A 54242-nucleotide genomic window follows, 5' to 3' on the forward strand; every position below is an offset into this window, starting at 1 on the left:
TGTTGCCCGGCGTGGTGCAAGTGCCGCCTGGCGGCCAGCCCATCGTATTGCTGGCCGACGCGCAGACCACTGGCGGCTATCCACGCATCGCCTGCGTGATCGAAGCGGATCTGTGGAAGTTGGCGCAGGCGCGTCCAGGCGTCAGGCTACACTTTGTGATGGTGGATGCGCAGCAGGCGACGGCGGCGCGTTTGCGTCAGCGCCAATTATTGCAGGCACAGGATTGGAGCCAGGCATGCAGATCGATCTGAACGCCGATATCGGCGAAGGCTGCGGCGACGACGCCGCGATCATGGACTATGTCAGTTCGGTGAACATCGCCTGTGGCTGGCATGCCGGTGATGCCGAGACAATGTGGTTGGCGCTGCAGGCGGCGGCGCGGCGCGGAGTGGCGGCGGGCGCGCACCCCGGCTTTCCCGACCGGGAAAACTTCGGCCGCCGGCCACTGGCGCGCGCGCCGGAGCGGGTGTACCAGGACATGCTGTATCAATTGGGCGCGCTGGCCGGCCTGGCGCGCGCGGCCGGCGTGGCCCTGCGCCATGTCAAGCCGCACGGCGCCTTGTACAACCAGGCGGCGCGGGATCCGGCGCTGGCCGAGGCCATCGCCCGCGCGGTGAAGGATTTCGATCCCGGCTTGCGGCTGTTCGGCCTGGCCGGCGGCGCCTCCATCGTCGCGGCGCGGCGTCATGGGCTGCGCGTGGTGGAGGAAGTGTTCGCCGATCGCGGCTACCTGTCCGACGGCAGCCTGGCGCCGCGCGGCGAGGCTGGCGCGGTGATAAGGGACGCGGCGGCGGCGCTGGAGCAGACGCTGGACATGGTGCTGCGCGGCCAGGTGCGCGCGGTGAGCGGGGAGTATCTGCCGATACGCGCGGACAGCGTTTGTCTGCATGGCGATGGCGCACAGGCGCTGGCCTTCGCCAGAGGGCTGAGGGAGGGACTGGAGCGGGAGGGTGTGACGGTCGCGGCTCTGTGAATCTGTTTACGATCTCGAGAGCTAAGGCGAGACAAGACGAAAACCAGCGAAAAGCAGAATGTACATTCGCTACATGAGCATTTCGAAGCTGTACTCACCGTGTCACATCTCACGAAGCGCAGCAGACTTTAGAGCAGGTTCTTTAAGAGGCCTACTCATGTTCCGTCGCTTGTCGCGGCATTGGTTTAAGTATGTTCTGGCTCCGCCGGCAGCATTTGCCGCGGCGCCCTGCAAGGGGTATCGGCAACGCTGTCTATCGGGAAAAGAGCCGTTTCAAGGCGGCCTCCCATTCTGTACAGGAGAAAACGCATGGAGCTGGCATCATGTTTACCCTTGGTGGGCATCCCCGTGGTGGTGGCGGGGTTCGCGCTGCGCTTCAATCCGCTGCTGGTGGTCACCGCCGCCGGTCTGGTCACGGGCCTGGCGGTGGGCATGGACATCAGCGTCTTGCTGGAAACCTTCGGCGAGAAATTCCTCAATAGCCGGCAGTTGGCTACGTTCATTCTGATTTTGCCGGTGATCGGCCTGCTGGAGCGCTATGGCTTGAAAGAACGCGCGCAGCAGTGGATCGCCGGCATACGCAGCGCCACCACCGCCCGCGTCCTGATGCTGTATTTCGTGGTGAGGGAGGCGACGGCGGCGCTTGGCCTGATCAATCTGGGTGGTCATGCGCAGACGGTGCGCCCCTTGCTGGCGCCGATGGCGGAAGGGGCGGCGGCCAATCGGCTGGGCGAGTTGCCCGAGGCGCTGCGCGACCGCATCCGCGCCCATGCCGCCGCCTGCGACAATGTCGCGGTCTTCTTTGGCGAGGACATCTTCATCGCCTTCGGCGCGGTGCTCTTGATGGACGCCTTTCTCAAGGAAAACGGCATCACCGATGTGGAGCCGCTGCATATCGGGCTATGGGCGATTCCCACCGCGCTGTGCGCCTTGCTCATCCACATGACGCGGCTGGCGCGGCTTGACGCCAGCTTGCAGCGCGAAGTCGCCGCCTGGCGCGCTCAGCGGGAGGCGTCGGCATGAAAGCCTGGTTCGATATCCACGATGTTTATCATCTGATCGGCATCGTGGTGATGCTGCTGGTGGGCATGACGCTGCGCGATCGCGGCAACCCCAAGCGCTATACCACCGCCTTGTTCTGGTTCTTATTCGGCGCCACCTTCTTGTTTGGCGATTTGCTGCTGTCCTGGCTGGGCAAGCCTCAGGCCTATCGTCTGGTCGGCGTGGCGGTGATCGTCATCGCGCTGCTGGCCGGAACCGGCCGGCTGGCGCTGGGCAGCTACCGCCCCAGCAGCGAGCAGCAAAGGCTGGAGTCGGCGCGGCGGCTGGGCAATCGCATCTTCCTGCCGGCCTTGCTGATTCCCTTGCTCACCGTGGCCTGCACGCTCTTGCTGAAAGGCGTGCGTCTGGGCGACAGCTATCTGTTGGACCAGAAGCACCTGACCCTGGCCTCGCTGGCGACGGCCTGCCTGGCGGCATGCCTGCTGGGCTGGGGGCTGACCGGCGGCACGCCGCTGCAGGCGGTGCGCGAATCCCGGCGCTTGGTGGACACCATAGGCTGGGCCGCCATCCTGCCGCAGATGCTGGCGATGCTGGGCGGCGTCTTCGTCGCCGCCAAGACCGGCTTGGCGGTGCAGCAGGTGGTGAGCCTGTTCGTCGATCCGGGCAATCGCTTGCTGCTGGTGGTGATCTACTGCGTCGGCATGGCGCTGTTCACCATGGTGATGGGCAACGCCTTTGCCGCTTTTCCGGTGATGACCGCCGGCATCGCGCTGCCTTTCCTGATCGTCGGCCAGCATGCCGCCGCCGCGCCGCTGGTGGCGATCGGCATGTATTCCGGCTACTGCGGCACGCTGATGACGCCGATGGCGGCCAATTTCAATATCGTGCCGGCGGCCTTGCTGGAATTGAAAGACAAATACCTGGTGATCAAGACTCAGTTGCCGACCGCGCTGCTGCTGCTGGCGGCGAATATTCTGCTGATGTACTTCATCGTGTTCCGTTGAGGAGGCGGCCATGGTCTTGAGTCTCGAGCAGGCGTCGGCGCTGGCGGAGTTGCCGCTGGCCGGGCTGCGCCGCGAGTATCCGAATCTGCTGGCCCATTTGTTGAATGGCCCGCAGGACCTGGCCGCGCCTCGCGAGCTGCATCCGGTGTTTTACGGCTGCTATGACTGGCATTCCGCCGTGCATGGCTTCTGGCTGCTGGCACGCCTGGCGCGGCGCTTTCCGGCGCTGCCGCAGCAGCCGGCCATCGTTCGGTTGTTTGCCGAGCATTTCACGCCGCGGGCTTTCCTGCGCGAGGCCGAGTACTTTTCCGCGCCCGGCCGCGGCAGCTATGAGCGGCCCTATGGCTGGGCCTGGCTGCTGGCGCTGGCCGCGGAGCTTGGACGCTGGCCGTTGCCGCAGGCTAGCGGCTGGCAAGAGGCGATGCGGCCGCTGACCGGTTTGATCCGCGAGCGCTGGCTGGCGTTTTTGGCGTTGCAGGATTATCCGGTGCGCGCGGGCGGCCATGGCAATACCGCCTTCGCGTTATTGCTGAGCCTGGATCATGCGCGCGCGGTGGGAGACAGGGACTTGGCGCATGGATTGAGCGCGGCGGCGGAGCGTTATTTTCTGGCCGATGCCGACTATCCATCGCAATGGGAGCCGGGCGGCGACGATTTCCTGTCGCCGGCCCTGTGTCAGGCGCTGCTGCTGAGCCGGCTATTGCCGGCCATGGCATTCCGGGACTGGTTGCGCGCTTTTCTGCCGGATTTGCCGCGGCGTGTCCACTTGTTGGCGCCGGCGCGGGTGAGCGACCGCGCCGACCCCAAGCTGGGCCATCTGGATGGTTTGAATCTCAGCCGCGGCTGGTGTTTGCGGCAGTTGGCGGCGGCTTTGCCGCCGGACGACGCTTGGCGGCCGGCGCTGGGCGCCGCGGCGGAAGCGCAGATCGCCGCCAGCCTGCCGCATGTGGCCAGCGGCCATTACACCGGCGAACACTGGCTGGCGACTTTCGCCATGCTGGCGCTGGATCAGGGAGCAGGAGAATGAACAAAATCGTGTTGTTGACAGGGTTCGAACCGTTTGGCGGCGAGAGCCTGAATCCATCCTGGGAGGCCGCGCGGCGGCTGGACGGCGTGGAACTGGCCGGCGCGCGGGTGCATGCACGGCAACTGCCCTGCGAGTTCGGCGCGGCGTTGGCGGCGCTGCGGCGGGAGCTGGACGCCTTGCGGCCGACGCTGGCGGTGGCGGTGGGCCAGGCCGGCGGCAGGGCCGAACTGTCGCTGGAGCGGGTAGCGATCAATATCGACGACGCGCGGATACCGGACAATGCCGGCCGCCAGCCGATAGACCGGCCCATCGTCGCCGGCGGGCCGGCCGCCTATTTCTCCACGCTGCCGATCAAGGCGCAGACGGCGGCCTTGCGCCGCGCCGGCATTCCGGCCGCGGTGTCGCAGAGCGCCGGCACCTTTGTCTGCAACCATGTGTTCTACGGGCTGATGCACGCGCTGGCGGGCGGCCCGGCGCGCGGCGGCTTCATTCACATCCCGTATCTGCCGGAACAGGCGGCCGCGCATCCGGGCGCGCCCAGCATGAGCCTGGACACCATCAGCGCCGGCTTGACGCTGGCGTTGGAGACGGCGCTGACGGCGACGACGGACATTGCCGAGACCGGCGGAACGACGCATTAGAAGTCATTCCGCCTTGGCCGCTTGACGTCGGTGTCGAGGCCGCGCTCAGCTCTTGAGCGCGCGCAGCCACTGCCAGCTGGCGATGCCGGCCAGCGTGGCCAGCAAGGAGCCGCAGACATGGACGGCGATGGCGGTCAGCGCCGGCAGCAGCCGCTGTTGCTGCAACAAGGTGACGACTTCGGCGGAGAAGGTGGAGAAGGTGGTCAGGCCGCCGCAAAAGCCGGTGATCACCAGCAGCCGCCATAGCGGCGACACGCCGGGGGCGCTGGCGAAGAAGGCCACCGCCAGGCCGATGATGTAGCCGCCGATCAGATTGGCCGCCAGCGTGCCGGGCGGCAGGCTGGGCCACAGGCTGTTCAGTTTGACGCCCAAGGCCCAGCGCAGCAGCGCGCCCAGCGCGGCGCCCATCGAGATGGCGAGTATGGTTTTCCACATGGAGCTTGTCTGGCACGAAAGCAAAACCGTATTGTGCCGGCCAGGCGCCGCCAAGTATAGATTGGCTGGCTAGAGGATTTCGGCAATGCTGCGCGCCGCGCGCTTGGCGTCCAGAAAAATCAGCCCCAGCTTGGCCTCGCGCCGCGCGATCACGGTCAGCACCGCATCAGGGCTGGCATGGCTCATCAGGATGTAGCCGTGTTCGCCCTTGACCATCACTTGTTCCAGGCCGCCGCGCGCCAGTTCGCGCGCGGTGCGCTCGCCCAGCGACAGCATCGCCGCCGCCATCGCGCCGACGCGGTCTTCGTCGACCTCCTGCGGCAGCAGCGCTGCCATGGTCAGGCCGTCGGCGGAAATGATGGCGGAGGCCTCGATGTCGGCGGACGCGCCGTTGAGATCGCTCAGGATGGACTTGAGCATTTGTTCACGCATGGTTGTTCTCCGGTTTTGTTCAATGCGCCGGCCGCCGCGCGGCCGGGATTCAGGCGTAGCGGCGCACCAGCAACTCCACCAGGCCGACGAAGGCCTCGCTTTGCAACTGCGGCGCGCCGCCTATGATCAGCGCGAAAGCCTGCTGCGCCACGTGCAGCGGGTAGAAGGCCAGCTGGCTGCGGCCGGCGGGGTCCACCGCCGCCCAGGCGGCGCTGCCCAGGTTCAGATGGTTTTTCAACAGCAGGTGATGGCGGCGGCTCAGCGACATCAGGTCGCCGGCCAGCGCGGCGATCTCCTCCGCGGTTTCGTGGCGGAAGCCGGCGGTGGCGTAATAGAGGCCGTTGTCGTCGGCCAGCAGGGCCTGGCCGCTGCCGGACAGCGCCGCCAGCAGTTCCGGCAGCTGGCTTTCCAGATTGCCGGCCGCCGCCGGCCGCGGCGCGGCGGTGCCGTGCACGAATTCCAGCCGCTGCAGGCGGTAAAGGGTGGCCAGCGCCTGTTCCAGCTCGTCGTCGCACCATTCGCTGAGCAGCGCCTCGCTCAGCGGCACGGTGTGGCCCAGGCGCAGGATGTTGAGCAGCAGGCGGCGGGTCAGGTCGGCTTCGGCGCCGGCGACGGCGTAGAAGGCGCCGGCGGGCGTCGCCATCGGGTAGAGCGGGCCGCTCAGGCGCAGCTCATCGTTCATTGCGCTTCTCCCAGGCCGGGGTCGATAGAGAACAGCAGGGCCAGCAACAGCTGCTTGATGTCTTCGCGGCGGCGGCAGTCCACTTCGAATACCGGCGCGTTCAGGCCGTGGGCGGCCAGCGCCTCGGCGTAGACCGCGGTGGACGGCAGCGGCTTGAGATCGGTCTTGCTGACGCCCAGCGCCAGCGGCGCGCGCCGCAGCAGCGGTTCGAAGGCGCGCAGGAAAAAGGCGAGATCTTGCATCGGGTTGGCGCGGCTGTGATCCAGCAGCAGGATCAGGCCGATGCCGCCGCGGCTGACGATTTCCCACATGAAGTCGAAGCGTTCCTGGCCGGGCGTGCCATACAGATGCACCTTGGTGTCGGCGTCCAGCCGCAGCATGCCGTAGTCCAGCGCCACCGTGGTATGCGCTTTGCGATGCAAGGTCATATCGCTGGCCTTGGCGTCGGTGCGGATGGGCGCGATATCGCTGATGGCGGCGATGGCGGTGGTCTTGCCGGCGCCGACCGGGCCGGCGAACAGGATTTTATTGTCTTGGCTGCGCATGATGGGAATCAGGTAAGGCTCACAAGCTGGTCACTTTTTGCAGGAGCCGGGACAGTAGGCCGGCGCGTTCGGGCGCGGCGGCCTCGGTTTGCGGCGCGCCGGGGCGCACCGGCGCGCTGGAGATCACTTTCAGGGCCGGCGCGTCGCTGCGCCAATCCAGCAGTCCGATGGCGTGGGTGGCGGCGAGGAAGTCGCAAGCGTGTTCGGGTTCGACGCGCAGCAGCCGCACCATGATGCGCAGCGTGGCCGGGGTCTTGGTCAGCAGCGCGCTCAAGCGCGTCGCGTCCGGCAAGGCCTGCAGCCGGGTCAGATTGGGCCATTGCCGCAGCCGCAGCGGCGTGTCGGCGCCGATGCCGGCCGGCAAGCGGCCCTGGCTGCTCCAGATCGCCAACTGCCACAGCAGCGCCGGCAGCGGCTGGGTGAGGACGCCGGGTGTGGCGCCGGCGGCCTGCGCGCGCAGCGTCGGCGCGTCCTGGCGGCACAGTTCGCGCAGCTGCTCCGCCGGTTGCAGCCATTGCGCTTGCGCGCAGTCCGGCCGCAGCCACAGCAAGGGTTGGCCGTCGGCCAGCAGCAGCGCCGGCCGCGGCTGACGCGCCAGCCGCGCGGCGGCGCCGAGCAGGCCGCGGCGCGGGTCGAAGCGCCGCACGGTGACCGAGCGCGGCGCGGCGGGGGCGGCGCTGGGCGCGATATCCGGAACCGCGCGGGGTTCGGCGAGCGCGGCCGGCGCTGCGATCGGAGGCGCGCTATTTGCCGCGGGCGGTGCAACTGAGGTGGTTTGGGGCGCGCAGCCGTCCTCGGACCGTGTTGTCCGCGGCGGCTTGGCCAGCAGCGCCTGCAGTTGCGGAAATAGGGTTTCCACTCGCAGAGGCTTGCCCAGCACCGGTGCCGGCGCTTGAGCCGGCGCGCTGGAGGCGACTATCAGCGCCGGCAAGTCCGGATGACGCTGGCGGAAGTCCTCCCAGGCCCGCCAGCCGATGGCGCTGTCGATGTCGACGATGGCCAGGTCCGGCGGCGAGTCGGGCGCGCCCGTTTCCAGCAGGCGGTAGCGCAGGCTGCGATGCAGGCGGAAAGCCATGCGCAGCAGCGCCAGCTTGCGCTCGTCCATGCCGACGGCGAGCACGGCTATATCGATGGCGGTGAGATCTTGGCTCGGCATGGCGGATCAGGCGGCCAACATGCGCCGGTGGCTGGGGCCGGCCTCGGTGTCGAAACCGGCCAGATGGGCGCTGACCTCCAGCGGCAGCCGCGGCGCATGGCCGCGCAGTTGGCGCAGCAGCCACTGGAAGCGGGCCGGGTCGTCCTGGCGGCGGTAGAGTTGCAGCAGCGGCGGATAGTTGGCGGCGTCGTCCGGCTGCGCCAAGACCGCTTGTTCCAGGATATGAATCGCCATGTCCACCTGGCCTTCGCTCAGATAGGCGTCGGCTTCGGCGCGGGGATCTGTCGCCGCCAGCTCGGCCGTGGCGGCATGGCGAGTCACCAGCGGCAGACGCTGCGGCGCGGAGCCGACCGCGGCGATATTGAGGCCCAGGCTGCGGCCGATGCGCTCTAGTTCCGGCCGGTCTGGGCGCAGCGCCAGCAGATCCAGCGCCGGATGGACGCCGAGCAGCCAGCCGGCGTGGATCAGCTGTTCCTTGAGGTCGGCGCCGTGGCCGTCCAGCAAGAGATGGAATTGCCACAATACCCGCACATAGCGCTGCAACTGCCGCTGCCGGTAATGCACATGCAGCAGGTCCAGCAGGTGGGAGAGCGAATCCGGGCGCAGCGCCAGCGCCTGCTCCAAGGCGGCCGCGGCCGCGGTGTATTCCTGCCAGCGCAACCAGACTCGGGCCTGGCGTTCTGCCGGCAGCAGGGCGGCGACGGCGTCCTTTTCCGCCTCGTTCAGCGGAAACAAGGGCGCGTAGCCTTGCAGCAGTGTTTGCGGGCGCAATGGACAGGGTTCCAGATCGCCGACGTCCGCGGCTTGTGCCGGCGCAGTCGGCGCGGCCGATGCTTCAAGCGCCGGCGCATCGTCGCCCAGGCGCAGGCGAATCGCCTCGGGGTCCCAGCCCAATCTTTGCTCGGCCAGCACGCGCAGCGCCAGATGGTTGCGCTCGATGCGCAGCCCGGCTTCCAGCGCCTGTTCCAGTTGCTCGCGCCCGATCAGCGCCAGATCATGCTGGCGTTCCAGCATCGCGCCGTAGTCGTCCAGCGCGCCGGTTTGCAGGTACAGCCCGGTCAGGCGTTGCAAGTGCTTGGCCGAATGCGGCGCCAGGCGGTCCACATAATGGCGCAAGGCCTGCGCCGCCTGTCCCAGGTAGCCGAACTCGATGAAGATGTCGACTTCGGTCAGCAAGTCGACTTCGTCCACCTGATAGGGCTGGCCGGCGGCATCTGTCGGGCCGTCCAACTCTATTTCCCTAGTGTCAGCGATATCCTCGCGACCGGCGCCGGCGCGGCCGGAGCGCCAGCGCAAGGCGGCCAGCAACGTCAGCAGGCCCATGGCCAGCGCCAGGCCGGGAATCAGCTCCATGCCCTGCGGCAGCCAGTCAGCCATGGGGGATGGCCTCCCGCGGCGGCGGCGCGAAATCGGCGGGGCCGATCAGGTCGGTGCCGCACTCCAGGGTTTCGAACCAGTCCAGGAAGCGCTTCACCATCGCCTTGCCCTGGAAGGAGCCGCCGTGCTGCGGCACTATCCATTCCACGTCCAATTGGCGGACCATGTCCACCCATAGCCGGCAGGCCTTGTTATTGGTCATATAGCGGCGGTGGAAGGCGAGCATGTGGCTATCGTGCAGATGGGAGTCGAAATCGCTGACCGGCAGGCCGGCGGCGTGGCCGTCCATCAGCGAGGCGCCGATGTCGCCGGAGAACAGGATCTTGCTGATCGGATCGTAGATCTGGAAGAAGCCCACGGTGTGCAGATAGTGGGCGGGGACGATTTGCAGATCGGCGCCGCCCAGGCGCAGCCACATGCCGCGCGGCGGAATCGCCACCAGGCGCCCGGCGGTGGCGCCGCGCATGCAGAAATGGGGCAGGAAGCGGGTCCATTCCTCGGCGATGATCACCTGGGCGTCGGTGATCAGCAGCCAGCCGCCGACCGAGGCGATGATGTCCGGATCCTGGTGCGAGGCGAAGATGTAGCGGGTGTGCGAGGGCAGGAAGTAATCGGCCAGCTCGGCGATCAAATGCTTGTAGGTCAGATTGCCGCCGGGATCGAGCAGGATGCCTTCGCCCTGATCGATGATGGCGAATTGATTGGACTGAATGCCTTCGCCTTGCACCAGTTCGGTGAAGGCCACGCATTTGTGATTGCCGTCGTCGTAAAGCACCAATGCCATGAGCTGCCTTGTCTGCTCGAACGCGCCCGCGAGCGTGGCGGGCGCGGTGTCGCCGCGTATGCCGTAAGAATGGCGCAATATTATGCAGCTGGTATGGTTGGGGTCTTGACCTGGGTCAAGCCGACCCGGAACGAATATTTCGATACCGACATGACAGCGCGGCATTAAAGATGTATTATTTTTACATCTTTAAAAGCGCAGCGGCCCGGAAGGGCATTTTTTGGCGCGAATAATATGTATTTCACACACATCTTCAAGGAGCCATCATGTTGAGTCCCACCACCCGCCAGTTGGTCAAGGCCACCGTTCCCGTGTTGCAACAGCATGGGGTGGCGCTGACCAGTCATTTCTATCGCCGCATGTTCAGCCACAACCCGGAGTTGAAGAACCTTTTCAACCAGGGGCATCAGCATTCCGGCCAGCAACAGCAGGCGCTGGCCATGGCGGTGCTGGCCTATGCCCAGCATATCGATGACCCCTCGCCGCTGGCGCCGGTGCTGACCCGGGTGGCGCACAAGCATGTGAGCCTGGGCATTCGCGCCGAGCACTATCCCATCGTCGGCAAGCATCTGCTGGCATCGATCCAGGAGGTGATGGGGGAGGCGGCCACGCCGGAGCTGGTCGAGGCCTGGGCCGCCGCTTACGGACAGTTGGCGGATATCTTGATCGCCGAGGAGCGCGAGTTGTACCGCGCCACCGCCAATGCCGAGGGCGGCTGGGCCGGCTGGAGGCCGTTCCGTATCGAACGCAAGGTGGCGGAGAGCGAGGAAATCACTTCCTTCTATCTGGTGCCGGCCGATGGCGGCGCGGTGCCTGGTTTCCGGCCTGGCCAATATGTGTCGGTCAAATGCTTCATTGAGGAATGGGGCCTGGCCCAGCCGCGCCAGTACAGCTTGTCTGACGCGCCCAACGGCGAGTATCTGCGGATCTCGGTCAAGCGCGAGGCCGGCGGCGAGGACAAACCGGCGGGACGGGTATCCAACCTGCTGCACGCGGAGAAGCGAGAGGGCGATGTCCTGGAACTGAGCGCGCCGCAGGGTGATTTCTTCTTGCATGAGGAGCGCAGCGGCCCGGTGGTGTTGATCAGCGCTGGCGTCGGCCAGACGCCGATGCTGTCCATGCTGCGCCATTTGTTGAAAACCGGCAGCCGCCGTGAAATCCGCTACTTGCACGCGGCGCGTCATGGCGGCGCGCACGCGATGCGCGAGGGCGTGCGGCAAATGACGGAGAACCACCCGCAGTTGCGCGCCCATGTGTGTTATGAAGCGCCGCGCGCGCAAGACCAGTTGGGCCGCGACTTTCAGCAGCAGGGCCGGCTGCAACTGAGCCAACTGCGCGAACTGGCGCTGCTGAACGACGCCGACTACTACCTGTGCGGCCCGGTGGGCTTCATGCTGGCGCAGCGCGCCAGCCTGTTGGACCTGGGCGTGGCGGCGGAACGGGTGCATTTCGAAGTGTTCGGCTCCAACGCCGTCGCCGGTTGAGCGGCGCGCCGCCCGCGTCCCCATTGAGTCGGCGGCGCAGGCGGCGTATGCTGCCGCGGTTTCCCTCTAGGTCCCGGACCATGCAACTGACCCGTTTCACCGATCTTGGCCTGCGCGTGCTGATGTATCTGACCTGGCAGGAGGATGGCCAGCTGGCCACCATCCCGGAAATCGCCGAGCGCTTCGAAGTGTCTCGCAATCACTTGGTCAAGGTCGTCCACTTCATGGCGCAGCAGGGCTGGCTGCAAACCAGCCGCGGCAAGGGCGGCGGATTGGCGCTGGCGCGAGCGCCGGAGCAGTACCGCGTCGGCGAGGTGGTGCGCGCGCTGGAAGGCTTGTCGCAGTTGATAGACTGCGCCGAGCCGCCGTGCGCGCTGCGGCCGGGCTGCCGGCTCAAAGGCGCGTTGGATCTGGCGCTGGCGGCGTTTTTCCAGACGCTGGACCAATACACGCTGCGTGACATCATCGCCGCGCCCACCGGTGAGGCCATCATCCGGCTGCATCGGCTGGCGCCTGGCGTCAAGTAATGACGTTGTTGTTTTTATTTGATTAAATACATTTTCTCATTTGTAATATTTTTTACATCACCTTGTCGTGAATTGGATGGGTACTTACACTGCCCGCCATGCCTTATTCGATCCTAATCCCTATCATTCTGTTGCTGGCCGGTTGTGACGCGGCCGAGCTGTCCAAAATCAGTCAATCCGCGGAAGTGAAGGCGCTGGCCAAGGCCGGTGAAGCCGCGCTGCGCCAGCTGGAGCAGGCGACGCGGCCGGCCGACGCCGCCGCGCCGGGCCGGGTACAGGCCGCAACCTTGGTCAGCGGCAGCAAGCAAGTGGGGCACCGCGATTTTTCCAATGCCAAGAAAGTGCTGCCACGCGTGTTCGCCGGCATGGAGCAGGATTTCTACTGCGGCTGCGATTACCGCGACAAGGCGGTGAACTGGAAGTCTTGCGGCTATGCGCCGCGCAAATCGGAAACCCGCGCCAGCCGCATCGAGTGGGAGCACGTGGTGCCGGCCTGGAACCTGGGCCACCAGCGGCAATGCTGGCAGCAGGGCGGCCGCAAGAACTGCGCGTCCAGCGACCCGGTGTTCCGCATGGCCGAAGGCGATCTGAACAATCTGGTGCCGGCGGTGGGCGAGGTCAACGGCGACCGCGCCAACTTCGCTTACGGCGCGTGGAGCCGCAAGCCGACGCCTATGTACGGCCAATGCCAATCGGTGACGGATTTCGGCAACAAGCGCTTCCAGCCGCGCGAGGAAGTGCGCGGCGCGGCGGCGCGCATCACTTTGTACATGCATGCCCGCTACCAACTGCGCATGAGCCGGCAGGACCAGCAACTGATGTGCGCCTGGGCGCGCCAGTATCCGGTGGATGCCTGGGAGCGCCGCCGCGACGCGCGCATCGTGCAGTTGCAGGGCGAGGGCAATTTCCTGGTGGCGCAGCCGCAGCGGCTGGCCGAGCTGTGCGGCGCTATTTGACCGCGCCGTCCATGCCGCGCATGAAATAGCGCTGGCAGAACAGGAAGACCAGCAGCACCGGCGCGATGGTCAGCACCGCGCCGGCGGCCACCATGCGGGTGGAAGTGGCGAACGCGCCTTTCAGGTATTGCACTCCGACGGACAGCGGATACAGCTCCGGGCTTTTCAGCACCACGCTGGGCCAGACATAGCTGTTCCAAGACCACACCAGGGTGAAGATGGCCAGCGTGGCCAGATAGGGCCGGCTCAGCGGCAGGCAGATGCGCCAGAACAGCTGCCAGTCGTCGGCGCCGTCCATGCGCGCGGCGGCGACGATTTCCTCGGGAATCTCCTCGAAGGCGTGTTTCATCAGGAAGATGCCGAAGGCGCCGGCCAGCGCCGGCAGCGCCACGCCGACGCGGCTGTCGTCCAGGCCCAGCCAGGACAGGGTCACGTAGTTGCTGAGCACATTGGTCTCGCTGGGCAGCAGCAAGGTGGCGATGATGGCGTAGAACACCCATTGCCGGCCGCGGAAGTGCAGCTGCGCCAGCGCGAAGCCGGCGCAGCTGGAAACCAGCAGCGTGCCGGCGGTGGTCAGCCCGGAAATCAGCGCCGAGTTCCACAAAAACCGCCCCATCGGGATCTGCTGCCAGACTTCGGCGAAGTGGGCGAGGGACCAAGCGTCCGGCAGCCGCGGCGGGAAATCGAATACCTGCTCGCCGTCGCCCAGCGCAATCGCCAGCGTCCACACAAAGGGATAGCAGGCGGCGCCGGCCAGCGTCAGCAACAGCAGATAGTCCGGCAGCCGCCGCAGCGATCGCGCGACGGCGCTGGAACGAAGGGGGGGCATGACGGCGGAAGTCTTGGCTGACATGGGCGGGCCTAACGGTGGTCTGGGCGCAGCAGGCGGAAATTGAGGCCGGCCAGCAGCAGGCAGACCACGGTCAAGAGTAGGCCGGCGGCGGCGCCGCGGCCAAAGTCCAGTTGATCGAAGCCCTGGTGGAACATGTAGTAGAGCACGGTGTAGGTCGAGTTCAGCGGCCCGCCGCGCGTCATCACCAGCACCTCCTCGAAGGCCTTGAGCGCGTCCAGCGTCGAGATCAGGCTGCAAAACAGAATGGTGGGCTTCAGCATCGGCAGGGTAATGCGCCAGAAACGCTGCCAGGCATTGGCGCCGTCCAGCCGCGCCGCTTCCTGCATCTCCGCTGGGATCGCCTGCAGGCCGGCGAGGTAGAGCACCATGTAATAGCCGATGCCGCGCCAGAAAGTGACGAACATCACTGAAAACAGCGCGATGTCCTCGTCGCTGAGAAAGCCGATCTCCTGCTGCGCCGCCAGCAGGCCCAGCCAGCGCAGCGCGCTGTTGAGCACGCCGTAATCGGCATACATCCAGTTCCACATGATGCCGACCACGGCCACGGTGGTGATCACCGGCAGATAGATGGCGGCACGGAACAGCTTGATGCCGCGCAGCGACCGGTTGGCCAACAGCGCCAGCGCGATGGCGGCCAGCTGGATGGCCGGCACCACCAGCAGATAGAGCAGGGAATTGCGCAGCGCGCGCCAGAACACCTCGTCCTGCAACAGATAATCGAAGTTCTCCAGCCCGGCCCATTGCGGCGGCGACAGCAGATCATAGCGAGTGAAGGCCAGATAGCTGCCGAACAGCAGCGGCCAGAACGTGAACACCGCCATCAGCAGCAGGGCCGGAGTCAGGAACAGCCAGGCGTTGCGGGCGCTGGATCGCATCGTGGAAACGCGCTTAGCGCAACTGCCGGTTCCAGAACGCTGCGGCCTCGTCCAGCGCCAGCTGGGCGTCCTTGCGGCCGGTGACCGCGGCTTCCGCGCTGTCCACCAGCTTTTTCTTCAAGTCCGCCAGCCGCGGCACGCCGCTCAGGCTGAAAGTGCGGATGTCCGGCGCCACCTTGGCGCCCTGGACGCGGGCGGCGTCGACCAGGCTGCCGCCGGCCTGGGTGAAGTAGGGATCGCGCAGCGCGGCGCGGGTGGAGGGAAAGGTGGCGCCGGTCACCTTGGAAAACGCCAGCTGTTGCGCGTCGCTGGTGAGGAAGCGCGCGAACTTGATCGCCTCGGCCTGGGTGGCCGCGGGCAGGCCCTTGGACACCGCCCAGCCAAACTGGTAGCCGCCCTGGACCATGCCGGTGGGACCCAGCGGCGCCGGCTGCACCCGGCTGACCGCGAAAATGGCGCGGGCGTCGCTCTGGGTGCGGCGCACCGCGGTGGGCGCGGTTTCCATCATCGCCAGCCGGCCGCTGTTATAGAGCTTGACGCTGGCCTGGTAGTTGTCGTCGGCGAACAGGTTTTCCTTGGCCAGCGCGCCAGCTTTGTAGGCGTCGGCGTATTGGCGCAGCAGCGCCGCGTGCGCCGGGCTGTTGAAGACCGCCTTGCCGTTCTGCAGCAAGGGCAGGCCGCGGCCCAGCATGATGCCGTCGATCTGGCCCAGCTGCGGTAGCAGGCCGGGCACGCCGGTCTTGGCGCGGATGGCCTTGGCCGCGGCCAACTGCTGTTCCAGGCTGTCCAGCTTGCGCGCCGGGTCCAGGCCGGCCTTGCGGAACAGCTCGCCGTTGAGCACCAGCACATTGACGTTGTTGTACCAGGGATAGGCGTAGAGTTTGCCGCCCACGCTCAGATCGCTCAGCGCATTGGGCAGATAGCCGGCCTTGTCGGCCGGCAAGGTCGCGTCCAGCGGCAACAGCGCGCCTTTCTGCGCGTATTTGTACAGCCGCGGCACGTCGTGGTTGATCAGCGCCGGAGGCCGGCCGGCGGCGATGGCGGCATTGAGCTTGGTTTCGAAGCCCTCGTTGAACACATCCACCCAGCGTAGCTCGACATTGGGGTTTTGCGCCTCATACTGCTTTTTCGCGGCGGCGAAGTAGGCGTCGAACTGCGGTTTGAGCGAGTCGGTCCAGTATTCGACCACGATTTTGTCGGCGCGAGCGGGGCCGGCCAGGGCCAGCAAGCCGGCGAGCAGCAGCGGGGAGAGGCGCATGGAAAATCCTTTGCGGTGAGGAGGGTGATCAGTCGGCCAACAAGAGCAGCGCGCCGGCGCAGGCGTCGCCTTGCGGCCGGCTGAGGCGGGCGGCGAATTCCGGCGGCAGCCAGTCGCGCAGCGCCCGGCCCAGGCCGCCGCACAGCGCCACCGGCAACTGCTGTTCCGGATCCAGCGCCTTGGCGATGGCCCAGGCGTCGCGGCCGGCCTGGCGCAGCAGTTCCGCGGCCAGCGAATCGCGGTGGCCATTGGCCACCACCAGCGGCGCCAGTTGCGCGAACAGGGTCGGCGTGGCGCGGCCGTTCCAGTCCATCATCGCCTGCCAGTCGCCGCCGACATGTTCCAGCACCGCCCGCGTCAGCGGCGTCGCGTCGAGACGGCCGTCCAGCGCCATCTGCGCGTATTGCGCGGCGCGCTGGCCCAGCCAGGCGCCGCTGGCCTCGTCGCCGCTGGGATAGCCCCAGCCGCCGACCTCGCGGTGGCAGCCGTCCGGATACAGGGCCTCGCCTATGCTGCCGGTGCCCAGCGCCACGATCACGCCGGGCCGGCCGCCGTGGGCGCCCAGCAAGGTGGTGTAGCCGTCGGTGGCCAGGCGCAGGCGGGCGTAGCCTGGGTCGGCGGCGCGGAAGGACTCGGCCCAGACGCTGTTGTGTACGCCGGACAGGCCCAGGCCTATCGCGCATCGCGCCGGCGGCGCCGGCGGCAGCCCGGCTTGTTCGAAGGCGCGGGCGATGACTTCGCCCACCGCGGCCCAGGCCTGCGGCACGCCGCGCGACAAGGCGGAAGGCCCGCCCTCGGCATGGGCCAGCGGGCGGGAGCGCGCGTCGCTCAGGCAGACGCGGGTGCCGCTGCCGCCGCCATCGACACCCAAGCGGTACTCAAAAGCTTCAGTCACGGTGCTGTCCTTGGTCAAATGCGATGCTCGGAACAAATCGTGCAACATCATCGACTTGCGCGAGAATTTGGCGATGCCATTAGAATTTTTTGGCATTCAATCATTACATTGGTATTTCGTCAAGTTGATTTATTTAATTGTGGTGACAATGCCGCCGCGCAGTCGTCGCCGGCGCAACAGGCCCGGTCGGCGCTCTTGTCCGGCCGGGTCCGGCTCGCCATACTGCCGGCATGAAATCCACTTCGGCAGGCCAGGATCCGCGCACGGTGGCGGGAACCAATCTGGAGCATGCCCGCGCCCACAACCGCCGCGCGGTGATCGAAACCATACGCCTGAACGGGCAGCTGACTCGCGCCGAGATCGCGCGCCTGACCGCGCTGACGCCGCAAACGGTGTCCAATATCGCGGCGGAGTTGCTGGACGGCGCCATGTTGCTGGCCGGCGAGCCGATGCGGGAAGGCGCGCGCGGCCAGCCGGCGATTCCCCTGAGCATCAACCCGGACGGCGCCTACTCGCTGGGCATACAGCTGGACACCCAGTCGCTGATCGCGGTGGCGGTGGACCTGGCCGGTCAAAGCCGCGCGCGGGTGGAGGCGCCGGTGCGGCGGCCGGGTCCGCAGCAGGCGCTGCCGCTGATCGAAGAGGTGGTGGCGCGGCTGCGCGCCGACTCCGGCATAGACTGGACGCGGGTGCTTGGCCTGGGCCTGGTGATGCCGGGTCCGTTCGGAGTGGAGGGCATGAGCTCGGTGGGTCCGACCACCTTGCCCGGCTGGGAAGCGGTGGACGCGGCGGCGGAACTGGAGCGCCGGCTGGGCTTGCCGGTGCGGCTGGAGAAGGACGCCACCGCCGCCGCCATCGGCGAGCGTCTGTATGGCCGCGCCGCCGCGCTGCGCAATTTCGTCTACCTGTTCATCGGCGCCGGGCTGGGCGCCGGCCTGTTTCTGGACGGGCGGCTGTATGCCGGGGTCAAGCATAATGCCGGCGAAATCGGCCATATGATCGTGATGCCGGACGGCAGGCCCTGCGACTGCGGCAATCACGGCTGTCTGGAACGCTATGTGTCGCTGCGCGCGCTGTATGAAACGCTGGGCCTGGCCGACGACGCCGAGTTGGCGGCCCGCAGCCTGCGGCAGCCGACGCCGGAAATCTGCTACGGCATCGAGCGCTGGCTGGCCACCGCGGCGGCGCCGCTGCGGCAGGCGATCAACATTCTGGAAAGCCTGCTGGATATCGAGGCGGTGGTGATAGGCGGTTTCTTGCCGGCGGATCTGCTGGAGCAGCTGGAACAGCGCTTGCATCCGCTGCCGGTATCGATACGCCATAGCAGCGGCCCGCGGGTGCTGCTGGGCGGTGCCGGTCGCGATACCGTGGCGCTGGGCGCGGCGGCGTTGCCCATCTTCGACGAATTCAACCCGCAGTACGAAGTGCTGCTCAAGGCTTGATGTGGCGTCTTTTTATGTCAATGGCTTGACCTGGCCGCCGCGGCGCGTAAATATTGCCCGACATTAAAGCAAAACGCTTTATTTATTTACCGGGAGCCGCGCCATGAAGATCCTGTTGAATCACGTCGGTTTCGAGCCGCAAGCACCCAAGCTGGCCTTGCTGCAAGCGTCGGCGGCCGACCGGCCGCAGGCGCTGATCCTGCTGGACCGCGAGTCCCGTCCGGTGCAGGAGATCGCCTTGCAAGCGCTGGGCATGGCCGAAGGCTGGCCGGAGTGGCATTACTGGCAAGCCGATTTCAGCGCCTGGACGCAGCCGGGCCAGTACCGGCTATGGCTGCCGGACAGCGCGCCGCCGGTGCTCAGTCATGAATTCACGGTGGCGTCGGACTGTCTGGGCGCTCAGATGCTGTCCGATCTGCTGAATCACTTCAAGTCGCAGCGTTGTACCGGCCTGTACGACCGCGCCGACCGCGCGGCGCCGGAGTGGGGCGGCGGCGCGCGCCGCGATGTCAGCGGCGGCTGGTTCGACGCCTCCGGCGATTGCTCCAAATACCTGTCCCATCTGTCCTACGCCAATTTCATGAATCCCCAGCAGACGCCGCTGCTGGCTTGGGCCTTGATGGCCGGCCGCGCCGCCCTGCCGGCGCAGCCGCGCTGGTTCGACGAGCGCATGGTGGACGAGGCCTTGCATGGTGCGGATTTTCTGCTGCGCATGCAGCACTCGTCCGGCTTTTTCTACATGACGCTGTTCGACGGCTGGAGCAAGGCGCCGGAGCAGCGTGAGCTGTGCGCCTTCGACACGCAGCGCGGCGTCAGGTCGGGGGCCTTCCAGGCCGGCTTCCGCCAGGGTGGCGGCCTGGCGATCGCCGCGCTGGCGCGCGCGGCGGAACTGCCGCGCGACGGCGAGTTCAGCCGCGGCGATTATCTGGCGGCGGCGCGGCGCGGCTTCGCTCATCTGCAGCAGCACAATACGCGCTATCTGGACGATGGCTGTGAGAATTTCATCGATGATTATTGCGCCTTGCTGGCCGCCTGCGAATTGTACTCGGCCAGTGGCGAGCCGGTGTTCGCCGATGCCGCCGACCGCCGCGCGCGGCGCATGTTGGCGCAGCAGGACGAGGCTGGCCGTTTCTGGATGGACCGGCAGCGGCGGCAGAGTTATTTTCACGCGGTCGAGGCCGGCTTGCCTTATCTGGCCTTGTTGCGCTTCGCCGCGGTATTGCCGGCATCGCCGCTGGCGAGCGCCGCGCGCCAGTCGGTGCGGCGCGGCTTGCAGGCCGAGATGGCGTTGACGGCGGCGCCGGGCAATCCCTTCGCCTATCCGCGGCAGTGGGTGGCGGTGGACGGCGCGGCGGGCGCGGCGCGTTTTTTCATGCCGCAGCGCAATGGCAGCGGCTATTGGTGGCAGGGCGAGAATGCGCGGCTGGCTTCGTTGGCGGCCGCGGCCGGCGGGCTGGCGGCGCTTGAGGGGCCGGAAGGCGGGGAGCTGTCGGCTTACGCCCAGGGCGCGCTGGACTGGATTCTGGGGCGCAATCCCTTCGATGTCTGCATGCTGCAGGGCTGGGGCCGTAATAACCCGCGCTATGAGCCGGGCTATTACAATGCCTGCGGCGGGGTGTGCAATGGCATCACCGCCGCGCCGGGCGCGGACGAGGGCATCGCCTTCCTGAGTCCGGAGCAGACCGATATCAGTCAATCCTGGCGTTGGACCGAGCAATGGCTGCCGCATGGCGCCTGGCTGTTCCTGGCGCTGTCGCTGCGCCGCGGGACGGCGTGAAATGCGAAACGCCATCGGCGAGCCGATGGCGTTTGAGCTGAACGGCCCCTTGGGGCCGCAAGCGCTTATTGCTGCTGGGTGCTGCGCGGACCGCGGTTGCCTTGGTAGCCGCCCTCGCGACGCTGGCCCTGGTAACCGCCTTCGCGACGATTGCCGTAGCTGCCGCGGCCGCCGCTGCCCGGACGACGATCGCCGTAGCCGCCTTTGCCGTTGCTATTGCGACGCGGGCCTTTCGGCGGGCGACGGGTGGGTTCCATGCCTTCGATCACGCCTTCGGTGATCTGGCGCTTCAGGTATTGCTCGATGCGGCGCACCTTGTGGAATTCCTTGGACTCCGCCAGGGTGATGGCGGTGCCGTCGCGACCGGCGCGGCCGGTACGGCCGATACGGTGCACGTAGTCTTCAGCCTGTTTCGGCAGGTCGAAGTTCACCACGTGGGTGATGGTGGGCACGTCGATGCCGCGCGCCGCCACGTCGGTGGCCACCAGGATCTTGATGCGGCCGCGACGCAGATCGTTCAGCGTGCGGTTGCGCCAGCTTTGCGGCATGTCGCCGTGCAGGCAGGCGGCGGAGTAGCCCTGGTCGGACAGCTTGTCGGCTAGTTCTTCGGAGTAGGCCTTGGTGGCGGAGAAAATCACGCACTGGTCAAAGCCGGACTCTTTCAGGATGTGATCCAGCAAGCGATGCTTGTGGTTCAGGTCGTCCGCGTACAGCAGATGTTCTTCGATGGTGCCGCCCGAGGTCTCGGTGCGGGCGATCTCGATGCGCTGCGGATCGCGGGTCATCTTCTCGGCCATGCGGCCGACGGTGCCGTCCAGCGTGGCGGAGAACAGCACGGTCTGGCGGGTTTCCGGAGTCGCCTTGACGATGGTCTCGATATCTTCGATGAAGCCCATGTCCAGCATGCGGTCGGCTTCGTCCAGCACCAGCATTTCCAGGCGGGAGAAGTCGATGCGGCCGGAGCGCATGTGGTCCATCAGACGGCCGGGGGTGGCGACGATCAGGTCTACCGGGCGCGACAGCGCGCGGGTCTGGTAGCCGAAGGAAGAGCCGCCCACCAGGCAGACGGTTTTCATCCAGCGCAGGTCCTTGCCGTATTCCAGCGCGTTCTTTTCCACTTGCTGAGCCAGTTCGCGGGTGGGGCACAGCACCAGCACGCGCGGGCCCTGGCCCTTGCCGGTGGAGCGCTCGGACAGCTTGGTCAGCGCCGGCAGCAGGAAGGCTGCGGTCTTGCCGCTACCGGTTTGGGCCGAGACCAGCAGGTCGCGGCCGGCGATGGCGGCGGGAACTGCCTGGGCTTGTACTTCGGTAGGGGAAGAGTAGCCGGCGGCTTCCAGCGCGCGCAGGATGGTCGGGGCGATGCCCAGATCGGAAAAATGCATGATGTCCTTTCAAGCCGGATACTGCCGGCGTCACTTGTAGCCAGGTTGGTGGCGGTCGGTTATACGGCGCCTTTAAGCCGTAAATCATCGGCACTAACCTGACAAGCGGCGAACAGCGGTCCAGTCTGATGCGACATTATAAGCGTGGACGAAGCCTGGAAATGGTCAGGGACGATGAAACAATCTCACACGGGCCGAGGCGTGGTTTGGAATGCCCGGTGGAAACACAAGAGGCCGGACTATACGGTAAATCAGACGGGTTTACAACTGTTTTTTAAAAACATGCCGGCTAAGTATTTGATTGTTTGCCGCTTGCGGCGGCGGATTTGTAAAAAAACGCCATGCAACGGCGGTGCTGGCGGTGGTCGCTGAGTAGTTTCGCGGCGGCGGCTTGTGGAGATTTGCGCGGTTCTAACTACACTTCAATACAGACTTGAGCTTGGACCTGGGCTTGGGCGGAATGCCGCCGTTGAGGGCTGATGAATGGGTGGAAAGAACCGATTTGCAAGTGCCGGGCGCGGCCGCGCCTGGCTGTTGTCCAGTTCCGCCGGCGCGGCGTATGCCGTCTGCGCCGGCTTGCTGCTGTCGCTGACGCTGGGCTTGGCCCTGCTTGCGACGGGCTTGCGGGCACAGTGGCTGGCGGGGGAGAGGGCGGAATTCGTCGCCGGACAGTTGAACTGGCAGCTATCGCCGGCCTTCGCCGCGCTGGCGCGGCTGGATGCCTTGCCGCCAGGGACGGATTGCGGCGCACAGGCGCAGGAGTTGGCGGAACTGGTGCAGCGCACCTCGCTGGTGCGCTTCGCGGCGGCGCGAGGCGCGGGCGGCGTGGTGTGCGCATCGCGGCGGGGCGTGGTGGCCGAGCCGTTCGAGAGCGGCGCGCGGCTGCTGCCGACCGGCAATGGCCGGATGGTGCCGGGCCTGCGGCTGGCGAATGCGGCAGGAATGCTGGAGCTGGACGCGGGCCCCTTGGTGGCGCAGCTGGCGCTGGCTGAGCGCGAAAGCTTGAAGATGAGTTTGCAGGTGGGCGGCGAGGTATTGGTCGCCAGCGGCGAGGTGAGGCCCTTGGGCGCGGAGCCGGTTGGCGAGGCGAGCTGGCTGCCGTCGGCGCCCGAGCGCATCGGCGTGCTGGCCGCGCCACAGTGGTCGGCGCTGGTCTGGCAGGCCTTGCGGACGCAGTGGCTGGCCTTGCTGCTGGCGGCGGCGCTAGGCTGCGGCATCGCTTGGGGCGTGCGCCGAGGCGGCGGCGGCCGCAAGGCGACCGGCTGGGAGATTGCCGAGGGGATTCGGCAGAAGGAATTCTTCGCGCATTACCAGCCCATCGTCACCGCGAGCAATGGCGAGTGCGTCGGCGTGGAAGTGCTGGCGCGCTGGCGACATCCGGTGCAGGGCAATGTGCGTTCCGAGGTGTTCATCCAGACCGCGATCGACGCCGGCCTGATCGTGGCGCTGACGCGTTATCTGCTGCGGCGCGTGGCCGAGGAGCTGCAGCAGATCGTGTTGCCGCCGGGCTTTATGGTGGGCATCAATATTTCCACCGAGCACCTGGCCTTGCCTGAATTGCTGGACGATTGCCGCGCGCTGGTCAATCTGCTGCGCGACAAGCAGGCGCAGCTGGTGCTGGAGATTTCCGAGCGCGCGCCGCTGCAGGAGGCCTCTGGCGCGCAGAAGGTGATCAATGGGCTGCGGCAGATGGGAGTGAGGCTGGCGCTGGACGATTTTGGCGCCGGCTATGCCGACAAGGCGTATTTGAGCCGCTGGGGCTTTGATTATCTGAAAGTGGAAAAAGGCTATGTGTCGGCGCTGGGGCAGGACAGCCTGAAGGGCAATATCCTGGACGGCCTGCTGCTGTCATCCAATGAGATGGGGGTGCAGGTCATCGTCAAGGGGGTGGAGACCCAGGGGCAGCAGAGCTATCTCAACGTCAAGGGGTTTGAATATCTGCAAGGCTTTTATTTCGGCAAGCCGATGACCTTGAATCATTTCCGGCAATGGCTGTATTCCGGCATCGCCGAAAGCCGCGGCCGGCCTCCCGGCAAAACTGGCGGCGAGGGCTGATCGCCGCCGTTCGCTTGGGCGTCGGGGCCCGCTTTGCTACAATGCGCCCTTTTTTGTTTCAGGAAAGGGGTAGGAATGGTGTATGCCGTGCAGCGTTATGCGGCCTCCCGTCCTTGGGCCAAGCGGATCGGTCAACTGTATGCGCAGGCCGCGCAGCCGTCCGCGGCTCGCAAGGAAATGAAGGAAGTGATCAAGCGTGAGCTGGAGCGCGCCGCCCAAGTGTTTGAAGTGCGGCAGCAGACCATAGTCGCCGAGCTGGCGCTGGCGGAATCCTGGGGCTGCTTTGCGCGCCATGGCCGCGTGATCTCCCACCTGGACGACGCCTTGGCTCAGGCTCTGGCCCATACCCGCCTGCCTTCCCATTTGCCGGATACCTTGATCCTGCCCGCGGATGCCTTCTTCCTGCATGTGCCGGCCGGTGGCGGCGCCTTTGTCGTGCATCAGCCGGAGCGCAAGGTCTTGTTGCTGACCCTGGTGGGCGCGGACTTTTCCCTGGAGGCCGCGCAGTGGCTGCAAGGCTCGGATGGCGTCGAGGCGTTGGCGGTCAGCTACCCGGGCGAGTTGGCGCCGCAGATCGCGGCGGTGGCGGAGCGCTGGCAGCCCTTGCTGGCCTCGGTGTTGAACGGGCTGGCGATGATGACCCAGCCCAAGCTGGAACTGGAGCTGGCCTGGCAGGCCGGCGCGCCGCAGCAATGGGTGGAACAGGCCGCAGCACCGAGCTGCGTCAAGACCCGGCAGCGCGGCCGCAGCCAGCTGTTGAAGGCCGGTTTCAGCGAGGTGAGCTATTGCCGCATCACCGAGCTTGGCGCGGCTGAGGCTTACGCGACCCAGGGTTATTGGCGCCGCCAAGCCTTTGGCGAGGCCAAGGCCAATTCGCGCCTGGTGTGGGTGGCGCCCAAATAGGAGCGAGCCTGCGCTCAGTATTCCTGTAGCAGCTCGCGGATGGTGTCCCTGAGCTTATTGGTGGAGAAGGGCTTGTCACAGCAGGCGGACACGCCCGCCGCTTCCACCTCGGCCAGGCGGTCGCGGTCGGTCTCGCTGGTGATCATCAGGATGGGGGTGCGTCCCTGTGCGCCGTCCTGGCGGATGTGGCGCGCCAGCTCGCAGCCGTCCATGCCCGGCATGTGGTAGTCGATGATGATCAGCTGGAAGCTGTCGTTGGCCAGCATGGGCAGCGCCTCGGCGCCGCTGGACGCCTCGGTGAAGTGCTCGAAGCCAAGGCGTTCCAGCACGGCGCGCACATGGCGGCGCGAGGTCAGGCTGTCGTCGACGATCAAAATGCTGACATTGGCCAGATCGGTGTCCACCTCCATCGCCAGGCTTTCGGTGTTGATGAAGTCCAGCGCATTGGCCAGCGCCTCATCCAACTGGGCGCTGGTGAACGGCTTGGGCAGGATGCCCAGGCTGCCGGCCTGGCGGATAGGTTCCAGCCGCTCCGGATTGGTTTCGCTGGAAACCAGAATGAAGGGCATGCCGCTCAGGTCAGTGCTCTCGCGCATTTGCTGCAACAGCTGCTGTCCGGTCATGTCCGGCAGATAGTAGGCGCTGATCACCAGGTCGGGGCGCGACTGGCGCGCATGCGACAGCAGTGATTCGCCGTCGGCATGGGTTTCCACCCGGGTAATGCCCATTTCGCCCAGCGCCCTGCTGATGATCTGAGCCTGTACATGCGATGGCTCGGCCAGCGCGATGATCAAATGTTGTACTTCCAGCATGCTTGTTCCCCCGCCTGTCCATTCTCTTTTATAAAGCCGGCCGCCTGTGCCGGCTTCTTGCACGAGTGTCGGTGATTCTCGGCGCGTCTTCAATGGTTCTTATGATGGTTTGGCACGAATTACGTAGTGCGGCAAGTGAAATCTGTCCTGTGTCCGCCGCGGCGGCAAATCTTGCCGGCCAGGTTTGCCGCTGGGCGCTTCTATGCGGCGGGTTTTGATTCGCGTAGATACAAATCAATGGTTTGGCTGTGGTTTTCGTCCTGGCACGGTTTCTGCTTTAGTGCTGTCCCAAGGAGGCTAGCATGCTAGACAAGATTGCCAAACATTTCGACTTTCAGCAGCGGGCGCTGAATTTGCGGGCTTATCGCACCGAGGTGCTGGCCAGCAATATCGCCAACGACGAAACCCCCAACTACAAGGCGGTGGATTTCGATTTCGGCAAGGCGCTGCAGGCGCAGACCGACGCTCAGGGTCGTTTGGCAATGAACCTCACCGATGCCCATCACCTGGCTGGCGCCAGCGGCGGCAACGGCAATGGTGCGGCCTTGCAATACCGCGCGGCGGTGCAGCCCAGCGTCGACGGCAACACCGTGGACATGGACGTGGAGCGCGCGGCCTTCGCCGACAACGCGGTCCGTTTCCAATCCACGCTGACTTTTTTGAGCAAGCGGATCAGCGGATTGAGTTCGGCGATCCAGGGCCAGGGAGGCAATAGCTGATGTCCTTGTCCAATGTGTTTTCCATAGCCGGTTCGGCGATGTCGGCGCAGTCCATGCGCCTGAGCCTGGTGGCCAGCAATATCGCCAACGCCGAAAGTTCGACCAGTTCCACCGGCGAGCCCTACAAGGGCCGCCACGCGGTGTTCACTGCGACTCCGGTGACGGCGGCGCAACCGCAAGTGGCCGGCGTGCGCGTGACCGCGGTGGTCGAGGACCAGACCCCGCCGCGGCTCAAGTACGATCCGGGCAATCCGCTGGCCGACCAGCGCGGCTACGTCACGCTGCCTAACGTGAATCCGGTGGAGGAGATGGCGGACTTGATCGCCGCCTCCCGCGCCTATCAGAACAATGTCGAAATCATGAATACGGCCAAGACCCTGCAGCAGAAAGTGCTGCAGCTGGGCCAGTGAGTGGAGAGGACTAAGCGATGGCTAGCTCAAACCCGTATGACGTACTGAACACCCAGACCCAGGCGAACCCGAACAGCAGCGTCAATGGCGGCAGCAACTCGGGCGTGGTCGGCAGCAGCGCGACGGATATCCAGAATACTTTCCTGAAACTATTCGTCGCCCAGCTGCGCTCGCAGGACCCGATGAACCCGATGGATAACAGCCAGATGACCAGCCAGATGGCGCAAATCAGCCAGGTGGGTGGCATCCAGCAACTGAACCAGTCGATGCAGGCCCTGGTCGGCGCGCAAGCGGCATCGCAGTCGTTGATGGCGTCCAGCATGATAGGCAAGAAAGTCCTGGTGGCCGGCAACGATCTGCCAGTGAACGAGGCGGGCGGCGGCAGCACGGCTGGTGTATTGCTGAACGGGCCGGCGCAAACGGTGAAGATCAGCATCAAGGACGCCAATGGCAATCTGGTGCGCGTGATGAATGTGGCCAAGCCGGTGGCCGGTGTCAACACCTTCACCTGGGATGGCAAGAACGACGCTGGCGAGGCGGTTCCGGTCGGCAAATACACCTTCAGCGCCGATGTGACCCAGGCCAGCGCCAATGGTGGCACCAAGGCAGTGGCTTACAACACCAAGAAGGTGACCGCCGTGGCCTGGGACCAGGGTGTGCCGGAACTGGTGCTGCCGGATGGCACGCGCGCTCAGCTGGGCGATGTGGCGCAAATGACCGCCTGAACCCCGCCGACCTCATTCGACTTCAAGGACTGACATCATGGGCTTTCAACAAGGCTTGAGCGGCTTGAACGCCGCCTCCACCCAGCTGGACACCATAGGCAACAACGTGGCCAACGCCAACACCGTCGGCTTCAAGGGTTCGCGTACCGAATTCGCCGATATGTATGGCAGCTCCCTGTACGGCATCTCCACCACCACGCCGGGTATCGGCGTCAAGGTGGCGGCGGTGACGCAGAACATGAGCAATGGCAATATCACCCCCACCGGCCGCAGCCTGGACCTGGCGATCAATAACGGCGGCTTCTTCACCGTGGCCCAGCCGGACGGCACCCTGGCCTATACCCGCAACGGCCAGTTCCAGGTCAACAACCAGGGCTATGTGGTGAACAACGGCAACTTCCTGCAGGGCTGGCAGGCGGATGCCTCCGGCAACGTCACCCAGGGACCGGTGGGCAAGCTGCAGCTCAATACCAATCTGGTGTCGCCCAAGCCCACCACCCAGGCCACGCTCGGTCTCAACCTGGATTCGCGCAAGGCCTCGCCCACAGTTACGCCGCTGGACCCGACCAATTCGGCGACTTACAACTGGTCGAATACCAATACCGTATACGACTCGCTGGGCAATCCGCACCAGGTGACCATGTACTATATCGCCGGCGCGGCCACCCCCGCCGGGCGGACCTGGACCGCGACCGCCTATGTGGACGGCAATCCGGCCAATAACACGCCGCCCAACAGCAATACCTTCTCCATGGTGTTCGACACCTCTGGCGTGCTGACCACGCCCGGACCGTTCAACGTTAACTTCACCCCGGTGCCGGTAAACGGTTCGGCGGTGCCGCAGACGGTGGCTTTCAAGTTCAACGGCTCCACCCAGACCGGCCAGGACTTCGGCGTGACCACGCCGCCCATCATCGACGGCTTCGCGCCGGGCAGCCTGAAGAGCGTGAATATCTCGGCGTCGGGCATTGTCCAGGCCACTTTCACCAATGGCCAGACCAAGACCATAGGCCAGATCGCCTTGGCCAACTTCATCAATCCGCAGGGTCTGCAGTCCAAGGGTAATAATCTGTGGTCGCAGACTTTCGACTCCGGCTCGGCGTCCTATAACGTGCCGGGCACCGGCAATACCGGCACCATACAGTCCGGCGCGGTGGAGGATTCCAACGTCGACCTGACCTCGGAACTGGTCAATATGATCACCGCGCAGCGCTACTACCAGGCCAATGCGCAGACCATCAAGACCCAGGACACCCTGGTGCAGACCTTGCTGAACATCTGATGAGCTGAGCGCGCGCGATGGATAGAATGCTTTACCTGGCGATGAACGGCGCCAAACACGTGATGTGGCAGCAAGCCACCACCGCCAACAACCTCGCCAATGTGCACACCAACGGTTTCAAGGCCGATGTGGTGGCCTTCCGCGCCTTGCCGGTGGTGGGCGAGGGCGCGCCGACGCGGACCTATGTGGTGGACAACACCGTGGGTCACGACCTCAGCCAGGGCAGCTTGATGCACACCGGCAACACCAGCGATTTCGCCATCGGCTCCAAGGGCTTTTTCGCGGTGCAAGCGCCGGATGGCGGCGAAGCTTACACCCGCGACGGCGGTTATGTGCTGGATGCCACCGGCATGATGCGCACCCGCTCCGGCCTGCCCATCATGGGCGATGGCGGTCCCATCGTGGTGCCCACTGGTTCCCGCATCCAGTTGGGCGCCGATGGCTCGGTGGTGGCGACTCCACAGTCCGGCACGGTGCGCACGCCGCAATTGGTCGGCCAGATCAAGATGGTCAATCCGGGTCCCAAGGAAGTGTACAAGGGCGAGGATGGGTTGTTTCGCATCAACGGCGGCGGCAATGCTGCCGCGGACGCCAATGTCAAGCTAGTGCCGGAAACGCTGGAAGCGAGCAATGTCAACTCGGTGGAGAGCCTGGTGCAGATGATTTCCCATGCGCGCCAGTACGATCTCAATGTCCGGCTGATGCAGACCGCGCAGCAGGGTGACCAACAGGCAGCGCAATTACTGTCCACCAACGGCTGAAAATAATATGCGAGCCGCCACCTGGATTAAGGCAAGGCGGCTCTGGAGACGGGGTAAACAAGCTATGATGCGCGCACTTTATATTGCCAAGACCGGCATGGATTCCAGCCAGTTTCAACTGGATGTGGTATCCAACAACCTGGCCAACGTCAACACCGTGGGCTTCAAGCGCAGCCGCGGCATTTTCGAGGATCTGTACTACCAGACCCTGCGCCAGCCTGGCGCGCAACTGGCCAATGGCAACACCACGCCCACTGGCCTGCAGGTAGGCACCGGTTCGGCTGCGGTGGCCACCGCCCGCATCCACTCCCAGGGCAATCCAAACCAGACCGGCCAGCCGCTGGACATGCAGATTTCCGGTGAGGGTTTCTTCCGCATCCAGTTGCCGGACGGCACCACCGCCTATACCCGCAACGGCGAGTTCAAGCGCAACGCCAATGGCGACGTGGTGAACCCGGACGGTTATCCGCTGAACCCCAATATCAACATCCCCGGTACCGCCAACCAGATCACGGTGTCCACCGGCGGCGTGGTGCAGTACTACCTGCCCAACAATCCGGCGCCGCAAACCGCGGGGACCATCCAGCTGACCACCTTCATCAACCCGCAGGGTCTGGAGAGCGTGGGCAACAACCTGTATCTGCAATCGGCCGCGTCGGGCGACCCGCAGGACGGCGATCCGCAGACCGATATCCGCGGCTCGATCCAATCCGGTTTTCTGGAGGCGTCCAACGTCAATGTCACCGAGGAACTGGTGAATATGATCACCGCGCAGCGCGCGTTCGAGATGAACTCGCGCGCGGTGACCACCGCGGATCAGATGCTGCAGAAGCTGAGCCAGTTGTAATGCAAGAACGGCCGCCGTCTGGCGGCCGATAGCGATGAAAAGACGAGGTGTATCATGAAAGCGATGGCGATGGCGGCCTTGCTGGCCGCATTCTTGAGCGCTTGCGTGACCCAGGAGCCGCCGCTGGTGCAGCAGCCCACCAGCGCGCGGCCGCAGCCGCAGCCGGTCAGCATGCCCAGCAACGGCTCCATTTTCCAGACCGCCAGCTACCGGCCCTTGTTCCAGGACCGCATGCCGGGCTATGTCGGCGACACCCTGACGGTGAACATCCAGGAAAACTCGTCGACCTCGGCGTCGGAGCAGACCACCAATACCCGCACCTCGGGCCTGAACAGCAGCATTAACGCCGGCATGAAAGTGCCTTTCCTGCCCAGCGGCGCGGCCGCGGGTCTCGACGGCGCCAGCTTCGGCGCCACGGGCTCGGCCAATAACACGGGCAAGGGCGACAACAAGGTGGCGACCTCCTTTGTCAGTTCCATCACCGTCACCGTGCTGGAAGTGCTGGCCAATGGCAATCTGGTGGTCAGCGGCGAGAAAGTGGTGCGGGTGAACAGCGACACCGAATCCATCCGCCTGTCCGGCGTGATCAATCCGCGCGACATCGCCGCCGACCGCAGCGTGTCCTCGCTCAAGGTGGCGGATGCCCGCGTCGAGCAACAGACCAAGGGCACTCACCGGCTGTATAACGAACCGGGCTGGCTTGCCAAGTTCTTCATGAGTATATTGCCGATATAACGGATTACCGGCCTGGGCGCCGCCATCTGGCGGGCGCGGCGGGCTGAAAGCGGGCGAGAATATGAAGCGATGGATGTTTGTGGTGCTGTTGGCCTTGGCCGTGTCTCCGGCCATGGCGGCGCAGCGTTTGAAGGACTTGACCAATGTCGGCGGCGTGCGCCCCAACCAGTTGATAGGCTATGGCCTGGTGGTGGGCCTGGACGGCAGCGGTGACAAAGTGACTTCGTCGCCGTTCACCGGCCAGGCGTTGTCCAATATGTTGAATCAGCTGGGGGTGCAAGTGCCGCCCGGCACCAAGCTCGACCCCAAGAATGTCGCCGCAGTCACGCTGACCGCGACGCTGCCGCCGTTCGCGCGGCAGGGGCAGGCGATTGATGTGACCGCTTCGTCGATAGGCGATGCCAAAAGCCTGCGTGGCGGTACATTGTTGCTGTCGCCGCTGAAAGGCGCGGACGGGCAGATCTACGCAATGGCGCAAGGCAATGTGGTGGTCGGCGGCGCCGGCGCGTCGGCGGGCGGCAGTTCGGCCCAGATCAATCAACTCAGTGTCGGTAGAATCCCCTCCGGAGCCACGGTGGAACGCGAAGTGCCGACCGCGCTGGGCTCCGGCGAGTTCGTCAATCTGGAATTGCGTGAGTCCGACTTCACCACCGCCAACCGCGTGGTGCAGGCGATCAACAAATCCTTTGGCCAGGGTACCGCGCGCGCGGTGGACGGCCGGTTGATCGAGGTGCGCGCGCCGTTCGATCCTGATCAGCGCGTGCAGTTTTTGGCCAAGATGGAAAATATTGCCGTCGATCCGGCAGATGTTTCCCCCACCGTCATCATCAATGCTCGCACCGGCTCCATCGTGATGAACCAGGCGGTGACGCTGGCGCCGTGCGCGGTGTCGCATGGCAATCTGACCGTCACCGTCAGCAATACGCCGCAGGTGAGTCAGCCCAATCCGTTGTCCGGCGGCAAGACCACGGTGACCAACCAGGCCGATATCAGCATCAACACCCCGGGCAGCAAGCTGATCAGCCTGCCCAACGGCGCCAATCTGTCACGGGTGGTGGCGGCCTTGAACGCGCTGGGGGCGAATGCCCAGGACCTGATTTCCATCCTGCAGGCGATGAAGTCCGCCGGCGCGTTGAAAGCGGATTTGCAAATCATCTGACGCCGGTTTGGCGGCAGGACCAAAAGACGGCCGCGCGGCCGTCTTTTTTATTCTGGCCCGTATCTTGCTTTTAACGGGATTCCAGGAGCGAGAAATGACGATTCAGTCCCTCAGTGCCGGCGCCGTGAGCGCCAACGATTTGCTAAACCGGCAACTGGCCGTGGATCCCAACCAGTTGAACGATCTGCGCGCGCAGGCGATCAAGGACCCGAAAGGCGCGGCCCGGCAGGTGGCATCGCAATTCGAGGCCTTGATGATGAACACGCTGTTGAAAAGCATGCGCGAAACCAAGTTCGATCCGGAAGGCGAATCCAATAGCCTGAGCACTTATCAAGGCTTGTACGACCAGCAGCTGACCCAGGCGCTGAGCTCCAGCGGCGGCTTTGGCCTGGGCGACATGCTGTATCGGCAAATCGCCAAACAGTCGAATTTCGCTCCGGACGACAAGAGCATGCACACGGTTCACTCGGCGCCCGGCCCGCAACTGGCCGTTCGCGCCCACGGCGGCGGCAAGGCCTTGCTGGCTTACCAAGAGGCGCAACAAGCCGCCGGCGCGGCGCTGGTGCTGACGGCGCCGGCCAGCCCGGCCAAGGCCGAGACGGCAGCAACGGGCAAGGGCGGCAGCCGCGATTTCGCCGCGGCCATGCTGCCGCACGCGCGCAGCGCCGCCGCGCAACTGGGCGTGGCGCCGGAGGCGGTGGTTGCCCATGCCGCGCTGGAAAGCGGTTGGGGCAAGCGTGCGATCCGCCATCCGGACGGCAGCGACAGCCATAATCTGTTCGGCATCAAGGCCAGCGGCGATTGGCAGGGTCGCACGGTCAGCGTGATGACCACCGAATATGAAGGCGGCGTTGCCCAAAAACGGGTGGAGAAATTCCGCGCCTACGGCTCTTATGCCGAGGCCTTCGGCGATTACGCGCGCTTGTTGAAGGATTCTCCGCGCTACAAGGGTGCCTTGAACCAGGGGCAGAATATGTATGGCTTCGCGCATGCGTTGCAGTCGGGCGGCTATGCCACCGACCCGCGCTACGCGCGCAAGCTGGTGGACGTGGCGGCGAGCTTGGCGCAACAGACGGTGCGCAGTTGAGCGGACGCCGGCAGCGAGCGTCGAATCCGGCATCAAGTTTTGACGCGCCGGGCCGATAAAGCAAACAGAGGTGAATCATGGGTTCCAATATTTTCTCGATCGGCGTGAGCGGGCTGAACGCGGCGCAGACGGCTTTGGCGGTAACCGGCAACAATATCGCCAACGTCTCCACGCCCGGTTACAACGTCCAGTATGTCACCCAGGCCGGCCGCTCGCCGCAATACCAGGGCTTCGGCTTCCTGGGGCAGGGCGTGGACATCACCAATGTGCTGCGTACCTACGACAAATTCCTGTCCGGCCAGGTGCAAACCGCGCAGACCAATAGCAGCTATTACGATACCCAGGTCAAGCAGCTCAATCAGATCAATAATCTGATGGCGTCCACCGATGTTTCCATCATCCCGGCCTTGCAGGATTTCTACGGCGCGATGCAGACACTGTCGCAGCAGCCGGACTCGATTCCCAGCCGGCAGACCGTGCTGAACATGGCCCAGGCGCTGAGCACCAAGTTCGCCACCGTGGACGGGCAGCTGCAGCAGATGCAGACCGGCGCCAACGGCCAGATCAAGAGCACGGTGGACAGCATCAATTCGCTGGCCTCGCAGATCGCCAGCCTCAATACCCAGATCGCCGCGCTGACCGGCGGCAACCAATTGGGTTCGCAGCCGAACACGCTGATGGATCAGCGCGACCAGGCGATGCTGGAATTGAACAAGCTGGTCAGCGCCAAGGCGGTGCCGCAGTCCGACGGCACTTACACGGTGTATATCGGCAATGGCCAGACCCTGGTCACCAATGCCCAGACCAATACCCTGGCCACCCAGCCCTTGCCCACGGATCCGAATACCCTGCAACTGGTGTTCAACAATCCCAATGGCACGGTGACGGCGATCCCGAACAGCCTGATCACCGGCGGCCAATTGGGCGGCCTGCTGAATTTCCGCGATGGCCCGCTGTTGCAGGCGCGTCAGCAACTGGGCACGCTGGCGATCAATTTCGCCGCCACGGTCAATTACCAGAACCAGTTGGGGGTGGACAACGGCGGCGTGGCGGGGCAGCCCATTTTCAATGATCTGTCCAGTTATGCTTCCAATCCGCAAAACGCGGCCAGCAATCTGCAAGTGCTGATGACCGATCCGAATAAGCTGGCCACCGCGTCGAATATGGTGTCCACCGGCGGGGCCGGCGGCAGCGGCGTGACCATGAGCGGCGTCTGGGCCTCTTTGCCAGGCGGTTATAGCGGCAGCATCAACTCGGTGCCGCCGGTGTTTCCCAGCAGCACGACGCATCCATCGGTCGGCATGACCGGCATGACCATCACCGCCACCGGCAGCCCGGCGACGATGACGGCCACCATTACCGGCCCCAATGGCGGCGGCCCTTACAATGTGGTGCCATTGGGCGGCAGCGTCAGCAACGGCTTCAAATTGCAGACCACGGCGGTGCCGCCGGTGGATGTCGGCATCAGTTTCCAATTATCCGGCGCGCCGGCCAATGGTCAGACCTTCACCGTGGGGCCCGCGCCGGCCGGCACCAAGCCGCCGCCGGGCGACAACTCCAATCTGCGCGAATTATTGGCGCAGCAGAACCTCAAGCTGATGGGCAACCAGTCCTATGGTTCTTATTACTCGACGCTGGTGGCCTCGGTGGGCAACCAGACCAATACCGCTCAATTGCAGTCGGCGGCGATGAAGACCAATCTGAAGCAAGCCAGCGAAAGCCTGTCCAATACTTCCGGCGTCAGCCTGGACCAGGAAGCGGCCAATCTGATCAAGTACCAACAGTCCTATCAGGCATGCAGCAAGGTGATTCAAGTGGCGCAAACCACCTTCTCCAGCATTCTGAATCTGATGGGTTAAGGAGAGAGTGATGCGAATCAGCTCCAACACCATTTACCAGTCCGGCTTGAATAATATGCAGGATCTGCAGGCGAGCATTTACAAGCTCACCATGCAGATCGACAACCAGCAGCGGGTGGTGACGCCGGCCGACGACCCGGTGGCCGCGGCGCGCATCCTGCTGCTCAACCAGTCGCAGGGCCAGAACAGTCAGTACATCACTAATACCCAGGCGGTGAGTTCCTGGCTGTCGCTGTCGGAAACCGCGGTCAAGAGCTCCTCTGACCTGATGGCCAGCATGAAGAGTCTGGCGATCTCCGCCGGCAGCGGCGCGCTGAGCTCGACCGAATTGCAGGCGATCCAGAAGCAGTTGCAGGAAGGCATCACCGAGTTGACGACATACGCCAACTCCACCGACGGCCGCGGCAACTACCTGTTCAGCGGCAACAAGACCGACACGGTGCCCTATGTGGTGAGCCTGTCGGCGGTGCCGCCAGCCACGTATCAGGGCGATACCGGCCAGCGCAGCGTGCAGATCAGCGCCTCGCAGCAGATGACGATTTCCGACCCTGGCAGCACCGTGTTCGGCACGCCGGGGGGCAGCGCCACCGCCGCCTTCGACGCCTTGCTGCAACTGAATACCCTGCTGGGCCAGAATCCGAAGCCGGCCAACTTCGGCACCCAGCTGAACAGCGCGATCAACGCCATCGACTCGGCGCAACAGCAGTTCTCTCTGTCGCTGGCATCCATCGGCGCCCGCGGCCAGCAGAACGATAATATGCAGAATGTCGGCGGCAGCCTGAAATTGCAGTACGCCAGCAGCATCGGTGATTTGCAGGATCTGGACATGCCGCAGGCGATTTCGGATTTCACCTTGGCGCAGACCTCGCTGAAGTACAGCCAGCTGACTTACAACAAGGTGACTCAGCTGTCGCTGTTCAACTACATCTCTTGAGCCGGCATTCGCCGGAAACGACAAAGGCCGCGTCAGCGGCCTTTGCTATTTGCGCTTGGCGGATTCAGCCGTAGACATCCACCTGGCTGACCCGGCCGGCCTTGCCGTCCTCGGTCAGATAAACGCCGGAGCGGCGGACATCGGCCTGGGATTGGTTGTTGGCGTCCTTGATGCTGAACGGCGTGTCCACGCTGGGCAGCAGGATGGCGCCAATGCCCAGCTCCTTCAGCCCCATCAGTTGATCCTTGTCGCCATCGCGGCCGGACCACAGCTTCAATTGGGCGAAAGCCGGGTCGCCGTCATCCAGCACTCCGTCGCCATTGCTGTCCAGCTTGGCCAGGTCGGCGAAGCCATTGCCGGACTGAGTGCCGAACAACTCGCTGCCGTCGTTGATCTTGCCGTCGCCGTTGCGGTCCAGCGCCAGCCAGCCGCCATGATCGATAAACGGCAGCTGTGTTTTCTGGCCATTGCTTTGCAGGTCGAAGCTGACGCTGGCACCGCTGAAGCTGCCGGCTTCATCGCCCAGCGTCAGCATCAGCGGGTCGGTGGGACTGCCGCCGCTGCCGTACTGCAAGCTGCTGCTGCTGTGGTATTCGAAGCTGCGGCTCATCTGCACGTCCAGCGAGAAATTGAATTCGCGGCCGTCCTGGGTCTTGATCGAACCCTTGGCCGAGAAACCCATGCTTTCGCTTTCCTTGTAATCGTAGCTTTGCTGGATCGAGCCGCCGAAGCGCGGCAGCGCGCTGGCGGGCTGCGCATTGGGGGACGCGGCGGCGCTGTTGGAGTTGCCGCTGTTGCCGTCGTCTTTTTGCAAGGTGCCGTCGACTACCTTGAATTTGACGCCCAGCACTTTCTCCAGGATATCCTTGATCAAGCCCAGCATCGGCGTCATGCCGTCGGCCAGCTGTTGATCCTTGGCGCTGGCGTTGACACCGCCGGGGCTGAGGCTGACATCGGAGGAGGGTGAGGCCGGCGCGGAAGCGGCCGGCTGCTGGCTCCAGGAACTGATTTTTTGCTGAACGCTGATGCTTTGGCTGAAACTGTATTGGCTGCTCATCGACAGCGCCATGGACGCGACTCGCATTGCAGGCTCCAGGATTTGGAAGTATCGGTAAACCGATATCGGCAATGGGAGCGCAAACTTGATGGTGTGAAAACACCTAGCCGGCTTGGCGCCGGCTCAGTTGCGCGCCGGCTGGATGCTCAGCGTTTCCAGGCGGTCTATCTTCATGATCTCGCGCGACAGATCGACGACATTGATCAGGTCGCGCCGGTTTTGCGCCGACACCAGAAAGCTCCACTCGGTGGCGTCCGGCCCTGCGTTCAGCGCGATGCTGTCCTCATGCAGTCGCACGCCAAGTTCCAGCAGGCCGGCGCTCAAGGCCTGCACCGTCCATTGCTGTTCCGGTTTGAAGCGGATGACGATGAACAGGCTGAAATGGCGCGGCAGCCGGCTTTCCACCTGATTGACCGACAGCATGCACAGCACGCACAGCAGGGTGATGGCGATGGCGGCGGCGTAAAAGCCGACCCCGACCAGGATGCCGATGACCGAGGACATCCAGATCGACGCGGCCGAGGTGAGGCCGCTGATCGACAGGCCTTCCTTCATGATCATGCCGGCACCCAGAAAGCCGACGCCGGTCAGCACGCCCTGGGCGACCCGGGTCATGTCGCCATGCGTGATGTCGGGATGCTGGCCGCCATACCAGTAGCCGGAATAGCCGATGATGCTGATCGCGGCGGCGGAGGCCATGGCCACCAGGCCGTAGGTGCGCATGCCGGCGGCGCGGCCGTTGTACCAGCGCTCGTAGCCCACCACGCAGCCCAGCAGCAGGCCGCCCAGCAGGTTCAGCGTGATCAACAGATTGACTTCCCACTTGGGGGTGGACCAGTACTGGCCAATCAGATCGGTGAACGAAATATCCATGAATGCTCCATAGGCGCTAGGGCCGGTGTGCCGACGATAGCAAGTTGCTTTGGCGCGCGCCACCGCCGCTTCAGCGCGGCAGCCATTCGGCGGCGTGGCTGCCCAGCGGCATCGAAGGCAGCGTCCAATGCGCCGGCGTCAAGGACAGCTGGGCCGCGTGGCGCACGGCGCGCAAGGCGCCGAAGCCGGACGCATAATCGTCCAGCCAGGGCGCGATCTGTTCCAGGCCGGGGTCCGCCACGGCGCAGCCGGCGTGGTCCGTGCCGAGCTGGCGCAGCCAGTGTCCCGTTTGCGCCAGCGAAACCCGCACCTGCCAGCTGCCGCCTTCTTGCGCTTGGCGAGAGAGCGCGGCGATGACGCCAAAAGCCAGCAGATAGCCGGCGGCATGGTCCAGCGCCTGGGCCGGCAGCGCGCGCGGCTGCACGCCGCCGAAAGCCGCCGCCTCCGCGTGATTGAAGCCGCTGGCGGTCTGCACCAGTGAATCAAAGCCGCGCCGTTCGGCCCAGGGGCCGGCGTGGCCATAAGCGGACAGCGAGGCGTAGACGATGCCCGGGCGCAGACGCGCGGCCTGCTCCGGGCCGAAACCGAGCGCGGCGAGGCCGCCGGGCCGGTAGCCCTGGATGAAGACATCGGCTTCGCTCAGCAAGCGCCGCAGCTGTTCGCCATCGACGGCCTGACGCAAGTCCAGCTCGGCATTGCGCTTGCCGCGGTCGGTGTCGATGTCCAGCGGTAGGATGGAGGGCAGCAGCGGCGAAATGACGCGCAACACATCGGCGCCGTGAGCGGCCAGCATCCGCCCACCCACCGGGCCGGCGATGATGCGGGTCAGGTCCAACGCGCGTATGCCCTGCAAGGGCCGGGCCAGCGCTGGCGCATCGCCGATGCGCTCTATGCTGAGCAAGGGCAGCGCGGCGACGGCCTGCCCCTGCGGATGGCGGTCCCATTCGTCGAAACTGCGCATCGCCGTGGCGACCAGGCCGCGCTCGGCGGCAGCCTGCTCGAACTCGAAAGCCTGCCAGCCTTGCAAGGCGGCGGCCACGCTGTCCTTGTCGTGGCGGCAGTCCAGCAGCCGTAGAATGCCGTCGCGATGGTGGGGAAAGTTGGTGTGGATGCGCACCCAGCGGCCGTCGCCGCAAGGATAGGGGCCGGCGATGGCGTCCCACAGTTCGGGAGCCGGCGCGCCGTCGACGCGCAGATAGCGTTCGCTGCGGAATTCGGCGGCGGCGTGGGCGAGCTCGACCGAGACCGTCTGCGCCGCGCCGCCGCGCTGGCGCCAGAACTCGGCCGCCATCAGCGCGCTGGCGGCAATGCTGGCCTGGGCCAAGGCGCCGATGGCAAAAGAGGAGGGCAGCGGCGCCGCGCCCGCCGGCAGCTGAGCACGCTCCAGCGCGGAGGGATCGAGGGCGGCGGCGGCCCAGAGCTGGGCCAGGGCCTGTTGGCCGTTCAGTGTGGTCATGGCGGTGTGGCGGCAGTGTTTATGACGTTGATCTTTCAACAGCCAGCGCCCATGCGTCAAGCAATGTGATTTTTCACATCGCTCCCGCATTTAAGTTTGCCGCGCGGCGGCCGCCTTGTGAGGGTGACGGCAGCGATGCCGGACCAACCAACCTGACTTCTGGAGCAAAAGCTATGCTGAGCCTGCACACCAATATCGCCGCACTGAACACCAAGTCCAACCTGACCGGCACCCAAACCGCGCTGTCCACCTCGATGACCCGTCTGGGCACCGGCTTCCGCATCAACTCCGCAATGGACGACGCCGCTGGCCTGCAGATCGCCACCCGTCTGGACGCGCAAAGCCGCGGCATGCAAGTTGCGATGAAGAATGCCCAGAACGGCATCTCCATGCTGCAAACCGCCGAAGGCGCGCTGAACGAAGTGTCCAACATCCTGCAGCGCATGAAGGACCTGTCCACCGAAGGCGCCAACGCCACCTCCACCAAGGCCGACAAGAGCGCGATGCAGTCCGAATTCGCCGAACTGGGCAAGGAACTGACCAACATCATGAAGAACACTTCCTTCGGCGGTGAAAAACTGCTGCAAGGCGGCAAGCTGACCGAAGAGATGAAGTTCCAGATCGGCGCGTCGGCCGACGAATCCATGACGGTGAACATGAAGGATGGCATGACCGCGTTGAACAATGCGCTGGGCAGCGTTTCCAAGACCTTCTTCAAGGATGACAAGGCCGGCACTGACTACACAGCTGCAGTCAAGACCGCTACCGATGCGATGCCGGCTCTGGTCAAGGCGACCGATGATGCCAAAACCGCTTACGACGCGGCCCCGACCGATGACACCAAGAAAGCCGCTTACGAGACCGCGCTGAAGGCTCAGCAAGACGGCCAAGCCGCTCTGGACAAGGTAGCCAAGGGCGATGAAATCGGCAAAGCCGACACCATCAACACCATCCAGGCCGCTCTGGATTCGGTAGGTTCGGTTCGCTCCTCCCTGGGCGCCAACGCCAACCGTCTGGACCACGTGAACAACAACCTGGCCAACGTCAACAACAACACCCTGGCCGCCAAGGGTCGTATCATGGATACCGACTACGCCAACGAAAGCGCCAGCATGACCTCCAAGCAAATGCTGATGCAAGCCGGCACCTCCATGCTGAAGCAAAGCGGCAGCATGAGCAGCCTGGCCATGTCCCTGCTGCAGTAATAACGATTCGGCGTCGATCCGGCGCGAATCCGAAGCCAGCTGCGTATGCGGCTGGCTTTTTTGCGTCGTGAGTCTGGATTCTGTTGAAGGAGCAGGGCCATTTCAATCCAAGCGATTACCGCGGCGACGCCGGTCACGCCGAGCGCGCCTCTCTCGTCGGGCGCGCAGCCGGGCGCGGAACTGACGCCGGGCCGGCAATGGCAGGCGGTGCTGAGCCGAGCGGCCGACGGCCGGCCACTGTTGAGCGGCGACGGCATCCAGTTGGCGTTGCCGGCCTGGCCGCCTGGCGCGGCCGAGCTGAGCCCCGGCACGGTGCTGAAAGTGCTGGTGCTGGCCACCCAGCCGCGGCTGCAGTTGTCGCTGCAGTTGGAGCGTCAGGGGGCGGAGCCTGAGGGCGAAACGCCGGCGCGCGCATGGCAGCTGGAGCAGGCAGCCATGCCCAGGCTGGCGAAGCCGCTGCCGGCCGCCGCTGAATTGGCCCAGGCCTGGCGGCAGGCCTTGCTGGGGCGGTTGACGCAGGCGGCGGCGCAATTCCAGCAGGCTGGCGGCAGCCATCTGCCTGGAGCCTTGCTGCAACAATTGCCGGAACTGGCCTTGGCGGGGGTGCGCAATGCCGCCGGCGAGCCGCCCTTGCCGATGACGCTGCCGTTTTGGCTGTGGGGCGGCCCGGCGCTGACGCTGAGCGTGGAGGATGCGCTGGAGCGGGAGCCGGGATCGGAGCAGGATGATCTTGACCTTGTGTTGTGGCTGACCGCGCCGGGCATAGGCGCGTTTTGCCTGCGCGTTCGGAGCGTGGCGGATGGGGTGGCGCTGGCGTTTGCGGCGCCGGCCGAGGCGTGCGTGGCCTTGCGCCAGCGGTTGCCCGAGATTGTCGAAGCGGTTGCGCGCGGCGGCGGCACGCTGCGCGGCTGCCTGATTGGCGAACGGATGCCGTGGCGCGGCCTGGCCATCAGCCGCCATGGCGCCACCGGTCTGCAGGCGCAGCGTTTGTCGCCGCTGCTGTTCGCGGTGGCGGCGGAAGTGGTCGGCCAACTGCTGGCCGAAGCGGGCGGCGCGACCGCTCCGGCCCGTGGCGGCGGTGGTCTATAGTGTCTGCATGATTCGACTGTTCGCGCTGCTACTGTGCCTGACCGGCTTGGTTCTGGCCGCAGGCAAGCCTGCGCCGGCCAGGCCGGCCGATCCCGCGCGGGAATGGACCGAGTGGGACGGCCCGCTGCACGGGCCGGCGGCGCAAACCGGCCGCGAGGTGTGGTTTCTGGCATCGGACCTGCGCAATGGCGGCGTGGTCGGCGTTTACCGCGGGCTGGAAGAGGCCGGCCGCTTGCTGGACTGGCGGCTGACGCTGTTGGACGGGCAGGGGCGGCAGGACTCGCTGCGCGGCTTTCTAGAACGCGCCGCGCGCGAACACCCCGCCGCGGTGGCGTTGGGTGGTTTCGACGCCAAGGAATTCAAACCGCAGATCCAGCGCCTGCTCGCCGCCGGCGTGGTGGTGGTGGGCTGGCATGCCGGCGACAAGCCGGGGCCGGCACCGGGCCTATTGTTCACCAATATCTCCACCGATCCGCTGGCCGCCGCCCAGGCGGCGGCCGATTATGTCATCGCCAGCCGCAGCGGCCCGATAGGCGTGGTGCTGTTCACCGACAGCCGCTTCGCCATCGCCAGCGCCAAGACCAGGCAAGCGCAGCGCCAATTGCAGGCATGCCGACGCTGCAAGGTGCTGGCGGTGGAGGATATTTCCCTAGCGCGGGTGCAGCAGCTGTTGCCGGCGCGGGTGAGCGCGCTGTACCAGCGTTATGGCGCCAGCTGGACCCATAGCATAGGCATCAATGATCTGTATTACGACTCCATAGGCTATCCACTGGGACGGCTGCACGCGGAGGTGGCCAATGTGTCGCTGGGCGACGGCTCCTTCACCGCGATGCGGCGCATCCGCGCGGGCTTGATGCAGGTCGCGACCATCGCCGAGCCCTTGCATCTGCATGGCTGGCAACTGGCCGACGAACTGAACCGCGCGTTTGCCGGCCGGCCGCCCAGCCTCTATGTCACCCAGCCGCATCTGCTGACCAGGCCGACGATACGCGAGGTCTATTTGAGCATCGGCTACGATCCGGCCAATGGCTATCGCAACGCCTATGCCGCCATCTGGTTTCCCCGCCATTGATTTGCCCGTCCGCGCGTGTTTAACTGGCGCTCACCCAATTTGATGCCGATTTCATGACCGTCACGATGTCCCCGCAAGTTCTGAGCCATTTGCTGCTGGGTTCCCTGTTGTTGCCGCCGCTCAATCTGCTGCTGCTGATGCTGTTTGGGCTGGGCCTGCGCCGCCGTTGGCCGCGCTTGGGCGGCGCCCTGTTGGCCCTGGGCATGGCGGGCCTGTATGCCTTGAGCACACCGATGCTGGCGATGTGGCTGAACCGGGGCCTGGAAGTCTACCCGGCGCTGGACGCCGGGCAATTGGCGCGCGTGGACGCCATCGTGGTGCTGTCCGGCGGCAAGAAGCCGGCGCCGGAATATGGAGGCATGGAACCGGGAGCGGACTCGCTGGCGCGGCTGCGCTATGGCGCGCGGCTGGCGCGCCAAAGCGGCAAGCCCTTATTGCTGAGCGGCGGCGCGCCGCAGGGCGGGGAGGCCGAGGCCGCGGTGATGGCGCGGGTGTTGCGCCAGGATTACGGGCTGTCGCCGCGCTGGGTGGAAACGCGCTCCGACACCACGCTGGAAAATGCCCGCTATGCGGCGGCGATGTTGCGCGCTGACGGAGTAGAGCGGATTGCGCTGGTCAGCCAGGGCTGGCATTTGCGGCGCGCATTGCCGATGTTCCAGCGGCAAGGGCTGGAAGTGAGCGCCGCGCCCACCGGTTTCATCCGCTACGACGGCGGCGGCATCGCGTGGTATCTGCCCAGTGGACGGGCGATGCAGGAGAGCCATTCCGCCTTGCGCGAGTGGCTGGGCATATTGTTCTACCGTTTGAAAGGGGAGTAAGCCGATGTCGGAACCTGCCGTGACGCATCGCTTCTGGCGCGAAGCCGCCTTGCCGCAATTCGAGGCGCGCTCGGTGGCCGACGGCCGCAAAGTCTGTTACGCCAAGCATGCGCATGAAACCTTCTCGATAGGCGCGATCACCGCTGGCGCTTGCGATTACTTCAACGGCAAGATCCGCCGCAGCGAACAGGGCGCCCTGGTACTGATGAACCCGGGCGATACCCATGCCTGCAATCCGGTGGCCGACCAGGCCTGGTCCTACCGCATGCTATACGTGGATGTGGGCTGGCTGGGGCGGATGCAGCAGGCATTAGGCGTAGACCAGGCCGGCGGCTTCCGCCCGCTGGGCGCGGCGATGAGCCGCCACCATGGTTTGTTCTCCGGCTTCAACGCCATGTTCACGCTGCTGTGCGATGCCGGGCGCGAGCGCCTGGAAAAAGACATTGCGGCGGCGGCTTTCTTCGGCGAGCTGCATCCCTTGCTGGGCCTGGCGCCGGCGGCGGCGGAGTCCAATCTGCGCCTGGAGCGGGCGGCGGAATATATCGCCGCCCATTGCGCGCAGTCCTTGCGCCTGGAAGACATCAGCCGGGAGGCTGGCTTGTCGGCTTCATACTTGATCCGCGCGTTCAAACAGCGCTACGGCGTGACGCCGCACGGCTTCCTGCTGAGCCAGCGCGTGTCGCTGGCGCGCCGGCTGGTGCGCGGCGGCTTGCCGCTGGCGCAAGTGGCGCAGGATGCCGGCTTTTCCGATCAGGCGCATCTGCAAAAAGTGTTCAAGCAGTATGTCGCCGCCACGCCGGGCCAATACCGCGCGGGCTAGACCGGCGTCAACAGCCCCAGCGCGCTGAGTCCCAATAGGGCGGCCATCAACTGGTTGAAGCGGCGTAGCCGATTGGGCGAGTTCAATTGCCGGCCCAGCCAGGCGCCGGCCAGCGCCCAGCAAGCCACCGAGGCGTAGCAGATCAGAAAGTAGATCGCGGCGAAACGCCATAAGGCCATGGTGTCCTGACCCGAGGTGAACGCCGCGCAGCCGGCCAGCGCGGCGATCCAGGCCTTGGGGTTCAGCCATTGAATCGCCGCGCCGCGCCACCAGCTGGGCTGGGCGCCATTCTGTTCCCACTCCAGCCTGCCGTCGCTGCGCGCCAATTGATAAGCCATATAAAGCAGGAAAGCCACGCCCGCCCACTGCAGCCCATGCGTCAGCGCCGGCCATTGCCGCAAGGTCTGTTCCAATCCCAATCCGGTCAGCAGCAGCAATAAGGTGAAGCCGGCGGTGGCTCCGCCGACGTGGCGCATGGCGGCGCGCGCGCCATATTGGGCGCCGCCGCTGAGGGCGATGAGGTTGACCGGCCCCGGTGTGATGGAGGCCGCCAGCGCGAAACCGGCCATGGCGAGAGTCTGATTCATGATGTTTCCTGGTGGGTGGGCAATGCGGACACAGTAGCCAGATGGAGCGAGGGCGTATTGTAGAAAATTGACCTGCTGCTTGGCGGCTCAAAAATGCCTTTGACATTATCGGTTTGGTGTAATACCAATCAAATACCAGCTGTGATCTGGTCCGGTGGCTCAACAAGAGGCGCGCAGCCAGCGCGCGACGATGCGCCGCCGCGAATCCAAAGGAGGATGCTGCATGCTCTTGAATTGGAAAACCATGCTGTTGGCGCCCGTGTGCGCGCTGGCCCTGGGTGCTGGACCGGCCAGCGCCGCGGCGTGTCCGGACTGGCGGGAAGGCGCAACTTATCAGATGGGCGATGTGGTGGCCTATGCCGCGGCCAATTACACCGCGCGCGCCGCCCATACCGCCTATGTCGGCGCCAATTGGAACCCGCCGGCCACGCCCACGCTGTGGCAGGCCGGAGGGAGCTGCGGCGCGCCTCCGACGCCGGGGCCGGATCCTACGCCGCCGCAGCCGGGCCCGTCCGCTCCGTTTGCCAAGCACGCCTTGGTGGGCTACTGGCATAACTTCACCAATCCCAGCGGCGATACGTATCCGCTCAGCCAGGTCAGCGATGACTGGGATGTGATCGTCGTCGCATTCGCCGACGACGCCGGCAATGGCAATCTCAGCTTCACCTTGGACCCCAAGGCCGGTTCCGAGGCGCAATTCATTCAAGACATCCGCGCCAAGCAGGCCAAGGGCAAGAAAGTGGTGCTGTCGCTGGGCGGGCAGAATGGCTCGGTCACCCTGAATTCGCCGGCACAGACGCAGAATTTCGTCAACAGCCTCTACGCCATTATTGCCAAGTACGGTTTCGACGGCATAGATCTGGACCTGGAAAGCGGGGTCTCGCAGGGCGCGCCCATCATCGGCAACCTGATCAGCGGGGTGCGGCAGCTCAAGGCCAAGCTGGGGGCCGGCTTTTACTTGTCGATGGCGCCGGAGCATCCCTATGTCCAGGGCGGCTATGTCGCCTACGGCAGCATTTGGGGCGCCTATCTGCCCATCATCGACGCGCTGCGCGAGGATTTGAGCGTGATCCATGTGCAGTACTACAACAATGGCGGCTTGAACACGCCGTATTCCACCGCCGCGCTGGCGGAAGGCAGCGTGGACATGCTGGTGGGCGGCAGCAAGATGCTGATCGAGGGCTTCCCGCTGGCTTATGGCGCTTCCGGCGGCTTCAAGGGCTTGCGGCCGGACCAGGTGGCCTTCGGCGTGCCTTCCGGCCGCAGTTCCGCCAATTCCGGCTTTGTCAGCGCCGATACCGTGATCAAGTCGCTGGATTGCCTGATGGCAATGAAAAACTGCGGCGGCGTCAAGCCCAATCAGGCCTACCCCAACTTTCGCGGCGTGATGAGCTGGTCCATCAACTGGGACCGCAAGGATGGCTTCCCGCTCTCGCGGCCGGTGGGCGCGTCACTGCGCGGCCGCAACTGAAGCGCGCAAAAAAAACCGAGGCGCGTCTGCGCCTCGGTTTTTCGATGAGCTTGAATCGTGGCTTAGAGCGCCGGCATCTCATAGCCTTCGATCTGGGCGGCGGCGACCAGCTGACCCAGATAGGCCTGCATCGCCTTGTTGCCGGCCATATCGTTCAGGTACTGCTGCAGGCGGTCCTTGATCTCTTCAAAGCTCACCTTGCCGCCTTCGTGACGTTCCTGCACCTGGATGATGTGGTAGCCGAACTGGGTCTGCACCAGCTGCGGCGCGATTTCACCGGCGGCGGTGCTGAACACCGCTTGTTCGAATTCCGCCACCATCTGGCCGCGGCCAAACTGGCCCAGGCTGCCGCCTTGCTGGCCGGACGGGCAGGTGGAATGCTCGCGCGCCAGGTCGGCGAAGCGGGCCGGGTTGGCCTTGACTTCGTCCAGCACGCCTTCGGCCTTGGCCTTGGCCAAGCTGCCGGCCAGGCCTTCGCCCAGCGGGAACAGAATGTGGCTGGCAACGGCGGATTCGCCGCTGCTGAAGCGCTCGGGATACTGATTATAGAAGGCCAGGCAGGCGGCCTCGTCCACCGCATCGACATGCAGCTCCCGCTCCAGCAGCGCGCCGATGGCTGCGCCTTGGTCAGCGGTGTCTATGCCGAGGGACTGGGCTTTTTGCAGCAGCAGTTCGCGCAGGATCAATTCCTGAGCGGCGGCATCGCGCGGTTTGGGCGCGTCGGCGTAGTGGGCTTGTTCTGCCTGTACCATGTCTTCGGTGATTTCAATGCCGTTGACTCGAATGGTCATGGAGGTTTCCTGTGGTGATCTGTGAGGGCCGCCGCCGCTTGTGGCATGGCGGGAAGTTTGCGATTAGAAAAGCGTTGGCGGCGCTTGTCAAGAAAGGCCGCGCCGGCGCAAGGGGGGGTAGCGTGCCGATCTTGGCTGAAATCTATGGAATTTTAAGAATAATCTTATATTTGTCCGCCGACTGAATCGTTAGTATACGAGTCATGCAGCTTTGGAGCCTACATGGAGATCACGCTAGCGCTACGCATTACTGTGAAGTGTTTGGCCGCCTCTCCGTTGTTTCCGGCATCGAGTTGACGTAGTTCGTCCTTCTCTATTTTTGTCGTGCCAAGCCCAGGCTTGGAGTTGGTGAATTGAGATCCCCGTTTGGGCCGCCTTTGCGCGGCCTCTTTTTTTGTCCGCTCGGCGGCGGCATGGCCTGACGGAGCATGCCCGAGCGGGCGCGGTAAGGGCTGGCGAGGCAGTGGATAAAAAAAGAGCCCCGGTTTAGGGGGCTCTGAATTGCACCTTCGCTCAGGTGATCGACGTGACTGCCGGCGGGCGTGTATCCACAACAAGCAGATGTTCGATCGTATCGAAACCGCCCTCGGGGGAGAGCGGATTCGATGGACGCAGTATGCGCCGGCCGACAGCGCTCAAATAGAGTGATTAGTTGGGGCTTATGTGACGGGCTGTGATGAAATCGAGGCGGGCTTAACACTTGCGCAATGAATTGGCCTTTGCGCAACAAACAGACAAAAAAAGAGCCCCGGATCGGGGCCCCAATTTGCACCTTCGCTCAGGAGACCGACGCGCCGGCCAGAAGGGGTAGGTAATTTCCAACAAAACAGGCGCGTCGATCCTGCCAGATACAGGACCCTTGGTCGGGGTCCCGGCTGCTGACGGAAACCAGTATGCCCATTCATTCCTAAGCGGGATATTTGGATTTGTTGTGTTTTATGTGACGCTATGTGACCCGAGACGGATTGGCCGTTATCATGTTGCGGTGCAAATGATATGAAGGCGGCCGGCGCGGCCGCACAGCCAAGGGAAACAGTGTGGACAAGCATTATCCGGTGATAGATACCCGCAGCATCGTGATGCGTTGGGGCGATATGGATGCCGTCGGGCATCTGAACAATACGTATTACTTCCGTTATCTGGAACAGATCCGGCTGGACTGGTTGGAAAGCCTGGGCCATGGCATAGATCCTTCCGGCTGCGGCCCGGTGCTGGCCGGCACCGCCTGCGTGTTTCGCAAGGAAATCACTTATCCCGCCACGTTGGACATCACCATAGAGCTGGAAAAGCTGGGCCGCAGCAGCCTGAAGCTGCGCCATCATTTCTATCGGCGGGATGATCCCGGCGTGGTCTATGCCAGCGGCGAGGTGACGCTGGTGTGGGTGGATTACCAGGCCGGCAAGTCGGTATCGATTCCCGACGATATCCGCGCGGCGATTGACGCTGCGGCGCCTTCCGTCTGAGGAACTGGCGTCAGCCCCGCTGTGGCAGCTTGTTGCGCATCAGGTCGCGTATCAGGAAACGGCTGGGATGGGTGGCTTGCATCAGGCTGCGGGCCACCGGCGCCGGCTCATCCTCCAGCAGCGCCGCCAGCATTTCACCCGACAAGGGCGCGGTGATCATGCCGCGCGAGCCATGGGCGGTGTTGACGTACAAGCCGTCTATCCATGGCGCGGCGTCGTTCAATTGCAGCGTGGCGTCCTTGCTCAACGGCAGATAGGTGTCGATCAGGCTTTGCGCGTGGGCGACCGGGCCGACGATGGGCAGATAGTCAGGACTGGTGCAGCGCAGCGACGCGCGGCCGGACAAGGCTTTTTCCAGCAGGGCTTCTCCGCCCAAGGCCTTGTACAGGCTGGGCGCCAGCCCGGCCAGCATGTGCAGGTTTTCCTGGTGCTCGAACAGATTGACGCCCAGATCCTCGGTATTGAATTTGAAGGTGGCGCCCAGGCAGTGCTCGCCGAAGCGCGCGGGCGAGATATAGCCTTCGCCGCATAATACGGTGCGTAGCGCCTCGCTTTGAGTGGTGGCGCGGGCGACGGTGACCTGGCCGCGGATTTTCTTCAGCGGCAGGTGCTGGGTGGCGTCGAAGGCGCCGGTTTCCGCCGCGCCGGCGAGGATGACCACCGAGCCTATCGCCACCGAGCCTTCGTCGCCGATGGCGACCCAGCTCTTGTCCAGCGGGTTGTAATCCAGTTCGACGATGGTGCGGCTGGTGCGGACCTGGATATTGGGATGTTCGACCAGCTTGCGCACCAGGGCCGGCGGATTGACCCAGCCGCCTTGCGGGAAGAACAGGCCGCCGTGCGGCAGCTCCACGCCGGCCAGTTCGCTGGCTTCTTGCGCATCGACCCGCTTGAGGACATCGGGGCTGAAGCCGGCGCCGGCCAGGCCGTCGTGTCGTTCCGCTTCCGCCGCATCATGCGCCAGTTGCAGCACGCCGCAGCCGCGCCAATGAGCATCGTCTTCCGGCAACTGGGCGCGCAGCGTGCGCAGGCTGTAGCCGTATCCGGACAGTATCAGGCGGGTCAGAGGGGTGAAATGCGGGGACAGCTTGGCGTACAGCACGCCTTGCGGGTTGCCGGAGGCGCCGCGCGCCAGCTCCGGCAGGCGTTCCACCACGGTGACCTGCCAGCCGCGGCAGGCCAGGCTGTAAGCGCTGGCCGCGCCGGCGATGCCGCCGCCGATGACGATGGCGCTACGCTCGCCGTGGCGGCGCGCCGGACGCGCGAACCACGGAGGCGACCAGCCGCCGTCGGGCAGTGTCTGCAGATGGCCGTGGCTCATCTCGCGCTTGTGGCCGAAGCCGGCTGTCTTGCTGACGGCGAAGCCGGCTTCGCTCAGGCCGCGGCGCACGAAGCCGGCGCTGGTGAAGGTGGCGAAGGTGGCGCCGGGGGCGGACAACCGCGCCATGGTCTGGAACAGCTGCGGCTGCCACATATCGGGGTTTTTGGATGGGGCGAAGCCGTCCAGGAACCAGGCGTCGACGCGGGCGTCCACCTCGGGCAGCACATCCAGCACATCGCCGATCAGCAAGGTCAGCGTGACGCGTCCCTGGTTCAGCAGCAGCCGGTGCCAGCCTGGCTGCAGCGACTGGTATTGGGCCAGCAATTGCTGAGCCAGCCCGGCCAGCTGCGGCCACAGCGCCAATGCCTGGGCCAGGTCGTGCGGCGTCAGCGGGAATTTCTCCGCGCTGATGAAATGCAGCCTGGCGTCGGCCGGCGCCCGCTCCAGGAAGTGCTCCCAGGCGCATAGAAAGTTCAGACCGGTGCCGAATCCGGTTTCGGCGATGGTGAACTGGCCATGCGCCGGCAAGGCGGCGAAACGCTCCGCCAAGCGGTTGTGGCGCAGGAATACATGGCGGGTTTCGTCCAGCCCGGAGGCGCGGGAGAAATAGACATCGCCAAAGGCGAGGGAAACGGGTTGACCGTCTTGCCAGTCGAGTTGAGCGTGTGGGGTCATGCGCGCGGAGTCGGGGCGCGGCGCGGCGCCGCGGATGAATTAGGATGTCCTGATGATACCGCAGTTTTGCGCCGCTGATGAGCGCCGCCGCCGCGGCGCCCGTTCAGATTATGCGCGCAGCGGCCAGGTCCAGCCGTTCCGGAGCCAGGCTGTCCAGCATCAGCGGCGCGGTGGTGGCCAGTTGCGGATAGTGCTTGCCCAGCGAGCGGTAATACAGCGGGTCGTAATGCTTGGCCAGGAGCTCCGCCACCAGCGCGTCGAAGTGCCCGGCCCGGATCAACTGGTTCCAGGCCTCCAGCTGCTCGCCGGAATGCAGCCCTTTCAGGAAGCCGAGCTGGCGCATCAGCGCTTCCGGATCTTGCAGATAGAAGTCGTAGTCCTCCAGCAGGAAGCGCACGCGCTCCGCCAGCGGCACCTCCAGCAGCAGGCAATCGCCTTGGTGCATCTGGCGGTACAAGGCGTCCGGCAGGGAGATGAAGCCGACTTTCTTGCTTTCCGATTCGATGAACACCGGGCGTTCCAGGTCCAGGCCGCGCATCTGCTGCAAGAGCAGGGTATCGAACCATTTTTGCGGCGGCTGCGGCAGGTCCGGTAGCCGGCCCAGCACCGAGCCGCGGTGATTGGCCAGTCCTTCCAGGTCCAGCACTTGATGGCCGGCGCGCGCCAGCGCCTGCAGCAAGCGGCTCTTGCCGGAGCCGGTGGGGCCGCAGATCACGCGCAGCTTGAGCTGGCCCGGCAGTTCGTCCAGCCATTGCAGCGCCTGGCGGCGGTAGGCTTTATAGCCGCCCTCCAGTTGATGGGCGGGCCAGCCGATCTGGGCGAAGATCAGCGCCATCGAACCGGAACGCTGGCCGCCGCGCCAGCAGCAAATCAGCGGCCGCCAGGATTTGGGACGGTCGGCGAAGCGCTCCTCGATATGGCGGGCGATATTCTTGGCCGCCAGCGCGGCGCCGACCTTGCGCGCTTCGAACGGGGACACCTGTTTGTACAGGGTGCCAACGCGGATGCGCTCCTCATCGTCCAGAACCGGACAGTTTATGGCGCCGGGGATATGATCTTCGGCAAATTCTGCCGGGGAGCGCACGTCGATGATCTCGTCAAACTGCCCCAGCTGTGATACGTTCGCGACCTTGAAAAGCATAAATATGGCGGAGTCCGCAAATGGCTGATATCAAATTGACGCAATTGTCTCACGGCGGCGGTTGCGGCTGCAAAATCGCGCCTTCGGTGCTGGAATCCATTCTGTCGACGGCCAAGGAAAAGATGGCCTTCCCCAATCTGCTGGTGGGCGCGGAAACCAGCGATGACGCGGCGGTGTATCAATTGAACGCCTCCCAGGCCATTGTGGCGACGACGGATTTCTTCATGCCCATCGTCGACGATGCCCGCGACTTCGGCCGCATCGCCGCCACCAATGCGCTTTCGGACATTTATGCGATGGGCGCGACGCCCATCATGGCGCTGGCCATCGTTGGCATGCCGGTGAACCTGCTGCCGGTGGAAACCATACGCGCGATCCTCGATGGCGGCGAATCGGTGTGTCACGCGGCCGGCATTCCGCTCGCCGGCGGCCATTCCATCGATTCCCCCGAACCCATCTATGGCCTGGTGGCGCTGGGCGTGGTGCATCCGGACCAGCTCAAGCGCAATAGCGAGGCGCGCGACGGCGATGTGCTGATCCTGGGCAAGGGCCTGGGCGTCGGCATCCTGGCGCAGGCGATGAAAAAAGGTGTGCTCGGCGACGACGGCTACCAGGCCTTGATCGCCTCCACCACCAAGCTGAACACGGTGGGCGCCGAACTGGCGGCGATGGACGGGGTGCACGCCCTGACCGATGTGACCGGTTTCGGCCTGCTTGGCCATGTGCTGGAAGTGTGCAAGGGCGCGGGCCTGGCCGCGCACATCGATATGCAGCAGGTGCCGGTGATCGCCGAGGCCAGATCGTTTGCCGAGCAGGGCTATGGACCGGGCGCGATCGAGCGCAACCTGGCCAGCTTCGGCGCGCACGTGGACTTCGGCGCCGGGCTGCCGGAATGGCAGTTGCGCCTGCTGGCGGATCCGCAGACCAGCGGCGGCTTGCTGGCGGCGGTGGCGCCGGAGCAGGCGGACGAAGTCTTGGCGCGTTTCCGTGAGGCCGGCTTCGATTATGCGGCCAAGATCGGCCGTCTGGCCGCCGGCGATGCCCGCATCGTCGTGCGCTGAGCCGCGGGCATGACGGAACTGAAGCTGGCGGCCCGCGACCGGCCGTTGGCGCAACTAGCGCGGCTGGCGCCCGGGCGCGTGGGCGGCGCGCGCCGTTCCGGCGCCGTCGGCGCCAACATCCAGTGGTTTGACGGCAGCGTGGCGGCGGGCTTCCCGTCGCCGGCCGACGATTATCTCGAGCAACCGCTCAATCTCAACGATTTCCTGATCCAGCACCCGGACACCAGCTTTTTCGTCCGCGTCGCCGGCGACGCGATGAGCGGGGCCGGCATTTTCGATGGCGATCTGCTGATCGTCGACCGCCTGCTGACGCCGCGCCACAACGATGTGGTGATCGCGGCGCGCGGCGAGGAATTCCTGGTTCGCCGGCTGCACTTGAGCCCGGAGCGGGCCTGCCTGCGCGCCGCCCAGCCTGGCTTTGCCGATCTGCCGGTCGCGGATGGCGCGGAAATCTGGGGCGTGGTCAGCTCGGTGGTGCGTTCGCTGCGCTGAGCGGCCGGCCACGGCCGCGCGGCGTCGCTGCGCGGTTCTTGGACTTGAAAAGCAACTGGTCATGCCCAGATAGAGCTTATCAACGTTCCGAAGGAGCCACTCCATGCGATTCGACAAGCTGACCACCAAGTTCCAGCAGGCGCTGGGGGATGCCCAGAGCCTGGCCCTGTCCCACGATCACGGTTATATCGAGCCACAGCATCTGCTGCTGGCGATGCTGGATGACGCCGACAGCGGCATCGGCGGCCTGCTGGCGCGCGCCGGCGTCAATGTGCCCGCGCTCAAGGCCGGGCTGAACCAGTCGCTGCAACGGCTGCCGCGAGTGCAGGGCACTGGCGGCGAGATCACCGTGTCGCGCGAGTTGGCCAATTTATTGAACCTGAGCGACAAGGCGGCGATGAAGCTGGGCGATGAATACATCGCCAGCGAGCTGTTCCTGTCCGCGCTGAGCCAGGACAAGGGCGAGGCCGCGCGCTTGCTGAAGGAACACGGCGGCCAGCCGGCGGCGATCGAAGCCGCCATCGCTGCGGTGCGCGGCGGCGCCAGCGTGTCCAGCCAGGATGCGGAAAGCCAGCGCGAAGCCCTGAAGAAATATACCCAGGACCTGACCGAGCGCGCGCGCTTGGGCAAGCTGGATCCGGTGATCGGCCGCGACGACGAAATCCGTCGCGCCATCCAGGTGCTGCAGCGGCGCACCAAGAACAACCCGGTGCTGATCGGCGAGCCCGGCGTCGGCAAGACCGCCATCGTCGAAGGCCTGGCGCAGCGCATCATCAATGGTGAAGTGCCGGAGAGCCTGAAGAACAAGCGCTTGCTGGTGCTGGACCTGGCGGCGTTGATCGCCGGCGCCAAATTCCGCGGCGAATTCGAAGAGCGCTTGAAGGCGGTGCTGAACGATCTGGCCAAGGACGACGGCCAGACCCTGATCTTCATCGATGAAATCCACACCCTGGTGGGCGCCGGCAAGGCCGAGGGCGCGATGGACGCCGGCAATATGCTGAAGCCGGCGCTGGCGCGCGGCGAGCTGCACTGCATCGGCGCCACCACGCTGGACG

54 protein-coding genes (1 of these 54 only partly in view) are annotated in these 54242 nt (G+C 65.2%); 34 read left to right on the plus strand and 20 right to left on the minus strand.

The genetic code is table 11. The features are described 5' to 3' along the window. The 6 genes from ACE3QM_RS06890 to pcp all read left to right on the plus strand — a co-directional run. Positions 1-251 carry the final stretch of a biotin-dependent carboxyltransferase family protein gene (locus ACE3QM_RS06890; protein WP_374421129.1) on the plus strand. 682 nt of this gene lie to the left of the window's left edge, so the window shows 251 of its 933 coding nt (coding positions 683-933); the start codon falls outside the window, past its left edge; the stop codon is at positions 249-251. After that, entirely contained in the window at positions 236-973 is a 738-nt protein-coding gene (pxpA, locus tag ACE3QM_RS06895; protein WP_374421131.1) for a 5-oxoprolinase subunit PxpA, read from the plus strand. The genes ACE3QM_RS06890 and pxpA overlap by 16 nt, the downstream gene beginning before the upstream one ends. Before the next feature lie 309 nt (positions 974-1282). After that, entirely contained in the window at positions 1283-1996 is a 714-nt protein-coding gene (locus ACE3QM_RS06900) for a DUF969 domain-containing protein (RefSeq protein ID WP_374421133.1), read from the plus strand. Next, the gene (locus ACE3QM_RS06905; protein ID WP_374421135.1) at positions 1993-2979 is read left to right on the plus strand and encodes a DUF979 domain-containing protein; all 987 of its coding nucleotides are present in this window, start codon (positions 1993-1995) and stop codon (positions 2977-2979) included. Before ACE3QM_RS06900 ends, ACE3QM_RS06905 begins: the two co-directional genes overlap by 4 nt. 10 nt (positions 2980-2989) lie before the next feature. Further along, positions 2990-4006 carry a DUF2891 domain-containing protein gene (locus ACE3QM_RS06910; RefSeq protein WP_048410235.1) on the plus strand — a complete coding sequence of 339 codons (1017 nt, stop codon included), beginning with the start codon at positions 2990-2992 and terminating at the stop codon, positions 4004-4006. Beyond that, complete coding sequence (gene pcp, locus ACE3QM_RS06915; protein ID WP_048410236.1) at positions 4003-4647, plus strand: pyroglutamyl-peptidase I; 645 nt, start codon at positions 4003-4005, stop codon at positions 4645-4647. Before ACE3QM_RS06910 ends, pcp begins: the two co-directional genes overlap by 4 nt. Positions 4648-4692: 45 nt before the next feature. On the opposite strand, the gene crcB is transcribed toward pcp, so the two are convergent. The 7 genes from crcB to ACE3QM_RS06950 form a co-directional block, all read right to left on the minus strand. Beyond that, positions 4693-5082: a fluoride efflux transporter CrcB gene (crcB, locus tag ACE3QM_RS06920; protein ID WP_048410237.1), complete on the minus strand. Its 390-nt coding sequence runs from the start codon at positions 5080-5082 to the stop codon at positions 4693-4695. 69 nt (positions 5083-5151) lie between these two features. After that, positions 5152-5514, minus strand: coding sequence for a roadblock/LC7 domain-containing protein (locus tag ACE3QM_RS06925; protein ID WP_048410238.1), 363 nt, complete (start codon positions 5512-5514; stop codon positions 5152-5154). 49 nt (positions 5515-5563) lie between these two features. Continuing rightward, the gene (locus ACE3QM_RS06930) at positions 5564-6196 is read right to left on the minus strand and encodes a hypothetical protein (protein ID WP_048410239.1); all 633 of its coding nucleotides are present in this window, start codon (positions 6194-6196) and stop codon (positions 5564-5566) included. Further along, on the minus strand, positions 6193-6741 hold the full coding sequence (locus ACE3QM_RS06935; protein ID WP_048410240.1) for an ATP/GTP-binding protein: 549 nt from the start codon (positions 6739-6741) through the stop codon (positions 6193-6195). Before ACE3QM_RS06935 ends, ACE3QM_RS06930 begins: the two co-directional genes overlap by 4 nt. Before the next feature lie 19 nt (positions 6742-6760). Then, complete coding sequence (locus ACE3QM_RS06940) at positions 6761-7897, minus strand: hypothetical protein (protein WP_374421140.1); 1137 nt, start codon at positions 7895-7897, stop codon at positions 6761-6763. A gap of 6 nt (positions 7898-7903) precedes the next feature. Then, positions 7904-9274 (minus strand): FimV family protein, encoded by a 1371-nt coding sequence (locus ACE3QM_RS06945; protein ID WP_374421142.1) that lies wholly within the window; start codon positions 9272-9274, stop codon positions 7904-7906. Beyond that, entirely contained in the window at positions 9267-10058 is a 792-nt protein-coding gene (locus ACE3QM_RS06950) for an MBL fold metallo-hydrolase (protein ID WP_374421143.1), read from the minus strand. Before ACE3QM_RS06950 ends, ACE3QM_RS06945 begins: the two co-directional genes overlap by 8 nt. Positions 10059-10324: 266 nt before the next feature. Here ACE3QM_RS06950 and hmpA point away from each other — a divergent pair, with 266 nt between their 5' ends. The 3 genes from hmpA (at position 10325) to ACE3QM_RS06965 (ending at position 13025) form a co-directional block, all read left to right on the plus strand. Next, positions 10325-11542, plus strand: coding sequence for an NO-inducible flavohemoprotein (gene hmpA / locus ACE3QM_RS06955; RefSeq protein ID WP_374421145.1), 1218 nt, complete (start codon positions 10325-10327; stop codon positions 11540-11542). 80 nt (positions 11543-11622) lie between these two features. Further along, positions 11623-12069: an Rrf2 family transcriptional regulator gene (locus tag ACE3QM_RS06960; RefSeq protein ID WP_048410245.1), complete on the plus strand. Its 447-nt coding sequence runs from the start codon at positions 11623-11625 to the stop codon at positions 12067-12069. A 98-nt stretch (positions 12070-12167) separates the two neighbouring features. Further along, positions 12168-13025, plus strand: a complete 858-nt coding sequence (locus ACE3QM_RS06965; RefSeq protein ID WP_374421147.1) for an endonuclease — start codon at positions 12168-12170, stop codon at positions 13023-13025. Here the strand turns inward: ACE3QM_RS06965 and ACE3QM_RS06970 are convergent. The 4 genes from ACE3QM_RS06970 to ACE3QM_RS06985 are packed head-to-tail and all read right to left on the minus strand — an operon-like array spanning position 13018 to position 16906. Beyond that, complete coding sequence (locus tag ACE3QM_RS06970; protein WP_374421150.1) at positions 13018-13854, minus strand: carbohydrate ABC transporter permease; 837 nt, start codon at positions 13852-13854, stop codon at positions 13018-13020. The two genes, ACE3QM_RS06965 and ACE3QM_RS06970, sit on opposite strands and share 8 nt — an antisense overlap. A gap of 32 nt (positions 13855-13886) precedes the next feature. Further along, a complete protein-coding gene (locus tag ACE3QM_RS06975) occupies positions 13887-14753 on the minus strand; it encodes a carbohydrate ABC transporter permease (RefSeq protein ID WP_374421151.1) in 867 nt (288 codons plus the stop codon). A 13-nt stretch (positions 14754-14766) separates the two neighbouring features. After that, positions 14767-16011 (minus strand): ABC transporter substrate-binding protein, encoded by a 1245-nt coding sequence (locus tag ACE3QM_RS06980; RefSeq protein ID WP_374421153.1) that lies wholly within the window; start codon positions 16009-16011, stop codon positions 14767-14769. 28 nt (positions 16012-16039) lie between these two features. Next, on the minus strand, positions 16040-16906 hold the full coding sequence (locus tag ACE3QM_RS06985; RefSeq protein ID WP_374421155.1) for a BadF/BadG/BcrA/BcrD ATPase family protein: 867 nt from the start codon (positions 16904-16906) through the stop codon (positions 16040-16042). A gap of 230 nt (positions 16907-17136) precedes the next feature. Here ACE3QM_RS06985 and ACE3QM_RS06990 point away from each other — a divergent pair, with 230 nt between their 5' ends. Both ACE3QM_RS06990 and ACE3QM_RS06995 read left to right on the plus strand, forming a co-directional pair. Then, positions 17137-18348 carry an ROK family protein gene (locus tag ACE3QM_RS06990; protein WP_374421156.1) on the plus strand — a complete coding sequence of 404 codons (1212 nt, stop codon included), beginning with the start codon at positions 17137-17139 and terminating at the stop codon, positions 18346-18348. A 103-nt stretch (positions 18349-18451) separates the two neighbouring features. Next, a complete protein-coding gene (locus tag ACE3QM_RS06995; RefSeq protein WP_374421158.1) occupies positions 18452-20125 on the plus strand; it encodes a glycoside hydrolase family 9 protein in 1674 nt (557 codons plus the stop codon). Between the two features lie 65 nt (positions 20126-20190). Here ACE3QM_RS06995 and ACE3QM_RS07000 read toward each other — a convergent pair whose 3' ends face one another. Next, positions 20191-21507 carry a DEAD/DEAH box helicase gene (locus tag ACE3QM_RS07000; protein ID WP_231461449.1) on the minus strand — a complete coding sequence of 439 codons (1317 nt, stop codon included), beginning with the start codon at positions 21505-21507 and terminating at the stop codon, positions 20191-20193. Positions 21508-21990: 483 nt separating this feature from the next. Here ACE3QM_RS07000 and ACE3QM_RS07005 point away from each other — a divergent pair, with 483 nt between their 5' ends. After that, complete coding sequence (locus ACE3QM_RS07005; RefSeq protein WP_374421161.1) at positions 21991-23562, plus strand: EAL domain-containing protein; 1572 nt, start codon at positions 21991-21993, stop codon at positions 23560-23562. A gap of 75 nt (positions 23563-23637) precedes the next feature. Further along, a complete protein-coding gene (locus ACE3QM_RS07010) occupies positions 23638-24465 on the plus strand; it encodes a hypothetical protein (RefSeq protein ID WP_231461451.1) in 828 nt (275 codons plus the stop codon). Positions 24466-24479: 14 nt separating this feature from the next. On the opposite strand, the gene ACE3QM_RS07015 is transcribed toward ACE3QM_RS07010, so the two are convergent. Next, entirely contained in the window at positions 24480-25277 is a 798-nt protein-coding gene (locus ACE3QM_RS07015; protein ID WP_231461452.1) for a response regulator, read from the minus strand. A 302-nt stretch (positions 25278-25579) separates the two neighbouring features. Here ACE3QM_RS07015 and flgB point away from each other — a divergent pair, with 302 nt between their 5' ends. From flgB to flgL, 11 genes are all read left to right on the plus strand, one after another. After that, a complete protein-coding gene (flgB, locus tag ACE3QM_RS07020) occupies positions 25580-25996 on the plus strand; it encodes a flagellar basal body rod protein FlgB (RefSeq protein ID WP_048410254.1) in 417 nt (138 codons plus the stop codon). After that, positions 25996-26406 (plus strand): flagellar basal body rod protein FlgC, encoded by a 411-nt coding sequence (gene flgC, locus ACE3QM_RS07025; protein WP_048410255.1) that lies wholly within the window; start codon positions 25996-25998, stop codon positions 26404-26406. Before flgB ends, flgC begins: the two co-directional genes overlap by 1 nt. Positions 26407-26423: 17 nt before the next feature. After that, on the plus strand, positions 26424-27131 hold the full coding sequence (locus tag ACE3QM_RS07030; protein WP_048410256.1) for a flagellar hook assembly protein FlgD: 708 nt from the start codon (positions 26424-26426) through the stop codon (positions 27129-27131). Between the two features lie 37 nt (positions 27132-27168). Continuing rightward, on the plus strand, positions 27169-28413 hold the full coding sequence (gene flgE, locus ACE3QM_RS07035) for a flagellar hook protein FlgE (protein WP_048410257.1): 1245 nt from the start codon (positions 27169-27171) through the stop codon (positions 28411-28413). A 17-nt stretch (positions 28414-28430) separates the two neighbouring features. Next, positions 28431-29174 (plus strand): flagellar basal body rod protein FlgF, encoded by a 744-nt coding sequence (locus ACE3QM_RS07040; protein ID WP_048410258.1) that lies wholly within the window; start codon positions 28431-28433, stop codon positions 29172-29174. 64 nt (positions 29175-29238) lie between these two features. Then, complete coding sequence (flgG, locus tag ACE3QM_RS07045; protein WP_048410259.1) at positions 29239-30021, plus strand: flagellar basal-body rod protein FlgG; 783 nt, start codon at positions 29239-29241, stop codon at positions 30019-30021. Positions 30022-30075: 54 nt separating this feature from the next. Then, on the plus strand, positions 30076-30756 hold the full coding sequence (locus tag ACE3QM_RS07050; RefSeq protein ID WP_231461455.1) for a flagellar basal body L-ring protein FlgH: 681 nt from the start codon (positions 30076-30078) through the stop codon (positions 30754-30756). A gap of 61 nt (positions 30757-30817) precedes the next feature. Then, the gene (locus ACE3QM_RS07055) at positions 30818-31915 is read left to right on the plus strand and encodes a flagellar basal body P-ring protein FlgI (RefSeq protein WP_231461456.1); all 1098 of its coding nucleotides are present in this window, start codon (positions 30818-30820) and stop codon (positions 31913-31915) included. Between the two features lie 94 nt (positions 31916-32009). Beyond that, complete coding sequence (gene flgJ / locus ACE3QM_RS07060; protein ID WP_374421165.1) at positions 32010-33002, plus strand: flagellar assembly peptidoglycan hydrolase FlgJ; 993 nt, start codon at positions 32010-32012, stop codon at positions 33000-33002. Between the two features lie 77 nt (positions 33003-33079). After that, positions 33080-34861, plus strand: a complete 1782-nt coding sequence (gene flgK, locus ACE3QM_RS07065) for a flagellar hook-associated protein FlgK (RefSeq protein ID WP_374421166.1) — start codon at positions 33080-33082, stop codon at positions 34859-34861. Positions 34862-34871: 10 nt separating this feature from the next. Continuing rightward, a complete protein-coding gene (gene flgL / locus ACE3QM_RS07070; RefSeq protein WP_374421168.1) occupies positions 34872-35795 on the plus strand; it encodes a flagellar hook-associated protein FlgL in 924 nt (307 codons plus the stop codon). 64 nt (positions 35796-35859) lie between these two features. On the opposite strand, the gene ACE3QM_RS07075 is transcribed toward flgL, so the two are convergent. From ACE3QM_RS07075 to ACE3QM_RS07085, 3 genes are all read right to left on the minus strand, one after another. After that, positions 35860-36879: a hypothetical protein gene (locus tag ACE3QM_RS07075; RefSeq protein WP_374421170.1), complete on the minus strand. Its 1020-nt coding sequence runs from the start codon at positions 36877-36879 to the stop codon at positions 35860-35862. Positions 36880-36975: 96 nt separating this feature from the next. After that, positions 36976-37725, minus strand: a complete 750-nt coding sequence (locus tag ACE3QM_RS07080; protein ID WP_048410265.1) for an MgtC/SapB family protein — start codon at positions 37723-37725, stop codon at positions 36976-36978. Between the two features lie 70 nt (positions 37726-37795). Beyond that, complete coding sequence (locus ACE3QM_RS07085) at positions 37796-39181, minus strand: CoA transferase (RefSeq protein ID WP_374421172.1); 1386 nt, start codon at positions 39179-39181, stop codon at positions 37796-37798. 173 nt (positions 39182-39354) lie between these two features. On the opposite strand from ACE3QM_RS07085, the gene ACE3QM_RS07090 reads away from it, so the two are divergent. The 5 genes from ACE3QM_RS07090 to ACE3QM_RS07110 all read left to right on the plus strand — a co-directional run bounded on the left by ACE3QM_RS07090 (position 39355) and on the right by ACE3QM_RS07110 (position 44185). Beyond that, positions 39355-40386, plus strand: a complete 1032-nt coding sequence (locus tag ACE3QM_RS07090) for a flagellin (protein WP_374421174.1) — start codon at positions 39355-39357, stop codon at positions 40384-40386. A gap of 207 nt (positions 40387-40593) precedes the next feature. After that, a complete protein-coding gene (locus ACE3QM_RS07095) occupies positions 40594-41475 on the plus strand; it encodes a hypothetical protein (RefSeq protein ID WP_374421175.1) in 882 nt (293 codons plus the stop codon). A 7-nt stretch (positions 41476-41482) separates the two neighbouring features. Continuing rightward, positions 41483-42547 carry a substrate-binding domain-containing protein gene (locus ACE3QM_RS07100; RefSeq protein WP_374421177.1) on the plus strand — a complete coding sequence of 355 codons (1065 nt, stop codon included), beginning with the start codon at positions 41483-41485 and terminating at the stop codon, positions 42545-42547. Positions 42548-42612: 65 nt separating this feature from the next. Continuing rightward, positions 42613-43365 (plus strand): YdcF family protein, encoded by a 753-nt coding sequence (locus ACE3QM_RS07105; protein ID WP_374421179.1) that lies wholly within the window; start codon positions 42613-42615, stop codon positions 43363-43365. A 4-nt stretch (positions 43366-43369) separates the two neighbouring features. After that, on the plus strand, positions 43370-44185 hold the full coding sequence (locus tag ACE3QM_RS07110) for an AraC family transcriptional regulator (RefSeq protein WP_374421181.1): 816 nt from the start codon (positions 43370-43372) through the stop codon (positions 44183-44185). Here the strand turns inward: ACE3QM_RS07110 and ACE3QM_RS07115 are convergent. Then, positions 44182-44772, minus strand: a complete 591-nt coding sequence (locus tag ACE3QM_RS07115; protein ID WP_374421182.1) for a LysE family translocator — start codon at positions 44770-44772, stop codon at positions 44182-44184. The two genes, ACE3QM_RS07110 and ACE3QM_RS07115, sit on opposite strands and share 4 nt — an antisense overlap. A gap of 223 nt (positions 44773-44995) precedes the next feature. On the opposite strand from ACE3QM_RS07115, the gene ACE3QM_RS07120 reads away from it, so the two are divergent. Continuing rightward, positions 44996-46243, plus strand: a complete 1248-nt coding sequence (locus ACE3QM_RS07120) for a chitinase (RefSeq protein ID WP_374421184.1) — start codon at positions 44996-44998, stop codon at positions 46241-46243. 62 nt (positions 46244-46305) lie between these two features. Here the strand turns inward: ACE3QM_RS07120 and ACE3QM_RS07125 are convergent, their stop codons facing one another. Further along, on the minus strand, positions 46306-47034 hold the full coding sequence (locus tag ACE3QM_RS07125; RefSeq protein WP_048410272.1) for a peptidylprolyl isomerase: 729 nt from the start codon (positions 47032-47034) through the stop codon (positions 46306-46308). A gap of 1037 nt (positions 47035-48071) precedes the next feature. Between ACE3QM_RS07125 and ACE3QM_RS07130 the strand changes: the two genes are divergently transcribed. Beyond that, entirely contained in the window at positions 48072-48497 is a 426-nt protein-coding gene (locus tag ACE3QM_RS07130; protein WP_048410273.1) for a thioesterase family protein, read from the plus strand. 10 nt (positions 48498-48507) lie between these two features. Here the strand turns inward: ACE3QM_RS07130 and mnmC are convergent, their stop codons facing one another. Beyond that, positions 48508-50493 (minus strand): bifunctional tRNA (5-methylaminomethyl-2-thiouridine)(34)-methyltransferase MnmD/FAD-dependent 5-carboxymethylaminomethyl-2-thiouridine(34) oxidoreductase MnmC, encoded by a 1986-nt coding sequence (gene mnmC, locus ACE3QM_RS07135; protein WP_374421187.1) that lies wholly within the window; start codon positions 50491-50493, stop codon positions 48508-48510. A 103-nt stretch (positions 50494-50596) separates the two neighbouring features. Further along, complete coding sequence (mnmH, locus tag ACE3QM_RS07140; RefSeq protein ID WP_374421189.1) at positions 50597-51634, minus strand: tRNA 2-selenouridine(34) synthase MnmH; 1038 nt, start codon at positions 51632-51634, stop codon at positions 50597-50599. Between the two features lie 20 nt (positions 51635-51654). Here mnmH and selD point away from each other — a divergent pair, with 20 nt between their 5' ends. From selD to ACE3QM_RS07155, 3 genes are all read left to right on the plus strand, one after another. After that, positions 51655-52695 (plus strand): selenide, water dikinase SelD, encoded by a 1041-nt coding sequence (gene selD, locus ACE3QM_RS07145; RefSeq protein WP_374421191.1) that lies wholly within the window; start codon positions 51655-51657, stop codon positions 52693-52695. Positions 52696-52704: 9 nt separating this feature from the next. Next, positions 52705-53187, plus strand: coding sequence for a LexA family protein (locus ACE3QM_RS07150; RefSeq protein WP_374421193.1), 483 nt, complete (start codon positions 52705-52707; stop codon positions 53185-53187). A 103-nt stretch (positions 53188-53290) separates the two neighbouring features. Beyond that, positions 53291-54242, plus strand: a 952-nt coding sequence (locus ACE3QM_RS07155; protein ID WP_374421195.1) for a Clp protease N-terminal domain-containing protein, incomplete at its 3' end; no start/stop codon positions are given.

The organism is Chromobacterium sp., from assembly GCF_041912965.1.
Lineage (GTDB): Bacteria > Pseudomonadota > Gammaproteobacteria > Burkholderiales > Chromobacteriaceae > Chromobacterium > Chromobacterium aquaticum.

Coding starts and splice junctions, on each gene's coding strand:
- pxpA (WP_374421131.1), top strand. CDS start 236: ATGCAGATCGATCTGAACGCCGATATCGGCGAAGGCTGCGGCGACGAC.
- ACE3QM_RS06900 (WP_374421133.1), top strand. CDS start 1,283: ATGGAGCTGGCATCATGTTTACCCTTGGTGGGCATCCCCGTGGTGGTG.
- ACE3QM_RS06905 (WP_374421135.1), top strand. CDS start 1,993: ATGAAAGCCTGGTTCGATATCCACGATGTTTATCATCTGATCGGCATC.
- ACE3QM_RS06910 (WP_048410235.1), top strand. CDS start 2,990: ATGGTCTTGAGTCTCGAGCAGGCGTCGGCGCTGGCGGAGTTGCCGCTG.
- pcp (WP_048410236.1), top strand. CDS start 4,003: ATGAACAAAATCGTGTTGTTGACAGGGTTCGAACCGTTTGGCGGCGAG.
- crcB (WP_048410237.1), bottom strand. CDS start 5,082: ATGTGGAAAACCATACTCGCCATCTCGATGGGCGCCGCGCTGGGCGCG.
- ACE3QM_RS06925 (WP_048410238.1), bottom strand. CDS start 5,514: ATGCGTGAACAAATGCTCAAGTCCATCCTGAGCGATCTCAACGGCGCG.
- ACE3QM_RS06930 (WP_048410239.1), bottom strand. CDS start 6,196: ATGAACGATGAGCTGCGCCTGAGCGGCCCGCTCTACCCGATGGCGACG.
- ACE3QM_RS06935 (WP_048410240.1), bottom strand. CDS start 6,741: ATGCGCAGCCAAGACAATAAAATCCTGTTCGCCGGCCCGGTCGGCGCC.
- ACE3QM_RS06940 (WP_374421140.1), bottom strand. CDS start 7,897: ATGCCGAGCCAAGATCTCACCGCCATCGATATAGCCGTGCTCGCCGTC.
- ACE3QM_RS06945 (WP_374421142.1), bottom strand. CDS start 9,274: ATGGCTGACTGGCTGCCGCAGGGCATGGAGCTGATTCCCGGCCTGGCG.
- ACE3QM_RS06950 (WP_374421143.1), bottom strand. CDS start 10,058: ATGGCATTGGTGCTTTACGACGACGGCAATCACAAATGCGTGGCCTTC.
- hmpA (WP_374421145.1), top strand. CDS start 10,325: ATGTTGAGTCCCACCACCCGCCAGTTGGTCAAGGCCACCGTTCCCGTG.
- ACE3QM_RS06960 (WP_048410245.1), top strand. CDS start 11,623: ATGCAACTGACCCGTTTCACCGATCTTGGCCTGCGCGTGCTGATGTAT.
- ACE3QM_RS06965 (WP_374421147.1), top strand. CDS start 12,168: ATGCCTTATTCGATCCTAATCCCTATCATTCTGTTGCTGGCCGGTTGT.
- ACE3QM_RS06970 (WP_374421150.1), bottom strand. CDS start 13,854: ATGCCCCCCCTTCGTTCCAGCGCCGTCGCGCGATCGCTGCGGCGGCTG.
- ACE3QM_RS06975 (WP_374421151.1), bottom strand. CDS start 14,753: ATGCGATCCAGCGCCCGCAACGCCTGGCTGTTCCTGACTCCGGCCCTG.
- ACE3QM_RS06980 (WP_374421153.1), bottom strand. CDS start 16,011: ATGCGCCTCTCCCCGCTGCTGCTCGCCGGCTTGCTGGCCCTGGCCGGC.
- ACE3QM_RS06990 (WP_374421156.1), top strand. CDS start 17,137: ATGAAATCCACTTCGGCAGGCCAGGATCCGCGCACGGTGGCGGGAACC.
- ACE3QM_RS06995 (WP_374421158.1), top strand. CDS start 18,452: ATGAAGATCCTGTTGAATCACGTCGGTTTCGAGCCGCAAGCACCCAAG.
- ACE3QM_RS07000 (WP_231461449.1), bottom strand. CDS start 21,507: ATGCATTTTTCCGATCTGGGCATCGCCCCGACCATCCTGCGCGCGCTG.
- ACE3QM_RS07005 (WP_374421161.1), top strand. CDS start 21,991: ATGGGTGGAAAGAACCGATTTGCAAGTGCCGGGCGCGGCCGCGCCTGG.
- ACE3QM_RS07010 (WP_231461451.1), top strand. CDS start 23,638: ATGGTGTATGCCGTGCAGCGTTATGCGGCCTCCCGTCCTTGGGCCAAG.
- ACE3QM_RS07015 (WP_231461452.1), bottom strand. CDS start 25,277: ATGCTGGAAGTACAACATTTGATCATCGCGCTGGCCGAGCCATCGCAT.
- flgB (WP_048410254.1), top strand. CDS start 25,580: ATGCTAGACAAGATTGCCAAACATTTCGACTTTCAGCAGCGGGCGCTG.
- flgC (WP_048410255.1), top strand. CDS start 25,996: ATGTCCTTGTCCAATGTGTTTTCCATAGCCGGTTCGGCGATGTCGGCG.
- ACE3QM_RS07030 (WP_048410256.1), top strand. CDS start 26,424: ATGGCTAGCTCAAACCCGTATGACGTACTGAACACCCAGACCCAGGCG.
- flgE (WP_048410257.1), top strand. CDS start 27,169: ATGGGCTTTCAACAAGGCTTGAGCGGCTTGAACGCCGCCTCCACCCAG.
- ACE3QM_RS07040 (WP_048410258.1), top strand. CDS start 28,431: ATGGATAGAATGCTTTACCTGGCGATGAACGGCGCCAAACACGTGATG.
- flgG (WP_048410259.1), top strand. CDS start 29,239: ATGATGCGCGCACTTTATATTGCCAAGACCGGCATGGATTCCAGCCAG.
- ACE3QM_RS07050 (WP_231461455.1), top strand. CDS start 30,076: ATGAAAGCGATGGCGATGGCGGCCTTGCTGGCCGCATTCTTGAGCGCT.
- ACE3QM_RS07055 (WP_231461456.1), top strand. CDS start 30,818: ATGAAGCGATGGATGTTTGTGGTGCTGTTGGCCTTGGCCGTGTCTCCG.
- flgJ (WP_374421165.1), top strand. CDS start 32,010: ATGACGATTCAGTCCCTCAGTGCCGGCGCCGTGAGCGCCAACGATTTG.
- flgK (WP_374421166.1), top strand. CDS start 33,080: ATGGGTTCCAATATTTTCTCGATCGGCGTGAGCGGGCTGAACGCGGCG.
- flgL (WP_374421168.1), top strand. CDS start 34,872: ATGCGAATCAGCTCCAACACCATTTACCAGTCCGGCTTGAATAATATG.
- ACE3QM_RS07075 (WP_374421170.1), bottom strand. CDS start 36,879: ATGCGAGTCGCGTCCATGGCGCTGTCGATGAGCAGCCAATACAGTTTC.
- ACE3QM_RS07080 (WP_048410265.1), bottom strand. CDS start 37,725: ATGGATATTTCGTTCACCGATCTGATTGGCCAGTACTGGTCCACCCCC.
- ACE3QM_RS07085 (WP_374421172.1), bottom strand. CDS start 39,181: ATGACCACACTGAACGGCCAACAGGCCCTGGCCCAGCTCTGGGCCGCC.
- ACE3QM_RS07090 (WP_374421174.1), top strand. CDS start 39,355: ATGCTGAGCCTGCACACCAATATCGCCGCACTGAACACCAAGTCCAAC.
- ACE3QM_RS07100 (WP_374421177.1), top strand. CDS start 41,483: ATGATTCGACTGTTCGCGCTGCTACTGTGCCTGACCGGCTTGGTTCTG.
- ACE3QM_RS07105 (WP_374421179.1), top strand. CDS start 42,613: ATGTCCCCGCAAGTTCTGAGCCATTTGCTGCTGGGTTCCCTGTTGTTG.
- ACE3QM_RS07110 (WP_374421181.1), top strand. CDS start 43,370: ATGTCGGAACCTGCCGTGACGCATCGCTTCTGGCGCGAAGCCGCCTTG.
- ACE3QM_RS07115 (WP_374421182.1), bottom strand. CDS start 44,772: ATGAATCAGACTCTCGCCATGGCCGGTTTCGCGCTGGCGGCCTCCATC.
- ACE3QM_RS07120 (WP_374421184.1), top strand. CDS start 44,996: ATGCTCTTGAATTGGAAAACCATGCTGTTGGCGCCCGTGTGCGCGCTG.
- ACE3QM_RS07125 (WP_048410272.1), bottom strand. CDS start 47,034: ATGACCATTCGAGTCAACGGCATTGAAATCACCGAAGACATGGTACAG.
- mnmC (WP_374421187.1), bottom strand. CDS start 50,493: ATGACCCCACACGCTCAACTCGACTGGCAAGACGGTCAACCCGTTTCC.
- mnmH (WP_374421189.1), bottom strand. CDS start 51,634: ATGCTTTTCAAGGTCGCGAACGTATCACAGCTGGGGCAGTTTGACGAG.
- selD (WP_374421191.1), top strand. CDS start 51,655: ATGGCTGATATCAAATTGACGCAATTGTCTCACGGCGGCGGTTGCGGC.
- ACE3QM_RS07150 (WP_374421193.1), top strand. CDS start 52,705: ATGACGGAACTGAAGCTGGCGGCCCGCGACCGGCCGTTGGCGCAACTA.